Raw genomic sequence first — 57,671 nt, 5'->3', positions numbered from 1 at the left:
TCTGGGCAAAGGCCTGGGCCGCGGCCCGCTCCCTGAAGCTGGCGATGGTGGGGCCCATGGAGCCCTGGCGCTTGCTGCCCAGCACGTAGAAGCCCTGGCGCACGTCGAACCAGTGGCCGCGCGGGATCTCCCAGTCCGCCCGCGCCATGTCCTGGGTGTAGGCGATGCGCACGGCGCGCTGCTGCTCGGGCTTGAGCAGCACGTTGAAAAGCTCCACCGTGTCGCAGAACCACTGCGGCCGGGTCTCGCCCGCGTAGAGGATCTGGCCCTTGGGCCCCGGGTAGTCGGCCAGCAGCATGCCGTCCAGGTCGCAGCTGAGGCCGGCAACGATCTCGCTGGGCGCAGGCGGCGCCCCGTCCTGGCGGCCGCAGGCGCTCAAGGTGCTGACAAGGCCGCCCAGACCCAGCAGGCCAAGGGCGAGGCTCTGACGGCGGGTCAGGGCAGGCAGTGTATCGAGGGGGGCGTTCATGGCTTGAATCTCCAGGAGGCAAGGGCCAGCGGGGCGAGGATCCAGCCCAGCATGGCGCAGGCCAGCAGCCAGGGCTGGCCCAGGCTGGGCGGCACCACCGCCGCCAGGCCATAGAGGCGCCGGACGTCGTCCAGCGCAAAGACGTTGAGGATGCGGAAAAGGTCCGCCGGGTTCAGCAGCAGTACGTAGGCCAGGGCCTCACCACCCACCTGACCCTGGCTGGCCACCAGCAGGCCCATCAGTGCCAGGTCGAAGACCAGCACCAGCACGAACCACAGGCTGATGGCCAGGCCCGAGGCCCGGGTGCGGTCCCGCGCCAGCACCGAGATGAGCAGGGCCAGGCTCAGGAAGGCCAGGCCCAGCAAGACGGAGCTGAGCACAAAGCCGCTGTAGTGATAGAGCCCGGCCGGCCCAAAGCGCTGCCACAGCAGGACACCCACCAGCGCGAAGCCGATCAGCGTGGACAGGCTCAGCGCCGCGGCCAGGCCCAGGTACTTGCCCAGCAGCAGCTCCAGCCGGGTCAGCGGATGGGCCAGCAGCAGGTCCAGGGAGCCGCGCTCGCGCTCGCCCACGATGGCGTCAAAGCCCAGCAGCAGGGCGATCAGCGGGATCAGGTAGATCACCAGGCTCACCAGGCTGGCGATGGTCAGCTCGATGGAACGCGGCCCCACCACGCCCTGCGCGGCGCTGCCGAAGTAGGTGATGGCCAGCGAGAAGGCCGTGAAGACCAGGGCCACGGCCAGCACCCAGCGGTTACGCAGGCGATCGCGGAATTCCTTGCCGGCCAGGGTGGCCAGCGCATGCCATTGCAGTCCGAGGCTCATGCGGCCTCCCTCAGTTCGAAGTAAACGTCTTCCAGGCTGGGCTCATGGATGCCGAGGTCCGCCAGCGCCAGCGCGGACAGGCGCTGCAGCAGGGGCATCTTCAGCTCGCGGGGGCAGCGCAGGCAGGACTGCAGCGGGGTTTCGCGGTGCAGCTGGAGGCGGTCCATGAGGCCTGACAGCTGCTGGGGCAGGGCGTCCATCTGGGCCGGCGTGCCGCACACCACGATGCGCAGAGGCATGGTCGAACGTTCGCGAAGGAACTGCACCGTACCTTGCGCCTTGAGCCGGCCTGCGCTGAGCATGGCCAGGGCATCCACGCGGCCCTGCAGCTCGGCCAGGATGTGGGAGCTGATGACCAGGGTCACGCCGCGGGCGCGCAGGGCGTCCAGCTGCAGGTAGAAGTCGCGGATGGCGGCGGGGTCCAGGCCGGTGGTGGGCTCGTCAAGCAGCAGGAGCCTGGGCTCGCCCAGCAGGGCCTGCGCAAAGCCCAGGCGCTGGCGCATGCCCTTGGAGTATTCGCGCACAGCGCGCCGGCTCGCGGCGGCCAGGCCGACTTGCTCGAGCAGGCCCTCGCATTGGGCTGGCGAGGCTCCCTTGAGGCGGGCAAAGAACTGCAGGGTTTCCAGGCCGCTGAGGTTGTCGTAGAGCACCAGGTTCTCCGGCAGGTAGCCCAGCTGGCGGCGCAGCTCGCGAAAGCGCGGGCCATCCACCGGCTCGCCCAGCACGTGCAGGCTGCCGGCCGTGGGGCGAATCAGGCCCAGCAGCAGCTTGAACAGCGTGCTCTTGCCCGCGCCGTTGTGGCCGATGAGGCCGAAGAGCCGCCCGGCGGGCACGTCCAGGTCCACGCCATCCAGCGCCTTCAGAAGGGTGGGGCCGGTACCGTAGTGCTTGCAGAGGCCGCGCAGTTGCAGCACGGCCTCGCTGTCATTGTGCGAGCTTGTCACGCCAGGTACTCCAGTCGCGGTGATGGGGGGTCATGCGCGGGGCAGCGTCGACGACGCTGGGCACGCGCAGCACGGGGAACTGCTGACCCAGCACGCGCAGGGCCTGCACGGCTGGGCTGCCGCTGAGCAGGGCCATGGCCGGGTGTCGGTACTGCAGGCGGTCGACCACGTCATTGGCTTCGTAGGGCAGGTCGCCCAGGCCGTCGCCGTCGCGGTCCCAGCCCTGGTAGTTGCTCCAGTGGTTGCCCTGGCCCTGGCTGCGCTTGCCGTCACCCCAGGCCTCGTCACGGCTGCCCACATAGCGGACCTGCTCGCGGTTGCCGATGAAGTCATTGCCCTGCACGGTGTTGCGGGTGGAGCCAGCGCTGAGGTGCACGCCCACGGCGTTGTCGAGCACCAGGTTGCCTCGCAGCGTGGCGTACTCGACGTCGTAGATGAAGAAGCCGCGGCCGTTGCCCACCACCACATTGCCCTCGATGACCGAGTCCTGCAGGGTGCGCAGCATGATGCCGTGGTCGGTGTTGGCCCAGGTGCGGTTGTTGCGCACGGTCTGGTCGCGCACTTCCATCAGGGCCAGACCGCCGCGGTTGTGATGGCTGTCATTGCCCTCCCACAGGTTGTAGTAGGAGTTCATGTAGTGGGTGCCGTAGCGGCTGTGGTGCAGCTCGTTGCCCTTGAACTCGGCGTGGTGGGAGACGTCCACGTAGAGCGCGTCCCGCACGAAGCTGATGCGATTGCCGAGGATGCGCGCGCCCTGCGTGTTGTAGAGCTGCACGCCATTGCCGCGCTGCGAGGTGTTGAGGTCGCGCAGGCCGGTGATGTTGTTGCGCTCGACGCGAACGCCATCGGCCTTCTCGATCCACAGGCCGAAGAGGTTGTAGACCAGCTCGCAGTCCTTCACCACGGCGCGGTGAGAGCCGGGCGCCAGGTAGATGCCGGCGTGCTGGTCCTTGAGACTGTGCCCGCTGTCGCGCACGATCAGCCCTTCGATGCGCACATCGGGCGCCGTGACGCGGAGGGTGTCGCCGCGCCGGCCGCCGCTGATGGTGGGCCGGTTCAGGCCGCGCAGGGTCAGGGGCTTGGCGATGCGCAGCGATTCGTCATGGAAGGCCCGCTCGATCTCTACTACATCGCCCGCAGCGGCCCGGTCCAGCACCGGCTGGATGGCCTCGCCGGGTTTGACCCGCCAGGTGGCGGACCAGGCGGCGGTGCCGAGCGCCAGGCCCAGCACCAGGTGCAGCCCTGCCGCGATCAGCCGTGCCGTGGGTGGCCTCATGGCAGCAGCACTCCCGTCGCCTTGAGCAGCAGGAAGAGACAAGCACCCAGCAGCAGGTTCTTGAAGCCCACGTAGCTGAGCATGTCCATCACGCTGGCGCGGCGGTAGTGGGCCTGCCACCAGGGGCCGTCCTTGACGTAGCGGCGGCCCTGCAGGCGGATCAGCACCTCGTAGACGCTCCAGCCGAACCACCACAGGATCAGCGCCGGCCCGGACAGGCGCCCGGTGGCGGCCAGCACCCAGGCCACGCTGGCGGCCAGGGCGAGGGCCGCGCCGGCCAGCAGCAGGGCGCGCGGGCCGCGCAGGCTTTGCGGGCTCCAGGGCCAGAGGTGGTCGCGCAGCTCCAGCAGCAGCCAGCGCAGGCCGCGGGCATCGGCCTTGTGCGGCGGGAGGTGGGGCTCGGTGGGCATGCGCGGGTCAGGCCCCTGCGCGACCTTGGCCGGCAGCGCGGGCGGCTCCGGGGTGATGGGGATGAAGTAGCCGTCGCGGCCGATGGGTGTGACAGCCAAGCCGTCGCGCTCGCGGCGCTTGCGCTCACGGGCCAGGGGCGGGCAGCCGGCGGTGTCGGTGTAGAGCACCATGCAGTCCAGGCAGTGCAGGCACTCGCGGTGGTCGATGCGGCCGGCGGCGTCGATGGCCTGGGCGCCACAGCCCACGGCGCAGGCCTTGCAGCTGTTGCAGTCCATCTTGCGGCGCAGGCCGAACCAGCGGAAGGTACTGGGCATGGCCAGGGCGGCGCCCAGGGGGCAGATGTACTTGCAATAGGGCCGCTCCACGAAGAGCGAGACGCCCAGCAGCGTGCAAACGAAGAGGCCATAGGGCCAGGCGCGGTTCAGGATGCCGACGAGGAAGGTCGTCTTGAAGGGCTCCACCTCGGCCAGCATCTCGGCCGTGCTCATGGACACCATGGACACCGCCAACAGGCCGAAGAAGATCCCGTACTTGAGCCACTTGAGCCGGTCATGCACGCCTTGCGGCACGCGGCGCTGCCAGCGCTTCAGCCCCAGCTTGCCGCCCACCTTGTACAGCGCCTCAGACAGCGAGCCAAACGGGCACATCCAGCCGCAGAACAGGCCGCGCCCGAAGAGGAAGACGGTCAGGATGATGAAGATCCAGAAGACGAAGATGAAGGGGTCGGAAAGGAACAGCGACCAGGTCCACTGGAACAGCAGCGCATGGAACCAGGTCAGCACCTGGGTGATCGAAGGCTGGGCCATCACGCCAAAGCCCACGAAGCTGATGGACAGGGCCCAGGCGCTGTACTTGAAGACATTGACCGGCCACTTGTTGCGGTGCGTGGCGCGACGGGTGAGGCGCTCGCGCAGGGCATAGACCACGGTCACGCCCAGCAGCAGCGCGATGAAAGCGGCGATGCCGGGGGCGCGTGCCTTCCAGACGCGGCGCCAGGGGGCGTCGTCCTCTTCCACCTCGGGGCGGCCACCCTGTAGCAGCTCGGCGGGCAGCCAGTACCTGGCCTCGAAGTTGGCAAAGCTGCGCTGGCCCGTGGCGCGGTCCACGCGGTTGCCCAGGAAGGCCAGCTTCCAGGGGTAGGCCGCCGAAAAGCTGGGCGCGCGGACGATGAAGATGGCGGACTCGGTGTAGGTCGGCGCGCCGGCCGCCTCCAGGCCGTAGAGGTTGAGGTAGTCCAGGTCGCGGAAGGTGAAGGACTCGGCGCCCTGGCGCACCTGCACGCGGTCATAGATGCCGCCGCGCACAAAGCCCGAGCCCTTGAAAGACTCGGCCCCGGCGGTGCGGATGATGAAGAAGGCCTGCTCATGGGCCTTGAGTCGGCTGCGCAGGTTCTCGTAGCCGGTCGCGCCCAGCAGGCTGCGGCCGAGGTCCGGGTGGTTGAGGTCACCAAACCAGAGTTCGATGAAGGGCTCGGGGCTTCGGTCCAGGCCGACCTGTTCCGGCCGCACCTGCAGGCGCTGCACGGCGCCCAGCTTGACCAGTTGCGCCCAGCTGTACTTCGTGCCGGACTCGATCGCCTTCAGCGGCTCCCGGTGCACCGGCGCGATCAGGCCCACCTGGCGCGCGACGGCGCTGCCGGATAGCTGCATCACCTGGTTCTGCGCGATGACGGTGACGGTGGCGCCAGAGATGGCGTCCACGCCCAGCACCTGTTCCTCGGGGCGCGAGGGGCCGACCTCGATCTTGTCCCGCACCGACTTGCCCACGTACTGATGGTTGAAGTTGACCAGTGCCGCCTCGGGGATGCCCAGCAGCAGGATGGGCTCGGAATGCTTGAGCACCTTGACGCCCACATAGCGGCCCTCGCGGTCCATGCCGATCAGCGTGACCACGGGCTTGCCGGAGTAGGCGGGGGTGTCGGTGATGTCGGTGGACAGCATCACATAGCCCAGCAGCGGGCCATGGGCCTCGCCGTGCTGCGCCGGGCCATAGGCCTCGACATAAGGCGGCTGCCCCTTGCGCGGCGAGAAGCTCACCGCGCCCGGGAACACCGCCGCGCAGTCCAGCTTCGCGCACAGCTCCGGCGCCGTGGCCAGGTCATCGGGCAGGTGGGCCTCATAGGCCTGATGCGTGCCGCGCTCCTGCGCCCTGGCCCCAGACGCTTGATCTGCCGCAAGCGCCAGACCCGCGAATCCGCCAAGAAAAAGCGCGGCCCACAAGGCCGCGATGAAACGAAGAACTACCGACATCTTCTCTTTCCTACCCACAGGATGGTCTCGAGTCACCCCGCAGGCACTCCCATCATTGACGTCCGGCGTAGCCCGGACACCCCAGCGACACCCCAGGATCCGGCTCCGCCGGTCCTAGGGGTGTGCCCCCTTGAGGGGGCGCGCGAAGCGCGTAGGGGGTGGTCCCTTACTCCACGATCATGCGCGTGCGCATCTCGAGGTGCAGGGCATGGCAGAAGTGGGTGCAGTAGCACCAGAACACGCCCGGCTTGTCCGCCACGAAGGTCACTGACGCGGTCTCCAGCGGGTTCACGATGAAGTTCACGTTGTATTTCGGGATGGCGAAGCCGTGGGTCAGGTCCTCCACCTTGTCCAGGTTGGTCAGGATCAGGGTGACCTCGTCACCCTTCTTCAGCTTGAACTCGCGCATGCTGAAGGCCGGGGCCTGCGAGGTCAGGCGCACGGTGACCTTCTTGCCATTGCGCTCGACGCCCGATTCCTTCGGGTCCTTCACCGCCAGCGGGAAGTCCTCGAGCGCATACACCTGCTTGGGCTTGACCAGCTCGCGCTTGAAGATGATGAAGTCGTGCGGCTCGCCACGCACCGGATGGTCGGCCATCAGCACCATCTTGTCGCCCGAGATGTCGATCATCTGCTCGTTCTCGGGGTGCAGCGGGCCCACCGGCAGGAAGCGGTCCTTGGAGAACTTGCAGCCCACGGCGAGGTACTTGCCGTCGGCGGCGCGCGTCTCGGACTGGCTGGCGTTCAGGTGGCCTGGCTGGTACTGCACGTCCAGGCGGTCGACCACGTACTTGGCGCTCTTGTCACCCGCATGGAACTTGATGGCGGCATCCACGTTCCACTTCACGACCTGGCTGTCCAGGAAGAGGGTGGTGTAGGCGTTGCCCCGACCGTCGAAGGCGGTGTGCAAGGGGCCCAGGCCCAGCTCGACCTCGGCCACGATGGCCTTGTCCGCGGTTTCCAGCTTGCCGTCAAAGTAGTCCAGCACCTTGGCAAGCTCGATCACGGTGGCCGTGGGCGAGAGCTTGCCCGCGCAGATGAAGTACTTGGCGTCCGGGCTGGCGTTCACGCCGTGCGGGTTCTTGGGCACGCTCACGTAGGCGGTCAGCGCGGTCTTGGCGTCCTTGTTGGACTCGCGGGTGCCGTCGACCACCGGCACCTTGGAGTCGCCATAGGTCTTGAACTTGCCCGCCTTGACGGCAGCCTCGATGCGGGCCACGTTGAAGAAGAGGCAGGCGTCGCGCTCGGCGGACATCATGTCCTCGTACTTCGCGCCCATCTCGGTGTTGTACTGGTTGGTGGCGGCCAGCTTGCCGTCATAGGAGGTGGCCACGAGGTCGCAGTTGCCGTCGATCAGCACCTGCCAGCGCACCTCCATGGTCTCGGCGTCCACGCAGCTGAAGAGCGAGCGGTACTTGCCGCTGTCCTCGGTGCCGGTGTTGGGCAGGGGGATGGCGAACTCGCCGCCGCAGAAGACGCGGGTGGTGTAGTTGATCTTGGGATCGACCGGGTCGGCCTTGTCCGGGAAGATGCCGTGGAAGCCCTGCACATTGGGCAGCTCGGTGATCTTGTCGCAGACGAAATAGTCCAGCCGGATGCGGGCGATGCGGCTGTTGATCTTGTCGTTGACCCAGGCGTAGCGGCCGTCGTAGTTGCCGTCCTTGTAGGAAGCATGGACGTGGTGGGTGTCGGCCACCGTGTAGCGCAGGCTGCCGTCGGCCTTGGTGCCCATCACCTTCTTGGATTCGTTGGTGATGCCCCAGCCCACCAGGGCATCGGGGTTGAAGCAGGGGATGCGCAGGATCTCGCGGCCCGAGGGCAGGCCCAGCACGCGCACATCACCCGTGTGGCCGCCGCTCCAGAGGCCGTAGTAGCTGTCCAGCTCACCGGGCTTGAGATGCGAGGCATTGCCGCCGTGGCCGGTTGCCGCGGGGGCGCTTCCGGCAGCAGCAGGGGTGCCGTCGCTCTTCTTCTCGGCGCAGGCGGCAACGCCCAGCGTCAGGCCGGCCAGGGCCGCGGAATTCATGAATCGGCGGCGTCCCAGGCCGGTGGATTCGGGGCTCGTCGACTTGTTCTCGTCCTTCATGGGATGACCTCAGGTGAATGAAACTCGGGCTTCGGGACGCGGCGCCGGGGCGCTGGGGGAGGACGTCCTCGATTGGCCCGCATCGTCTGGAAAGACCGGCCGACGCTCATTGATCCAGTTCAAGGATTGAAACTTTTCTTGAAAATAGAGCTTTAAGCGAATCCACCCCCTTGCGATGGGAGAAGGGCCTGCACAGAATCCGGCCTGACTGGCGACTGCCATGCCGGCAGCGCCCCATGTGGAGCACCTTCATGACCCGGATCTACAGCGGCCGCCTGGCCCTCAGCACCTTGATCACCCTGGCCCTTGCGGGCCTGAGCGCCTGCGGCAAGCAGGAAGCGCCCGGTACCGCGGGCACTGGCTCGCCGTCTGCAGCCCCCGTGGCCAGCGCGCCGGCCCCCGCACCTGCCGCCGAGAACACGGTGGGCAAGTCCGTCTTCGGCAAGACCTGCTCGATGTGCCATGCCGCCGGCGTGGCGGGCGCCCCCAAGCCGGGCGACAAGGCCGACTGGGGCCCGCGCATCGCCCAGGGCAAGGACGTGCTCTACAAGCACGCCATCGAGGGCTTCACCGGGGCCAAGGGCATGATGCCGGCCCGCGGCGGTGGCGCCTCGCTGAGCGATGACGAGGTCAAGGCCGCCGTGGACTTCATGGCTGATCAATCGCGCTGAGCGCCCCGGCACCGGAAGGACGAATGATGCAGAGGCGTCAATGCCTTGGCCGCCTGGGTCAGCTGGCGGGCGGCCTTCAGTGCATGGCCTGGGGCGCTGTTGCCCTTCCGGCCCATGCGGACCGGAAGGCCGTTTCCTGGCAGGAAAGTCGCGTGCTCATGGGAACGCGGGTCGAGCTCTCGGTGAGCGCTGTGCCCGAGGCCCTGGCCCGTGCGGCCATGGCCAGGGCCTGGGACCGCATGACCGTGTTGGCGGCGATGATGAGCCGCTTCGAGGCCGGCAATCCCCTGGACCAGTTGGCCAGCCAGGCTGGGCGGGGTCAGGTCTTGCCTGTTCCGACGGCGCTGGCGCAGGTTCTGCAGGCCGCGCTGCAGCGCGCGCAGGACACAGACGGTCTCTACGACCCCACGGTCGGCAGCTACCAGGGCTGGGACTTCCGCCCAGGTCTGCAGCACCGGCCCGAGGCGGCAGATCTTCGGGCCCAGCGTGCCTTGCGAGGCTGGCGGCGCCTGAAGCTGGACCCGCGCCAGCAACTGGCCTCGCTGGATCGCCACGGCGTGCGCCTGGACCTGGGCGGTGCGGCCAAGCTGCCCATCCTCGAGGCCGGCCTGCAGCGGCTCAAGGAAGAGGGCATCGCCCATGCGCTGATCAATGGCGGTGGTGACATCCTGAGCCTCGGCCAGGCAGGGCCCGGCAGACCCTGGCGTGTGGCCTTGCGCGACCCGCGTGCGCCTGAGCACTGGCTGGGCGTGATCGACATGCCCCCGTCTGGTGCCGTGCTGGCTGCGTCCGGCGATTACGAGCGCTGCTTCGTGGCCCGGGGCCGGCGCTGCCACCACATCCTGGATCCCCGTAGCGGCGAACCCAGCCAGGGCCTGCAGGGTCTGGCCCTGCTGGGCAGCAGCGTTGCCGAACTCAATGCCTGGGGTCCTGCGATGATGGTCGCCGGCCCCGCCCAGGCGCGGCGCTGGGCGCATGGCGTGCAAGGTGCGGAACTGATGCTGGCCGGTCCAGGCGAGGGCCAGGGTTCGCCGGCGCTCTGGATGAGCCCCGGGCTGGCTCGCCAGCTGCAGCGAGTCTGACGACGCCCTGAGGGCGTCGCGCAGCTCAATGCACCCAGGGCTCCCAGGGCCAGGGTGTGGACGCCGCCGTCTGGACCGCCCACTGGCGCCGATAGGCCGAGGGCGCCATGCCCACCACGCGCCTGAACTGGCGGCTGAACTGGGCCTGGTCGTAGAAGCCGCAGCCCAGGGCAACGTCCATCAGCGACTCGCCGTCCTGGCGCAGCAACGCGCAGGCGGCCCGCACGCGGTGGCGCACGATGAACTCCTGCGGGCTCATGCCGAAGACGCGCCGCACCAGGGCCGAGAAGCGCGCCTGGCTCAATCCGGCCATGCTGGCGAGCTGGGCCACGCTGTGACGGCGTTCGCAGGTCTTGGTCATTGCGTCCACGGCCTCGACCAGGGCCGCATCACCGGCATCGCGCCGCAGCCCCGGCACATCCTTGGACAGGCACAGGATGCCGTGTAGCTGGCCACCTGCCGAGCACAGCGGATACTTGTGCGTCACGCACCAGCCCGCCCCCCCGCCTGGCAGCAGGATGGGGTCCAGCTGGTAGAGCAGGGGGCTTCGCCGGCTGAGCACCCATTCATCCTGCGCCATGTAGCGGCTGGACAGCGCGTCTGGCCACAACTCGGTGACCGTGCGTCCGCGCAGGCTGGCGTCCTGCGGCAGGCCTAGGCGCTGCAGCAGGGAGGCGTTGAACGAGACATAGCGTCCCGCCCGGTCCTTGACTACGAATAGAAAGCCCGCCAGGCCTTCAAAAAGCATCGCGGTCTGCGCGGCCCCAAAGAGCAGGGCCTGTTCCGTGGCCGCGTCGACGCGCGCTTCTTCACCCCTGGTCAGGCCTGGCCCTTGACACCAGGGTCCGCCGACGTCTGGCACTTCCACCTCTGCCCGCGCGGGCGGCCGGCACGGGGCACTCATGCTTTTCTGCATGTTGGGCTCCTTCCTTGCACTCTCTCCGTGCCTGATATTGACGCAGCAACCCCCCATCTGGGGGCCGTCAGGGGCCGGCCTCAGGGCATGTCCGCATGTGGTTATCCCTGAGGTCCGGCGCTGTCTGCATCACTTGGGGAAGGTGTAGCTCAGGGTGAAGGCCCCGCTGCCCGCATAGGACTTGACCTGGGCGTAGTAGTAGCCGGCAGTGCCGTTGTAGCTGACGGATTCGGTGGACGCGCTGCCCTCGCTCTTGGCCACGACGGCCCAGGCGCTGCCGTTCCACTTGTACAGGTACAGGTCGAAGTCAGTGCCCGCGGGGCCGCTCAGCTTCAGCGTGAAGGCGCCGCCGGCCGTACTCTGGTGGTAGCCATTGCCACCGCTGGGGTAGGTGGCGCTGGCACCTGTGCCGCTGAGGCTGCCGTTGACGGTCACGGCGCCACCGCTGGTGTCCGATCCACCGGTGTAGCTGTTGAAGACCTGGCCAGCGCGTGCTTCGTTGACGACGTGCCAGGGCTGGCCCAGGGCTCGCATGCGGGAGTTCTCAGTCGGTCGGTAGAGGCCGCTGGTGCAGTATTTGGCCCCTGCGAACAGCCCCACCGTGCCATTGGCATAGCTGCCGGGCTGCGTGGGCACGGCCGTGCTGCTGCTGATCAGCGAGCCCCATTTGGCCGTGCTGCGCGTACTGGCCCGGGTGACGTTGGCCTCGCCGGGTTCGCTACTGGCGTCGCAGGTGCCGTATTCGTACTCGTCCGCCAGCTTGAAGGCCGTGTGGCCGATCTCGTGCAGCGCGATCTCGATGGACTGCGGATGCATGGTCATGGTGCCGATGTTGCCGCCGGCGCCGCCATAGGTCGTGCTGTTGGCCACGACGATGATGACGTCGCGCGCGTCCGCCGCAGTGACTGAGCCAACCGCGGCGAAGACCTTGTTCTCGTCCGCGCAGACCAGACGGTCGATGCCATAGCAGCCGATCACCGTGCCCAGCGCCGTGTTGCGGGTGACGCCGCCCTCGCTGACGCCGGACTGCGGGCTGACGATGTCCACGCGCCGAATGTTGATCGAGTTCTTGTACCTGGCGAACAGCGGGTCGGCCAGGATGCCGGTGTTGATCTTCTGGGCGTCTGACACCCACTTGCTCTGGTCCGCGCTGGCGTAGCCGTCGCCGATCAGCACGATGTCCATGCGCTGGCTGCTCGCGCCGCTGCTCCAGAGGGCGGTGCTACCTGTGGGCGTGGCCAGGGTGGTGCTCAGGCTGCGCTGGGCGCTGCTCAGCGTGGAATGGGCGGCCAGTTGGTCCAGCTCTGTCCGGCCCAGGCGCTTCAGGGGCGTCGCGCCTGCCAGCGCGCTTCGTGCGGCCAACTGGCTGCTGTGTTCGAGGATGTCCACCGTCTGGACCTGGGCGGACCAGGGCAGGCGCAGCTCCACGCTGCCGTCGCGCTGCAGGGCGCGGGCCTGCTGGATCTGGCCAGTGGCCGGATTGAAGACTTCTGCCCATTGGCGGCTCGGGTGCCCGACCGTGCGGCGGAACAGCTCCTGGCCCTTGGCATCGCGAGCGATGAGGACCAGGTCGCCGTCACGCGGCTCGCTGTGATGGGACTGGCTGGCGAAACGGCCCTTCTCGACATGGCTCAGCTGCAGGCCGGCCGCTGGGTTCAGGGGGTCGTGGCGCAGGCGCAGCAGCAGATCCTCGGCCTGTGCCGCCGAAGCCAGGATGAGCGGCAGGGCCAGGAGCAGGGGCGCACGCAGGCGCTGTCGCGGGGCAAGGGGATTCTTCATGGACTGTCTCGCTTGTCTTGTTGATGTGGTCCGCCCTCCCTCGTGAGGCAGGCGGCACGGCACTGGATGGCCGCGGTGCGATCTTGGCGAGGGGGCCGTTCCCTGCCTTGTACGCATTCAGCCCGGCGGCCCTAAACGCGACAAAGCGTTGCGTCCCGGCGGCAGGGGATTGCCCGGGGCCTGCTTGCGGCAGGCTCGGCAACGCCAGGGAATAGGCCTGCGCAGCGGGTGTGAACTTTCCATTTGCAATACAAATGCGTATGATTCGCATTTGTAATTGATAACTGAACAAGCTCTTCTGGAGGAGGAACGATGTCGCTTGAATGGAAGGCCCGCACCTGGCTGGGCGGGGGATGCACCGTCTTGCTGGGCGCCCTGGCGCAGGCCCAGGAACCCACAACCGCCGCGCTGCCTTCGGTGGTGGTGACGGCCAGCATGACGGAGCGTGATCGGCTGGCCAGCCCGGCCTTCACCACCGTGATCAGCGCCGAGGACATCGCCCGCTCGTCGGCGAACAGCATTCCGGACCTGCTGCGCGACGCGGTAGGCGTGAACAACCAGAGCAATGCCAACGGCCGCGACGAGATCCAGATCCGAGGCCTGGACGGCCGCTACACACTGATCCTGGTCGACGGCCGGCGCGTGTCCTCGGCCGGTGCCCTGTGGCGTGGCTCGGACTTCGACCTCACGACCGTGCCCCTGGCCAGCATCGAGCGCATCGAGATAGTGCGCGGCCCCATGTCGGCGCTCTACGGCTCCGACGCCATCGGCGGCGTGATCAACATCATCACCAAGCGGGCCGGCAAGGACTGGCACGGCAGTCTGGGCGCCGAGCTTCGCGTGATCGAGTCGGGTGAGGAGGGGCGTCAGCAGCGCCTCCATGCCGCCGCCTCAGGCGCCCTGGGCGCGGACCTCAGCCTGTCGATCGCCGGCGAGCTGTACCACCGCGATGCCTGGTTCCAGCACAGCGCCCAGGACCCCAAGGAAGTACCCGGCCTGGAGGCCAAGCGCAGCGCCAACCTGGTGTCCACACTGACCTGGCGAGTCAACCCGCGCCAGACCCTGGACCTGGACCTTGGCTACAACCGCGACAAGCGCCCCTACGCGCTGGACAGCTACGTCTTCTACCCGGCCTGGAACTATGAGGCCTTGAGCTACTCCGAGCAGCAGATCTCCCGCAAGACCCTGGGCCTGGGCCACCGCGGCCGCTGGGACTGGGGTCAGAGTTTCACCACCTACAAGCGCGAGCGGGCCCGCATCGACGACTTCGCCTCTAGCTATGACGAGCCCAGGCAGCGGCACTATCAGGAGAACAACGACTACCTGCGCAGCTACGCCGTCAGCCAGCTCGGCGCCCACGCCCTGACCGGCGGGGTGGACCTGCGTCGCCAGGAGGTGAGGGACCCCAATACCTATCTGCAGACCGGCCGCGTGCGCAGCACCCAGTACGCCGTCTTCGTGCAGGACGAGTTCAAGGCCAGCGACGCCTGGCTGCTGACCCTTGGCGGGCGCATGGACCATCACCCCAGCTTTGGCCGCCACTTCTCGCCCAAGGCCTACGCCAACTACTTCCTCGGCAGCGACGTGGTGGTCAAGGGCGGCATCAGCACCGCCTTCAAGGCCCCCGATGCCTACCAGCTCAGTCCGGAGTACCGCATCATCAGCTGTGGCGGCCGCTGCCACCTGTCCGGCAACCCGGCCCTGACGCCGGAGAAGAGCCGCAGCGCCGAGCTTGGCCTTGAAGTCACCCGGGCCGACTGGGACTTCAGCGCCGTACTCTTCCACAACAGGGTCAAGGACCTGATCGTGGCGGTCTACAACCCCGGCGTGCCCTCGCGCGCATGGCAGAACGTCGCCCAGGCCAAGACACAGGGCATCGAGATCGGCGGCAGCTGGCAGCTCAGCAGGGCCTGGGGCATAAAGGGCAGCCTCACGGCGCTCAAGGCCGACTACACGGACGCCTCGGGCCGAACCGTGAAGCTGGAATTCCGCCCCCAGCACAAGCTGATGGCTGGCGTGAACTGGACGGCCAGCGCGGCGCTCAAGGTCTTCCTGGACCTGAACCACACGGGGCGGCAGTTCTACGAGGACAAGGCTTTGCCGGCCTACACGCGGGTGGACGTGGGCGGCTCGCTGCAGCTGGGCAAACCCTGGACGCTGCGCGCCGGCGTCAAGAACCTGGGTGATGTGAGGCTGAAGGACAAGAACGAGAACTTCATCGCCTCGGAGCTGGGACGCAATCTGTATCTGTCGGCGAGCTACGGCTTCTGAGCCGGGCATGGAGGACTGGCGCGCAGGCGGGAGCCCGCCCGCGCGCCGGCCAGGGAGGAAAACATGAACAAGCTGTTCTTCATCGGCCTGTGCGGGGCCGTAGGGCTGGCCTACCTGTCGAGTGCGCACCAGCGCTTGCTCGCAGCCGCGCTGCCGGCCGCCCCGGCGCGCCTGGCTGCGCTGGGCCTGGCATGCATTGCGCTGGCAGCCGGCTGGCAGAGCCTGGGTGCGGCCGTGGCCTGCTTCGCGGGCCTGGCCTGGGCCATGTTGTGGGCGGGTCTGTGGCCGCTGGCGGGCACCCTGCCGTGGTCGCGTACGGCCGATCGCAGGGGAGCAGGACGGTGAAGCAGGAGATCCAGCGAGACTGGTGGCTCAAGAGCCTGTCCGGCACGGTCCTGGGCGCCAGCCTGGCCCTGGGGCTGGTCGGCCTGTGGGCCTGGTGGGGGCCGGGCGGTCTCGGCGCGCCGGACAAGGTGCAGTTCAATATGTGGATGATCGCGCCGCTATGGATGCTGGCGCTGAGCGCCGTGTACTTCATGCGCTCGGGCGCACAGGCCTTGCTGGCCCTGCTGGCTCTCAACGCCCTGGCGTACGGCCTGCTGCTGTGGGCACAAAGTGGGGCGGTCGCATGAAGATCTCCAGCGATCTGATCAAGGTTCACAAGCGCCTGCACACCTGGGTCGGCATCACTGCGGGCTGGCTGCTTTTCGTGGCCTTCTTCGCCGGGGCCCTGACCATGTTCAAGGAGCCCCTGGACCGCTGGGTCCATGCGGGCGCCGAGCCCGTGGCCCAGGCATGGGCGCAGCCCCTGGACGACGGGCTGATCCCCGAGCTGCTGGCGCGCCAGCCCAGGGCCGCCGCCGAATTCACCCTGCACCTGCGCCCGACGGAACACCTCGTGGCGCCCATCAGCGGGCCCCGCGACCCAGGCGATGCGGCAGGGGCGGACGCCACGGGCAGCCAGGCCGGCCCCTGGGTGGCCGGTCGTGACGCCCAAGGCCGGTTGCAGGTCTGGTCGCAGCCGCCCTCGATGCTGGGCGAGTTGGTGGACCTGCTGCACCGTACCGGCGGCATCCCCGGAACGCTGGGCGACGAGCACCTGGGCGTCTACGTCATGGGTGTGGCCTCGGTGCTGTACTTCCTGGCCCTGGTATCGGGTCTGGTCGTGCTGCTGCCCACCTTGGTCAAAGACTTCTTCGCCATCCGGCCGGGCGCGAATCGCAAGCGCTTCTGGCTGGACTTCCACAACGTCCTGGGCATCACCAGCCTGCCGTTCCATGTGGTGATCAGCCTGACGGCCCTCGTGTTCGCCTTCCATGACCAGTTCTACGGCGCCCTGCAGCAGGTGGTGTACGGCAAGCAGCCGATGTTCTCGCCGCCCGCGCTGAAGATGCCGATGGCGCCGGGCCTGCCGGTGCTGCCGCTGTCGCGCCTGCTGCAGCGCGTGCAGGAGGAAGCGCCGGGCTTCGAGCCGACCGAGCTGCTCTTCATGCGCACGGGCGGGCCGCGTCCCATGCTGCGCGTCGCCCTGAGCCATCCTGATGCACTGGTCCACGGGCCGCGCACCGCCTACCTGGTGCTGCAGCCGCATACCGGCGAGCTCATCAACAGCAGCATGCTGCCCGGCCGCGAAAGCGGCTGGAGCCTGCCCGTCAACACCTTCTTCGCGCTGCATTTCGGCAGCTTTGGTGGCGAGCCCATGCGCTGGACCTATTTCGCCCTGGGCCTCATGGGCGCCGCGCTCTTCTATAGCGGCAATCTGCTGTGGCTGGAATCCCGCCGCAAGCGCCAGCGCGCCGCCGAGCCGCAGGCGGCGCAGCCCGCCTCGGTGCGTTGGCTGGCGGCCGCCACCGTGGGGCTGTGCCTGGGCTGCCTGCTTGCCGTCATCGCGGGCCTGCTGGCGGGCAAGCTCAGGCAGGGCGGTGGGGCTCAGGCCGAGGGCCTGTACTTGGGCGTCTACTACGGTGTCTGGATGACCAGCCTGGCCTGGAGTCTGTGGCGCGGGGCCGCACGCGCGGCGCCGCAGCTGTTGGCGGCCTGTGCTCTGGGCAGCCTGCTGCTGCCGGCGCTCTCGCTGCGCAGTGGCTCCGGTCTGCTGGCCGGACTCGGCGGCGGGCACTGGGGCTTGTGGATGGTAGATGTCCTGGCCCTGATGGCGGCGCTGGCCTTTGCCGTCATGGCCTGGCGGACGCGGCAGCGCGTGCTGCAGGCCCCGCCGGACACCATCTGGTCGCTACACGGCGCGGCAGCAGAGCCGCTGAGGGCCTGAGCTTGTACAGCAGCATGGCCCTCAAACCCTGGCTGCAGGCCGCGGCCCCGGCGCAAGCGATCGGGTCGCCCGCCTGGTGGCAGGGCGTCGCCCGGCAGGGCACGCCCTTGCGCCGTGCTGGCACCGCCGCGGGCGTGCAGGAGCTGCTGTTCCTGTGGCGCCAGCCGGCCGTCGAAGCGCAGCTGCAGGCCGTCTGCATCGATGTGGATGGCCACACCCCGCATCCCGCACAGGGTGCCGCGTTCATGCAGCCCGTGGCGGACACGGACGTCTGGTTCTGGTCAACCCTTCTGCCCAGGGACTGGCTGGGCAGCTACGCCTTCCTGCCCCTGCCCGTCCGGTGGCCGGTGATGCCGGACGGCGCCCAGGCGCGCCGTGACTGGTGGATGCGCACTTCGCAGGCCTTCAGCCAGTCTGACCCCTTCAGCCCGCAGCCCGCAGCCGCCGACGGCTGGGGCCGCCCGCGCGCCGTGCTGCAGCCAGACGGGGCGGGCCCGAGCGCCCACCCGGGCCCGGTGCCGGCGGGGCTCAGCCACAGCTGGACCTGGACCAGCGAACGGCTGGGCACACAGCGCTCGGCCTGGCTTCACCAGACAAGGCCCCCAGTGCCCGCAAGCAGCGAGGCCGGCACGCGCCCCTGGGTGCTGCTGCTGGATGGCCAGGCCTGGGCGGGCCCGCTGCAGCTCTTTCCCTTGCTGGACCGGTGGACGGCGCAGGGGCTGCTGCCCGCCGCAGACTATCTGGCCGTGGACGCACGTGATCCCGAGTCCCGCTGGCAGGAGCTGGGGTGCCAGCCCCGCTTCTGGCAAGCACTTCACGAAGAGCTCTGGCCCCAGGCAAGGCGCCGGGCCAGGCACGATGAAGCAGACCCCTGTCAGCCTCCCTGTCTGGTCGCGGGGCAGAGTCTGGGCGGCCTGGCGGCCACCTACGCCGTGCTGCACTGGCCCGATCGCTATCGCGCCTTGCTGAGCCAGTCCGGCTCCTTCTGGTGGCCGGATCTGACGCAGGACAGCCCCCAACACGCCCGGCTGATCCAGCAGGTCCAGCACGGCCTGGGGCAGGGCCGGCGGCTGCATGCGCTTTTCCAGTACGGCGAGCGCGACCCCGAGGACATGCAGTCCCTGAGCCGGCAGATGGCCGCAGCCCTGCAGGCCCGCATGGTCAGCAAGGCTGCCGTGCTCGTTCGCCAGGTGAGGGGCGGCCACGACTGGGTGTGCTGGCGCGAGGCGCTGCTGTCCGGTCTGGCCGAGCTGCTGCCCGGCCTGCTTGAGCCTGCTTCCCACGCACGCTGAATGAACTCTGGCCATGAACAGCGCTTCATGGCCGCATCAAACAAAGGACCTGCCATGAATTCCCAGGCTTCGGGAACGGTCAACCCGTTCGACGACGACCGTCACAGCTTCCTCGTTCTCGTGAACCAGCGCGGCGAATACAGCCTCTGGCCTACTTTTGCTGCTGAACCAATGGGTTGGCTGCGCGCTCATGGGCCGGATTCCAGGACCGCCTGCATGGAGTGGGTCGACAGGCACTGGGCTGCGCTGCAGAACGCGGCAGCCGTGCATTGAGGAGCGGGCATGCTGCAGCACACATCGTTCGTCTCCCCAGATCCTGCGCCTGACGCGGGCCCTTCCGACAGCGGCCAGTGGCTCACCCTGCCGCTGGTGGCCGCCCAGCCCGGCATCTGGATGGCAGAGCAGACGGCCGAGCAGCCCGGCTCGGCCTACACCATCGCGCACTGCGTGGTCCTGAGTGGGCCGCTGGACCCGGCCGCCATGGCCTGGGCCATGTGCCAGGGCCTGGCCGAGGCTCAGACCCTGCATGCCCGCTACGAACCGGGCGAGGACGGTACGGTGCTGCAGCAGCTCCCGCGGTTCCTGAGGCCGGACGAGGTGGCGCAGCCCGTGCTGATCGACTGGCACCAGGCCCCCGACGCCCGCACGCGCGCCGAGGCCTGGATGGCGCAGGACATCGCTCAGCCCCACGATCTCTCCGATCCGGGGCAGGCCTATCGCCATGCCCTGATCCGCATGCCGGATCGCGGGGGCGAAGCGCAGTGGTGGTGGTATCTGCGCTGCCATCACCTGGCCCTGGATGGCTACAGTTTCACCGCGCTGACGCGGCGCATCGCCGCCCTGTATCGAAGCCGGCACCTGGCCCAGGCGCCAGAAGCCGCCCCCTGGGTGGGGACCGAGGCCGTGGTGCAGGAGTACCAGGCCTATGAGTCGTCGCCCGCCTTTGAGGCCGACCGCCAGTTCTGGGCCGCCTATGGTGAGGCGCTGCCGGTGGCGGCCGGCCTGTCCCCGCGTGCCCGGGCAGGGCAGTCGATGTCGGCCGCAGTGAATCGGCAGGACCTGGAACTGCCGCTGGAGCGCCTGGAGACCCTGCGCGCCCTGATCGAATCGGACGAGCGCGCCCGCCAGGCCCGCCTGACGGCGGCCGACCTGATCCAGGCTGCGATGGCGGCTTACCTCGGCCGCTGGACAGGCCTGGACATGGTGCTGGGCGTGCCCTTCATGCGGCGCCTGGGCTCGGTGGCCCTGCAGGCGCTGGTGCCGGTTGTCAACGTCCTGCCCGTGCGCCTGCAGCTGGAGCCGGGCATGGACTGGATCGCCGCCGCCATTGCGTTCAGGAAGGCCGTGCTGGCCGTGCGCCCGCACCAGCGCTATGCGGCGGAGCAGCTGCAGCGCGATCTGCATCGCCTCGGCGCCGGGCGGCGCCTGTACGGGCCGGTGCTGAACCACAAGCTCTTCGACCTGACGCTGGACCTGGGTGAGGTCCGCGGCTGGGCCCGCCACCTCGCAACGGGGCCGGTGGATGAGCTCGAGCTGAGCCTCATGGTCCATCCGGATCGCGTGCAGCTGGAACTGCGCGCCTCGCAGGCCTGCCATGACGAGGCCGATCTTGCCGAGCACGCCAGGCGGCTGGCGCAGTGGCTGGATGCCTGGTTTGCCCAGCCGTCGTCGTGCCTGCGCGAGCTGCCCTGGTGCACGGCCGCCGAGCGGGCCCGCATCCAGTCCTGGTCCACAGGACCCCAGGCGGCTGACGCCGCATCGGCCTTCGCTTTCCCTCAGGCGCTGGCCTTGCAGGCTCGACTGCATCCCCAGCAGACGGCCGTGGTCTTCCAGGGCACGTCGCTGAGTTTCGGCGAACTGCAGGCACGCCTTCGCAGCCTGGCCTCCTGGCTGAGGGAGCAGGGCGCCGGGAGGGGAACGGTGGTGGCCCTGGGCCTGCCGCGCGGTATCGACGCCCTGGTGGGGCTGCTGGCGATCCTGGACAGTGGTGCCACGCTGCTGCCCCTGGACCTGGACCACCCTCCCGAACGCCTGGGCTGGATGTGCGAGGACGCCTGCCCGCTGCTGGTGCTGACGCAGGGGGCCGTGCCCAAGGTGTTTCCGCCGACGCTGCGCCGGGTGAACCTGGACGATGCCGGGATCCGCGAGCAGTTGGTCCGGCACCAGGCCGCTGGCGCCTCGCACCAGCAGGGCCACCACGCGCCGCAGCCGGACGATGTGGCTTGCATCATCTTCACCTCCGGCAGCACGGGCAGGCCCAAGGGCGTGATGAACACACACGGCGCCTTGATGAATCTGCTGGCGGCGCACCGCCCGACTTTGTACGAGCCGGCGCGGCAGGCCGTGAGCGACAGGCAAGGCGGCCGGCGCCTGCGGGCGGCGCACACGCATGCCTTCTCCTTCGACTCCTCTTGGCTGCAGCTCTTCTGGCTGGCCCTGGGCCAGGAGCTGCACCTGATCGACGACGACACCCGGCGCGACGCGCAGGCGCTGGTCGCGCACATCCGCCGCCAGGGGCTCGACGCCCTGGACCTGCCGCCGTCCTTCCTGGCCCAGATGGTGGGGGAGGGGCTGTTCGAGTCGGGCATGCATCAGCCCTCCCTGGTGCTGATCGGGGGCGAGGCCGCGCCAGCTGCACTCTGGGAGCAGCTGCGCGCCGTGCCGGGCCTGCAGTCCCACAATCTGTACGGCCCCACCGAGAACACGGTCGACACCCTGCGCGCCTTGATAGCGGCGCATGAGTCGCCTGCCATCGGCCGGCCGATCGCGGGTGTGCAGGTCCATGTGCTGGACAGCTGGCTGCAGCCCGTGCCGGTGGGCGCGGTGGGCGAGCTCTACATCGCCGGCGCCGGCCTGGCGCGCGGCTACCTGGCCCGGCCCGGGCTCACGGCCAGCCGCTTCGTGGCCAATCCGTTCGCCCCGGCAGGCACAGCCGCGCGGATGTACCGCAGCGGTGACCTCGTGCGCTGGACCGCACAGGGCCAGCTGGAGTACCTGGGGCGTAGCGATGATCAGGTCAAGGTGCGCGGCTACCGGGTCGAGCTGGGCGAGGTGGAGCGCGTTCTGTCCCTGCTGCCAGGTGTCGAGAGCGCCCTGGTGCTGCCGCAGGCGGTGCATGGGACTCAGCGTCTGCTTGCGTACTGCGTGGTGCCAGGTCTTGCCCAGGACCAGCGCCTGCAGCGCGGCAGCGAGCTGCGCGCGCGGCTGAAGGAGCGGCTGCCCGAGTACATGGTCCCGGCTGCCCTGACGGTGCTGGACAGCTTTCCGCGCAATGTCAGCGGCAAGATCGACCGCCAGCGACTGCCCACACCGCAGTTCCCGTCCTCACAGACCCTGCCTGCCACGCCACAGGAAAGGCTGGTCTGCGCGGCCATGGCCCAGGTCCTGCAGCGGGATTCCGTGGGGCCGGACGAGGACTTCTTCCAGCAGGGAGGCGACAGCATCTCCGCCATCATGCTGTGCGCCGCGCTGCGCCGCCAGGGCTGGGTGCTCACGCCACGGCAAGTCTTCATGCTGGCGACGCCGCAGGCCTTGGCCAGGGTGCTGCAAGCGCTGGGCACCGGCTTGGCAGGCGCTGAGGGGGCGACGCCGGCACTGGCGCCTGAGCTGGCCGATGGCCTCCGTGCCCGTCACGGTGACTTCGCGGACGCACTGCCGCTCCTGCCCCTGCAGAAGGGCATGCTCTTCCAGACCCTGCTGGCCCAGGATCAGCCCGGCCCCGCCAACGCCATCGAGGGTGGCTACGCAGCCTTCACCCGCCTGCGCCTGCATGGCCCCCTGGATGCCGATCGCCTGCGCCGCGCCCTGGATGCCGTGCTGAGCCGACATCGCCAGCTGGCCGGCCTCTTCGACCTGCAGTCCAGCTCCGAGCCCCTGTTCCTGATGCCCGCGCAAGACGCCCGTCTGCACTGGCCCTGGCAGCTGCAGGACCTCTCAGAACAGCCTGAGTCCGCGCAGGCCCGGGCGCTGGCGGACCTCCAGGCGCGCCTGCTGTCACAGGGCCATTCGCCGCTGCGCTGGAACGGCATGATCCAGGCGACCCTGGTCCGGCACTCGGCGACGCAGCACAGCCTGCTGCTGATGGTGCACCACCTGCTGATCGACGGCTGGTCCAGCCCCGTGCTGCTGCGCGATCTGTTCACCGCCTACCGCGCCGATGCCTGCCCGCTGCCGGCCTTGCCCCGCCCCTATGCCGAGGTTGTGGGCCAGTTGGCCCGACGCGAGCTGAGCGAGAGCAGGGCCTGGTGGCGCCAGGCCGTGCAGGGCCTGCCCCCCACGCTGCTGTGCGAAGGCCGGCCGGCCCAGGGCGCCGTGGTGGAACACAGTCTTCAGCTGGACCAGCCCCTGTCCGAGGCCCTGCGCCAGGCCCTGCGCCAGCGAGGCCTCACGCTGCATGTGCTGATGCAGGGGCTGTGGGCGCTGGCTCTGTCGTCGCTGACGGGGCGGGATCGCCTGGTCTTCGGCACGCCGGTCTCCGGCCGAAGCGCGGCGGTGGAGGGCATCGCGGAACAGGTTGGACTCTTCCTGAACACCTTGCCCGTCGATGTGAGCCTGCAGCAGGACCTGGCCCTGTGGCCCCAGCTCGAGGCCCTGCAGGAGCGGCATGCCGAGCGCATGGCCCATGACGGCGTGGGGCTGGCCGAGATCCAGCAGATGGCCGGCGGCGCGCTGTTCGACACCCTGCTGGTCGTCGAGAACTACCCGGACCATGACTACCTCAGCGATCCGCTGCCCGCGCCCGATTGGGTGCAGGGTCAGGTCTTGCGCGTGACGGAGGTGCACAACCGCGGCACCAGCCACTATCCGCTGGCTCTGCTGGTACTTCCGGGCGAGCGGCTCACCCTGCTGCTGGAAGACCGTGGTGCCGTGGGCGATGCCCCCGCGATGCTGGAGCGCATGGCCCAATGGCTGTCGCTGTTGATGGCCCAGCCTTCGCTGCCGCTGTGCCGCTACCCGCTGCAGCTGTCCCGCGAACGCCGCTTCATCGAGGCCATCAACGACACCGCGCAGGAGCTGCCCGATCACACGCTGCGGTCCTGGCTGGCGACGCAGGCCCTGCGCAGCCCGGACAGCACGGCCCTGGTCGACGAGTCCCTGCACCTGAGCCAGGCCGAGGTGCGCCATCAGGTGTGCTCGCTCGCCGCCGAGCTGCAGGCCCTGGGCGCTGGCCCGGGCCGCATCGTGGCCGTGGCGCTGCCGCGCTCGGTGCGCCTCAGCCTGGCCCTGATGGCCGTGATCGAGGCGGGCGCCGCCTACCTGCCGCTGGAACTTGGCTACCCGGAGGAACGCCTCCGCTTCATGCTGGAGGACGCCGCACCCGCCGTGCTGATCAGCAGCGGCGAGCATATGCCGCGCCTGCTGCCTCAGCCGGATGCCGGCACGGGGCCTCGTCCGCTGGTCTACGACGCGCTGCGCGCGGGGCATGCAGCGCCCGTGGTCAAGGTCACCTTGCAGGCGGACGATCCGGCCTATCTCATCTACACCTCGGGCACCACCGGCCGGCCCAAGGGCGCGCTGGTGAGCCACCGCGCCATCGTCAACCGGCTGGCCTGGATGCAGCAGACCTATCCCCTGGGTCCGCGGGACGTGGTGCTGCAGAAGACGCCTTGCGGCTTCGATGTCTCCGTGTGGGAGTTCTTCTGGCCTCTGCTGGCGGGCGCGCAGCTGGTGATGGCGCCGCCCGACAGCCACAAGGATCCCGCAGCGCTGCTGCGGCTGATCGAACGGCATCACGTCAGCTGCCTGCACTTCGTGCCCTCCATGCTGGCGGTCTTCAACGAGCACCTGGGTTCTCTGCCGGCGCAGCGTCGGGCAGCGGCCTGTGCCAGCCTGCGCCTGGTGTTCTGCAGCGGCGAGGCGCTGCCCAGGGCGCTGGCCCGCGAGTTCACGGCCCGGCTGCCTGTCGCCCTGCACAACCTGTACGGTCCCACCGAGGCGGCGGTGGACGTGAGCTACCACCCCGCCTTTGGCGAAGGTCTGGCGTTGGACCGCCCCGGCGTGCCGATCGGACGCCCGGTCTGGAACACCCGGCTGCTGGTCCTGGATGCCTGGCTGCGCCCCGTGCCCTTGGGTGGTGTGGGCGAGCTCTACCTGGGCGGCGTGCAGCTCGCCCGCGGCTACCTGGGTCGGCCAGCACTGACCGCCAGCCGCTTCGTGGCCAGCCCCTTCGGCGCGGGCGAGCGTTTGTATCGCACGGGAGACCTGGTCCGCTGGCTGCCCGGCGGCGAGCTGGAGTACCTGGGACGCAGCGACGAACAGCTGAAGCTGCGCGGCCAGCGCATCGAGCTGGGCGAGATCGAACAGTGCCTGCTGGCCCAGCCGGGCGTGGCGCAGGCCGCTGTGCAAGCCCTGGTGCTGAGCGACAGCGAAGCCAGCACCGCCATCGGGGACGAGCGCCAACTGGTCGCCTATGTGGTGCCTGAGGAGGGCGTGGTCTATGACGACGAGGCATTGCGTCGCGCGCTGCTCCAGGCCTTGCCAGCGCACATGGTGCCGGCGAGCTTCCAGCGCCTGGATGCCTTGCCCCTGAGCCCCAACGGCAAGCTCGACCGCAGGGCGCTGCCCCGGCCTGTTCGAAAGGCGGGGTCAGGTCTTGCCTCACGTGCGCCCACGCTGGGACTGGAGCGCCGTCTGGCCGAGGTCTTTGCAGGGTTGCTGGGGCGGGAGGCTGTCGGGGCCGACGACGACTTCTTTGCGCTGGGCGGCCATTCGCTGCTGGCCATGCGGCTGGCGGGCGAGATCCGCCGTGTGCTGCAAAGGCCGGTCGCGGTCGGCCAGATCATGCTCACGCCCACCGTCGCTGGGCTGGCTGAGGCCCTGCAGCGCGAGCTCCTGCCTCAGGACTTCGGCGCCGACGGCTTTGCGCCCTTGCTGCGACTGCGTGAAGGGCAGGGCGCGCCCCTGTGGTGCTTCTACCCGGGCTCTGGCTTTGCCTGGCAGTACGCGGTGCTGGCCCGCTACATCCGCGCCGACCGCCCGGTGCTGGGCCTGCAGTCGCCGCGGCCGGCCGGCCTCATCGCCAGCAGCGCGGACATGGAGGAACTGGTCCGCGCACAGCTGGCCATGATCCGGGAGATCCAGCCGGAAGGGCCCTATGACCTGCTTGGCTACTCGCTGGGCGGCACCGTGGCCTACGGCGTGGCCGTGAAGCTGCGGGAGGCCGGCCAGCACGTGCGCTTCCTGGGCCTGCTGGACACCTATCCGGCCGAGGTGCACGACTGGTCGGACCCCCAGGGCGCGCAGGCCGCACTGGGCGCCGAGCGGGAGCAGACCCTGGTCCTGGATCAGGCCTTTGCAGATGAGGCAGAGCCGGACCCGGAGCAGGGCAGCGAAGCCGCAGCGCTGCAGGCCCTGATGCAGCGCGAGAAGCAGGCCTTGCTGACCCAGATCTTCGCCAACTACCAGGACGCGGTGCGCCTGCTCTCACGCGCGCGGACCCCGCGCTACGACGGCCGGGTGACGCTCTTCGTGGCCGAGCGTTCGCTGCCCGGCTACATCGACCCGGAGCGCGCCTGGGCCGGGCTCGCGGGGCAGATGGACCTGCACCGGCTGCCGGATTGCAGCCATGAGGACATCCTCTCCCCGCAGCGCCTGCAGACCCTGGGACCTTTCATCGACCGGCTCCTGGCTGGGGCCGATGCCGACCACACCCTGCCGACACCACACGGACCACTCCCATGAGCAACACCGCCACTTCCACCCGCCCCAGCCTGGACTGGGGCCTGCTGGCCCGCAACCCGCACTTCCGGCATGTGTTCATCGCCCGCAGCATCTCGCTTCTGGGTCTGGGCTTTCTTGCGGTGGCCGTGCCGCTGCAGGTCTTCCAGCTCAGCGGCGACAGCAGGGCCGTCGGCCTGGCCATGGCACTGGAGGGCGCCGGCCTGTTCATCGGCCTGCTGGCCGGGGGCGTGCTGGCGGACCGCCATGACCGCAAGCGCCTGATCCTGCTGGCCCGCTGTGCCTGCGGCCTGGGCTTTCTGGGCCTGGCCGTCAATGCCTGGGCAGCGAGCGTCCTGCCCAAGCCGCTGGTGCTGGGTCTGGTCTACGCGCTGGCGGCCTGGGACGGCCTGTTCGGCGCCATTGGTGTCACGGCCCTGCTGGCGGCCATGCCCGAGCTGGTGGGCCGCGAGAACCTGCTGCAGGCGCGGGCCTTGAGCATGCTGAGCATGCGGCTGGCCACCGTGGGATCGCCTGCGCTGGGCGGTGCACTGATCGCTGCGTGGGGCGTGGGCTGGAACTACCTGCTGGCCGCCGTCGCCACGGGTCTGACCCTGCTGCCGCTGCTGCGCCTGCCGCGCATGCGCCCACAGGCCGGGGATGACAGCCATCCGCTGCGCGCACTGGCCGACGGCCTGCGCTACCTGGTCCGCAACAAGGTGGTGGCCAGCGTGGTGCTGGTGGGCAGCCTGGTCAGCTTCACGACGGCCGTCCGCGTGCTGTTCCCGGCGCTGTCGGAGCAGGCTTTTGGGGGCGGGGCGCTGGAGCTGGGCCTGATGTATTCGGCCGTGCCGCTGGGCGCCGCGCTCTCGGCCTGGCTCAGCGGCTGGGCAGAGCGCGTGGAGCGCCCCGGGCTGGTGCTGCAAGGGCTGGGCCTGGCCGCCTTTGCCTGCCTGCTGGCCCTGGGACTGAACCGCTCCTTCGTGCTGGCCCTGCTCCTGCTGGCGGTTTTCGGGGCCCTGGTGTCGTTGGCCGGGCTGCTGCAGTACGCCCTGGTCCAGGGCCACACGCCGGACGCCTACCTGGGCCGCGTCAACGGGCTGTGGAGCGCGCAGGACGCCCTGGGCGACGCCGTCGGCACCGTGGCCATCGGCCTGCTGGCCCAGACGCTCTCGCCGCTGGGCGGCGTGGCCGCGCTGGGTGCGGCCGGCCTGGCCCTGGGACTCTGGGCGCTCGCGAGCCTGCCAGGGCTGCGCGAGGCCGGGCCCGAGACGACATTGCCCCAGGCATGACCCGACGACCCGCAGCGGCTCCCACCACGCCCGCCATTGCTACGGCCCCGCCCGATTCAGCACCGCGCAGGCCCTTGCCGCGCACAGGACAACTGAGATGAAAGAAGGTGACCCATGTTGACTTCCACCCGACGACCCGGAGCTGCCCTGCAGCCCGCTGGCTCGAGCGCCATGCAAGAACCTGCCGTGCCGGAGCCGGCGTTCGTGTTCAGCTCGCCGCACCGCTGCCTGCTGGCGCGGGGCAGCCTGCGGCGCATCGAGCAGCCGGTGCATGCGCAGGCCGGCGAGGGCCGCGACCCGTCGGCATTCCTTGCGACAGTCCAGCAGGCCCTGGACCAGGCCCGGCAGCTGGGGCAGCGCCATCCGCTCGTCCTGGGGGCCATTCCCTTTGACACCCGCCAGCCCTCGACCCTTGTGGTGCCTCGTGAGGTGGAGTTCATCGATCGCGAAGTGCTGATGTCAGGCGCCCGGTCCCGGCCGCTGCAGGCGCGCGTCGCCGCGGCGCGCAGCATTCCCGACCAGCAGTGCTTCAAGCAGGGTGTCCGGCAGGCCATTGCCAACTTCCAGCACAGCAGCATCCGCAAGGCCGTGCTGTCCCGCCTGTGCGAGATCGAGCTGGAGCAGGCGCCGGACACCGAGCAACTGCTGGCCAACCTCATGGTCCAGAACCCCGCGGCCTATCACTTCCGCCTGCCCATGGGCGACGGTTCCGAGCTGGTCGGCGCCAGCCCCGAGCTGCTGCTGCGGTTGCAGGACCGGCGGGTCGAGACCTTCCCCCTGGCCGGCACGGCGGCCAGGCCGTCAGCTGCCGACGACGACGATGCGGTGGCGCAGCGCCTGCTGGCCTCCAGCAAGGACCTCCATGAGCACCGCCTGGTGGTGGCGGACATCCAGGAACGCCTGCGCCCGCTGTGCGATGCGCTGGATGTCCCGGCCGAGCCCGAGCTGGTGGCCACGCCGCAGCTGTGGCACCTGGGCACGCCCATCTCGGGCCGGCTGAGGCCCGGCGCCGCGGAGCCGCTGGCCGCCCTGGACCTGGCCTGCCGGCTGCATCCCACACCTGCGGTCTGCGGTTTTCCTCGCCTGAAGGCACGTCAGCTGGTGCAGCTGATCGAGTCCTTCGAACGCGGGCCCTTCACGGGCATCGTGGGCTGGTGCGACGCCCAGGGGCAGGGCGAATGGGTGGTCACCATCCGCTGCGCCACGGTGCAGGCCCGCCAGCTGCGGCTGTTCGCCGGCGTGGGCGTGGTGGAGGCCTCCTGCCCCGATGCCGAGTGGGCAGAGACCCAGGCCAAGCTGGGCACCATGCTGCGCGCCATCGGCCTTGGCCCGGAGGTGCTGGCATGAGCGCGCAACTGGCCCGTCCACAGCGCATCGAGTTCACGCCCTGGCCGCCCGAGCAGGCCAGCCAGTACCGCCAGGCTGGCTATTGGCTGGACCGCCCCCTGGGTGCGCTGCTGGCCGACGGCCTCGCCGCCGCGCCCGACGCTACCGCCCTGATCTGTGGTGAGCGGCAGTTCAGCTATCGCGACATGGCGCAGGCCGTGGAGCGCCTGGCCGCCAGGCTGTGGGCGCTGGGGCTGCGCCAGCATGACACCGCCCTGGTCCAGTTGCCCAATGTGGCGGAGTTCTACCTGGTCTTCTTCGCGCTGCTGCGCCTTGGCGTGGTGCCTGTGAATGCCCTGTTCAGCCACAAGCGACATGAGCTGCAGGCCTATGCGGTCCAGGTCCGCCCGCGGCTGCTGATCGCCGACCGAGCCCACCCGCTCTTCGCCGACGAGACCTTCCTGGCGGCCCTGCAGCAAGAGCACCCGCAGCTGGAGCAGGTCCTGCTGCGTGGGGAGACTGCCGGCCCGCGCAGCCTCGCGCAGGCCCTGCACAGCCCCATGCCGTCGGCATGGCCAGGCGATGCCGGTCCCACGCCACCCGACGAGGTGGCCTTCTTTCAGCTCTCCGGCGGCAGCACCGGCACGCCCAAGCTCATTCCCCGCACGCACAACGACTACGACTACAGCGTGCGCCGCAGCGCCGAACTCTGCCGCCTGGGCCCGCAGACGCGCTATCTGTGCGCCTTGCCAGCAGCCCACAACTTCCCGCTGAGCTCACCGGGCGCCCTGGGCGTCTTCCATGCCGGCGGTTGCGTGGTGCTGGCCGGCAGCCCCGAGCCCCTGGCCTGCTTCGAGCTGATCGAACGCCACGAGCTGACGATGACAGGCCTGGTGCCCTCGGCCGTGTCGCTGTGGATGCAGGCGGTGCTGGACATGCCCGCCCGGCGCAGGCAGCTACAGACGCTAGGCCTGCTGCAGGTCGGCGGGGCGAGCTTTGCCGAGTCCCTGGCGCGGCGCGTCCCCGAGGTCCTGGGCTGCCGGCTGCAGCAGGTTTTCGGCATGGCCGAGGGCCTGGTGAACTACACGCGGCTGGATGACGAGGAGGCCCGCATCATGGGCACCCAGGGCCGGCCCATGAGCCCGGCCGACGAGGTCCAGGTGCGCGACCCCCAGGGCCTGCCTGTGCCACCCGGCGAGGTGGGCCTGCTGGCAACGCGTGGCCCCTACACCTTCCGCGGCTACTACCGCAGCCCCGAGCACAACCAGCGCGTCTTCGATGCCCAGGGCTTCTACTGCTCGGGCGACCTGGTACGCCAGACGGCGCAGGGCGATCTGTGCGTGGTCGGCCGGGTCAAGGACCAGATCAACCGCGGCGGTGAAAAGATTGCCGCCGAGGAGATCGAGGACCTGCTGCTGCGCCACGCCGACATCCGGCAGGTTGGCGTCATCGCCGTGCCCGACCAGCGCCTGGGCGAGAAGAGCTGCGCCTGCTTCGTCAGCGGCCGCTCGGACCTCGGGGCGCCGGCCCTGCGCCGCTTTCTGCGCGAGCAGGGCGTGGCGGACTACAAGGTGCCGGACCGCTTCGAGCGCCTGCCCGCGCTGCCCCTGACCGCCGTCGGAAAGATCGACAAGCAGGCCCTGCGCGTCCTCGTCGCCACCGTGGCGCCTCATTCCCAAGCCAGAGAGATTCCATGAGCATCCCCACCGTTCCTTCCTATGCGATGCCCGCTGTCGCTGACTTCCCCGCGTCCCGCGTGTCCTGGGTCCTGCAACCGTCAAGAGCCGTGCTGCTGGTCCATGACATGCAGGACTACTTCCTGCGCTGCTACGGCGCGCAGAGCCCGCTGCGGGACACCCTGCTGCAGCACCTGCAGGCCCTGATCCACTGGGCCCGGGCGCACGGAGTGCCCGTGGTCTACACCGCGCAGCCTGCGGCACAGAGTCCCCAGGATCGCGCCTTGCTGAACGACATGTGGGGTCCCGGCCTGGGCGGTGCCGACCCCGCGCTGGCCGGTATCGCCCAGGCACTGGCCCCGGCCGCCGGAGACACCGTGCTGGACAAATGGCGCTACAGCGCCTTCCAGCGCTCGGAGCTGGCCAGCCTCATGCGCCAATGGGGCCGCGACCAACTGCTGATAGGCGGCGTGTATGCCCACATCGGCTGCCTGATGACGGCGGTCGAGGCCTTCATGCAGGACATCCAGCCTTTCATGGTGGGCGATGCCGTGGCCGATTTTTCCCTGGAAGAGCAGCAGATGGCCTTGCGCTACGTGGCTGGCCGGGCCGGTCGTGTGGTCGGCACCGGGGAGGTCCTCGCGACCCAGGGTGTTCCGCTCACCTGGGACGGCTTCAAGGCCAGCGTGCTGGCACGCCTGCCCGAGGGACAGGAGGAACCGCTGGAGGATGACAACCTGCTCGACCACGGCCTGGACTCCCTGCAGCTGATGGAGCTGATCTCAGGCTGGTCCCGCCAGGGGCTGAGGCTGCGCTTTGAAGACCTCGCCCAAGGCCCCAGCCTGAAGGCCTGGTGGGCGTTGGTGGAGGCGGCGCAGGCCCTGCCGAGGGGCAAGGCATGAGCGCCGCAGCCTTCAAGGACCGCAAGGTCTGGGTGACCGGCGCGGGTAGCGGCATCGGCCGTGCGGCGGCACGCGCCCTTCATCAGCAGGGCGCGCAGGTGCTCGGCCTGGATCGCTGTTTCGACGACAGCGAGACCGCTCCCTACGAGACTCTGGTGCTGGACTTGACGCAGCCCGCGGCTGTATCGGGCCTGTGTCACCAGCGCCTGGCTTCAGGAGGCCGCATTGACGTGCTCGTGCATGCCGCGGGCCTCCTGCGCATGGGAGGCTTGGAGGAGCTGTCGCTGGAGGACTGGCAGCAAAGCCTGCAGGTGAATGTGTCCGCCGCCTTCCATCTGTTCCAGGCCCTGGTCCCGAGCTTCAAGCAGCAGGGGCAGGGCGCCATCGTCGTGCTGGGCTCCAATGCCGCCCATGTGCCGCGGCTGGGCATGGCCGCGTATTGCGCATCCAAGGCGGCGCTGCGCAGCCTCAGCCAGTGCGCGGCGCTGGAACTGGCACCGCATGGCGTGCGCTGCAATCTGGTGTCGCCAGGCACCACCCGCACGCCCATGTTGCAGGCCATGGGTCTCGACGAGCCGGGCATACAGCGCACCATCCAGGGCCTGCCCGGCCAGTACAAGCTGGGTATTCCTCTGGGCAAGATCGCCGAGCCGGCCGATGTGGTGGACGCGCTCTTGTTCCTCGCCTCGCCCATGGCCGGGCACATCACCCTGCATGATCTGGTCGTCGATGGCGGCGCCAGCCTGGGAGCCTGAATGGATACCCGTCTCAGCGCCGATGTGCTGGCCCGCCAGGACGGTGCGGCCCATGCCTTCCCATCCCCCCAGCAGCTCAGACAACAGGTCGATGCGCCGGACCGCGATGTCCTCAGCCTCGTCGGGCGGACCAGGGCGCGCATCCGCCTGCTGATGCAAGGCCAGGACGACCGCCTGCTGGTGATCATCGGGCCCTGCTCCATCCATGACCCGCGCGCCGCCCTGGACTACGCCCGGCGCCTGGCCCAGCTGCGCGACCAACTGGGTGGCGAGCTGGAACTGGTGATGCGTGTCTACTTCGAGAAGCCGCGGACCACCCTGGGCTGGAAGGGACTGATCCAGGACCCCTGGCTGGACGGCAGCGGTCAACTGCAGGAAGGCCTCTTCCTGGCTCGCCAGCTGCTGGTCGACATCAACCGTCTCGGGCTGCCCGCCGCCACCGAGTTCCTGGACCCGCTGGTGGCGCCCTATTTGCAAGACCTGGTCAGCTGGGGCGCTGTGGGCGCACGCACCACCGAGAGCCAGACCCACCGGGAAATGGCCTCAGGCCTGCCGTTGCCCATAGGTTTCAAGAACGGTACCGACGGCAATGTGCAGATCGCCTGCGATGCGATCGAGGCAGCGTCCGCGCCGCATCACCGGCTGGGCCTGCATCCGGGTGGCCAGTTGGTGGTCCAGCACACCCGCGGCAATCCCGACGGGCACCTGATCCTGCGGGGCGGCCGTGAGCCCAACTATCAGGTACAGCCCGTGTCCGAGGCTTGTGAGGCGCTGAAGGGCAGGGGGCTGCTACCGCGCCTCGTGGTGGACTGCAGCCATGGCAACAGCGGCAAGCAGCATGAGCAGCAGATGCAGGTGGCAGCAAACATCGCAGCGCGCATCCAGCAGGGGGAGCGAAGCGTTTTCGGCCTGATGGTCGAGAGTCACCTGAAGGCCGGCAAGCAGCCCTTTGTGCCCGGCCTCCACCCACCAGACGCGTTGGTCTATGGCCAAAGCATCACCGACGCCTGCCTGGACTGGCCGAGCAGCCGGCAGCTGCTGGAGGGCCTGCAGTCCGCGGTGAGAGCGCGGCGCGATCGAGGCACCGCCTTCGACAGCCTCCGAGTGCCCCAGCAGGGATCGTGACGGCGCCTTGAGGCACTGCCGCTGCACCTGCTGCGGCACCTCGCATCAGCGGCTCGCTGGGGGGCCCTCCGAGGACATGTTGAGGGGCATGATGGCGAACAGGGATGCCCGATCTGCGTGGGCCTGGCATGAGCGGGGATAGGTGCGCTCACGCTTCCTCGTCGAATGTGCGGCCCTGGTCCTGCCTGCCGTCGACTGCCCCTGCAGCTACGCCGACAATGAGGGAGCCAAGTCCGCCATGCAGCGGTGCCAAGACCCGGGCTGCCAATCCTGGGCCATCGCCCATGTCCAGTTCGCGCCTGTCGTCAATCGCTGGCTGGAGCCCCCTGCGGCGGACCTGGCCCGCCGCATGATCCATGACTTCGACCAGGCTCGGAGCCCGTCAGGTGGCAAGCGGGTGCCGGCAGCCGTCGCTGACGGATTCCTGACCTAGATTCCCGACGACCTCGCAGCCCGGCGCCTCATCGCGCTGGACCTTCAATTTGGCATGGAGTGCACACCACATGGAATCCCTGATCCACCGACTCAAATTGCTGCCGGTGCTGACCGGCCGGCTTTCGGACTTCGACACCACTGCTGCGCCGGACACGCCGCAGGCGTTGTTCATGCAGTGGTTGGACGAGGCCCTGGAGAGTGGCGTGGTCGAGCCCCAGGTGACCACGCTGTCCACCGTCGATGCCGACGGAGCTCCGGACGCGCGTTCGGTGATGCTGCTGGACGTCAGCGAGGAGGGCTGGCACTTCGCCGCCAATGCCGCCAGCCCGAAAGGGCGCCAACTGGCGCGGCAGCCCCGGGCCGCCATGACCTTCTACTGGCCCGGTACGGCGCGGCAGGTCCGCCTGCGCGGAGAGGTCAGGCCGCTGGCCCGCGAGTTGGGCTTGGCTGACTTCCGCAGCCGCCCGGAGATGTCGAGGGCCGCGATCCTCGCCGCCCGCCAGAGCGAGGTGCTGGAGCAGGCCGACGACCTGGCACAGGCCCTGGCGCAGCAGCTGGCACGGCTCCAGGAGGACCCGGAGCTGGCTTCAGAGCACTGGACCCTTTATGCGCTCAAGCCCCGGGAGGTGGAGTTCTGGCAGTCCAACGAGCAACGCCGCTTCACCCGCCTGTGCTACCGCCTGCAGGGGCAGCAGTGGACACGCCAGCAGCTGTGGCCATGAGCGGCAGCTGCCTTCTGCGCGAGATCATGAACGCTTGCGGGACGCAGCCGAGGCGGTAGACGGGTGTGGGCCCTTCGGGACGCCATAAAATGCACTGTTGCCAGAATTTATTTTGGGTGCCGAGTTTGTTCTTCTCGGCGGGGGATTGAAGCTGCTGACGGTTCTTGAGCCCTGCTCAGCCATCGAGCAAGGGGCGCCAAACCTCCCGCAATGCTTATGACGACTTGTTTCAAGCGATAACGCGATGCCCAAGCAGCAAGCAGGTCCGCGCAAGATTCCGAGCCAGGCTCGGTCACGCCGCATGGTGGACTCGATTCTGGAGGCCGCCGCTGGCGTGCTGTCGGAACGTGGCTACGCCGGCACCAGCACCAATCTCGTCGCCGAGCGCGCCGGCGTGAGCGTAGGGTCCGTGTACCAGTACTTTCCCAACAAGGATTCGCTGGTTGTCGCTCTGCATGATCGTCACGCGGGGCAGATGTACCAGGTCATCGAGGCGGTGCTGGGCACGGGACAACGGGGCAATCTGCGCAGCCAGGTGGAAGCCATGGTCCGTGCGCTGATGGCTGCCCATATGGTCGAGCCTCGGCTGCATCGCGTGCTGGAGCAAGAGCTTCCATTCTTCGAGGTGCCCAAGGCAAATGGCAGTCCCTCGGGCCAAGGCATCTTCTCGCGCGTCCAGCAACTGCTGGAGCAGCACCGCGCCGACATCCTGCCCCAGGACCTCCAGCTGGCCGCCTGGGTGATACAGCGCATCATCGAATCCATGGTGCACGCGGCGGTCATCGAGGCACCGCTGGGTTTCTCCATGCCGGAGATCGAACGCGCCATCGTTGACGCTGTGCTGCGCTACTTGGGCGTGGACTGATGCGTGCACTGGGGCCGGCCCTGCGGCTTTGCCGCCTGGCCCCATGCCGGGAAGGCGCTGCCGCGATGAGCCTGCGACCTGGCGTCTGGAATGCAGCCCGGCACACGGCTTGCCGCGGCGGCGGGTCCCCCAAACGCCATGGAGACCGCCATGCCCCACGACACCCTCGCCTCCTGTATTGCCGCCTGCAACGCCTGTGCGGATGCCTGCGACCACTGTGCCGCAGCCTGCCTGCGCGAACCGGATGTGCCCATGATGGCGCGTTGCATCGCCTTGGACATGGACTGCGCGGCGATCTGCCGCCTGAGCGCCGGCTTCATGGCTCGCGATAGCGCCTTCTACCGCCTGCTTTGCATCAGCTGCGCCGAGGTCTGCGACGCCTGCGCCGACGCCTGCACCCAGCACACGCATGAACATTGCCAACGCTGCGCGAAGGCCTGCCGCCTGTGCGCCCAGGCCTGCCGGCAGATGAGCGCCTGAGCACGTCCTGCGGGTGCCGACCAGGCCCCCGGCCCCTCAGGCATCAAGGCGGCCGCCACTGAGCCCTCAGAACAGCATGCCCAGCACGGCGGCCTTGAGCGCGGCCTGCGTCTTGTTGGTCGAGTTCAGCTTCGCCGTCGCCTTGGCCACGTGGAAGTTGATGGTGCGTTTCGTCAAGCCCATGATCAGCGCGATCTCGGAGGAGGTCTTGCCATCCGCCGTCCATTGCAGGATGGTCCGCTCGCGTTCACTGAGTTGCGAGTCCGGCCGATGGAACAGCTGCGGCAGTCGGCGCTTCAGCAGCCCGGCATGCAGGTCCTGGCAGAAGGCATGCAGGCCGGCCGATTTCTCCGAGAACTCTTCCAGAGACACGGCTTCGCGCGAACGGGCAAAAGTCATGGCGCCGATGATGCCGTGCTCCGTTCGCATCGGCAGTGTGCAGCCATGGCGCAGACCATGGTGCAAGGCCTCACGCCAGAAAGCACCGGGCTCCTGCTGTCTGCTGGAATCCCAGAGCCAGGGGCTGCTGTTGCTTTGCGCATGCCGTATCCAGGGATCGGAAACGGCGAAGTGCTGGGCCGCATAGGCCGTCAACCAGCCTTCAGGACTGCTGCCTATCTGTATGACCGTTGGGCGCGTCATGGGTGGATAGATGTGGGCTTGGTAGAGGCAGTGGTCGAAGCCCTGACGGCCAGCAAATGCGGCCATCACCAGCTCACATTCCGAATCCTCAAGCCCAGCCCTGCAATGCGGCGATGACTCCGCACAAGTGATGACTCCCTGCATGTGTGCCTCCCTTAAACACCGAGTTCTGTGCTCGATAAGTGCCCAAGTGCTCGCATTAAAGTGCATTCTGTGAGTACAAACCCTGCATGCTGTAACTGGATGTGTAATTTCCTCCTGCAAGCCAGCAGAGCCTTCCCGTAAAGCCTCTTTTCCATTTGCTTTCAGTCATTGTGCATCTTGTTACATGGCGACGAATGATGATTTCATCGCGCTGCCTATCGAGCTCACCAGATGGGAATTGGCAATGGATTGCATCGCACTTATGCGAATAAATATGCAAATATTCGTCCAATTGCCCCTGGACCCACCGGGGCCTTGGACGCCGCAACCATGGCATCGCTACAGCGCGAACTCGGCGCCCTCTGCCTGCCGCGACTGGCTGAGCTGAGCGGGAGGGCTGAGCGGGAGGCGCTCGGAGCAAAGGGGCAGCGATGCGGTTGCAGCTTTCGCGCCTCGGCCGCTGGACAGGGTGGGGCGCCCAGTCGCCCCCGGCGGGCCAAAGGCGTCTGAGCAGCCTCAGTTCCTCGCGACTCGCGGCGGCATCCCGCAAGGCCTGGAGAACGTTCCCCGATCCGATGGGGCGGGCAGCGTGAAGTGGAGCCCGCAATGACACCCTCGACGCGCGCGGGCCGCGAACGCCCGTGCTCGATCGGCGACTGCCTGCGTGCCAGTGGCACCACCACCTCCAGAAGGCTGCCCGGGCGCTGAGAGAGGGCGACTGCCGTCCTCAGCCGATCGCGCCCCTTGCATTCGGACGGATGAGGCGGGGCTGCGAAGACGCCGTAGCAGATGAAGGGCTCAGGCCTGATCGCCGAGAGGCCTGTCCCGGCCGCTGACAGCAGTTCGCCCATCCCCAGTACGCCATCTGCACGCCCTCCTGCACCAGGAGGGCATGACGGCGATTGGCCATGTCCTCGGCGCAATTTCCCCGGGGCGGTTCAGCCTTCGCCAGTCAGTCGCGCGGGGTCCAGCAGGACCTGCAGCGTCGCGGGCGGGATGTCCGTGCATTCGACAGCGACTTCCAGGATAGGGCGTCCCTCCCGATAGGCCTTCTTGGCGATTTCCGCGGATCTCGCATAGCCGATCAGCGGGCTCAGGGCCGTCACCAGAATAGGGTTGCGTGCCAGGGCGTCCTGCAGGGCGGGCTCGTTCACGCGAAATGTCGCCACGCACTTGTCGGCCAGCAAGGGCAGCACGCCGGCAAGCAGGCTGATGCTTTCCAGCAGATTGCGAGCGATCAGGGGAAGCATCACATTGAGTTCGAAGTTGCCGGACTGCGCTGCCAGCGTGATCGCGACATCGTTGCCCATTACCTGCGAGGCCACCATGGCGGTGGCTTCCGGAATCACTGGATTGACTTTGCCAGGCATGATGGATGAACCCGGCTGCAGTGCCTCGAGCTCGATTTCCGCCAAGCCAGCCAGTGGCCCGGAGTTCATCCAGCGCAGGTCGTTGGCGATCTTCATGAGAACGACGGCCACGACCTTGAGGCGGCCAGAGGCGGCGACCGCGACGTCCTGCCCCCCCATCAGGGCAAAACGATTGGCACCGGGCGAGAAACTCAGCCCGGCACAGAGGGACAAGGCCTGGCAACAGCGCTGCGCCAAGCTCGCATGCGCGTTGACGCCCGTACCGACCGCAGTGCCCCCCAGTGCCAATTGCTGCAGAAGCGGCAGCACAGCCCGGACCTGGTCTGTGGCGCCGCGCAACTGAGCCCCCCAGCCGTCCAGCACCTGACTGAATCGCACCGGCATGGCGTCCATCAGATGGGTGCGCCCGGTCTTGATGTACCCATGGAGTGCCGCTGACTTGCGCTGCAGCACCTCGCTCAGGTGGTCCAGGGCTGGCAGCAGGCGTTCATTGATGGCAATGGCGCTGGCCACATGGATGGCGCTGGGCACGACGTCATTGCTGCTCTGGCCTGCGTTCACCTGGTCATTCGGATGCACGGCGGCGCCCAGGATCCGAGTCGCCAGGGCGGCCACCACCTCGTTGGCATTCATGTGGCTGCTGGTGCCCGATCCAGTCTGAAAGACGTCAACCGGGAAGTGCGTCATCAGCAGCGTATCGTCCATGGCCAGCAGTTCATGGCAAGCCTGGACGATGGCGTTCGCGCCTGCCGCATCAATGACTTGCAGCCCGCCGTTGGCTTGCGCTGCGGCGGCTTTGATCAGCAACAGCGCCCGCACGAATGCCGGCGGCATGGTCTGTCCGCTGATGGGAAAGTTCAGCACCGCACGCTGGGTCTGAGCACCGTACAGCGCTGCCGCAGGTACCTGCAGGGTTCCCATGGAGTCGCTTTCGATGCGCATGCCTGTGCCGGCTGGGGATTGCTCGCTCATGGTGTTCATCTCCTGAAGCTGTGTGTAAGCCGCCGCGTCACCAAGAGCCTGCAAGCGCATGCCGGAGACTCCTCCTGGCCGCCACTGCCTGGCTCGACTTCGCTGATGATGCGCGGCGCCCGTCTTCGTGACCAGGGCAACCGTTGGTCCCTGAATGCCAGCCGTGCCGGCGCACCAGCACCAGCACCAGCACCAGCGGCAGCTGGCCGCGGGGGCTGATGCGCGTATGCCAGGCCAGATCAGCATGGAGGCTGGATGCCGCCCATGGCGTCAGGTCATAGGGCCGGGACCACGGAGATCGGACGCAGAACGTTGAGCATCATCGGCACGAAGCGCCCGATGTTGGGTCCGGTGGGCGCCATGGCTGCGACGGGCATCAACGCAGGCGGCGCCGCTGGGCGGGAGCAGGACGAGGTAGTGGGTGTCCGTGGCGTTCGCATCGGTCACGAGCCACTCCCGGACCTCCAGGCGCTTGGCGGTGCCGGCCTGTGCGGCTGCGATCTCCTGTGTCGCGTCGCGGCGGCACAGGCTGAATCGCCAGGTTCGGCCATGACGGAGGAGGGTCAGGTGGACGGCGGGCCAGTGGCTCGGCAGAAGCGGGGCGAAACGAAGGCGATGCCCGTTCAGTTCCAGCCCGCAGATGAACTCCACGGCCACCCTGTACAACCCCGCTGCCGAGCCGCTGTACCAGCTCCAGCCTCCCCGTCCCGCCCAGGGAGATTGACTGCAGATGTCTGCCGTCACAGCGTACGGCTCCAGGCCGAAGCGAGGTCCGAGCACGGCGTCAGCGCTTCGGTGGGCCGGGCTGCAGGATCGCCAGGCACGCCATGCTGCGTCAGCCATGCCGAGGCGGGCCCAGGCCATGGCCGCCCAGGCAACCGCGTGCGTGTACTGACCGCCGTTTTCCCGAACGCCCGGGGGATAGGCCTGGATGTAGCCCGCCGAAGGAAGCTGCTGTGACAGCGGCGGATCCAGAAGGCGCAGCAGCTGCCATTCCCGGTCCCACAGCAGTCTCTCCACGGCCGTCATGGCCTGATGTTGGCGCTCTGGCAGGGCGACTCCGGACAAAACGCTCCAGGCTTGGCTGATCAGGTCGATGCTGCACTCGCTGCCGGTCTTCGTTCCCAGGGGCGTGCCGTCATCGAAGAAGGCCCGGGCATACCAGTGGCCGTCCCAGGCCGGCCCTTCCAGCGCCTGACGCCAGCCATCGGCTGCCGTCTGCCATTGAGCCACGCGTTCCCTCTCGCCGCGTTGTGCTGCCAGTGGAACCATGTCAGCGACGATGCGACAGAGGAACCAACCGAGCCAGACGGACTCTCCACGACCGTCGGCGCCAACCCGGTTCATGCCGTCGTTCCAGTCGCCGCTGCCCATCAGCGGGAGTCCGTGCGCACCCACCTGCAGACGGGCATCGATGGCCCGCGCGCAGTGCTCAAACAGCGTGGCGAACTCGGCTGCATTCGAGGGTGAGGTGTAGGCATCCTCTTGTGCCGGTGCAAGAGGCGCCCCTTCGAGAAAGGGCACCAGCTCATCCAGGACCGCCAGGTCGCGGGTCGCGCTGACATAGTGCAGCATGGCGTGCGGGAGCCACAACAGGTCGTCGCTGCATCGGGTCCGGACGCCGGCACCGCTGTGCGGATGCCACCAGTGCTGTACATCGCCCTCCGAGAATTGCCGTGCCGCCGCGCGCAGCAGATGTTCACGCACAAGGCCAGGCGCCGTCGCCACCAAGGCCATGGCGTCCTGCAGTTGGTCGCGAAACCCATAGGCCCCCCCGGCCTGGTAGAAGCCCGCGCGCGCCCACAGGCGGCAGGTGGTGACCTGGTGTAGAAGCCAATGATTGACGAGTGCATCAAAGTGAGGGTCAGGACTGCGCACCTGGATCGCATCCAGCCGCACGAGGGGTGACGAGGGAGCGCCGGATCGTGCGCACTCAGCGAGGGCAAGGGCTGCTTCGGGCGTGCTGCCGTGGCCCAGCAAGATCTCGAAGCGACTGACGGCCCCGGCCGCGAGCTCATGGCGCCAGGCGGCAGCAGCGCAAGGGTCCGTGCCCAGGCCCGAACGGCCCCCGAGGCGTCTGGGCCAGACCTGTCGCCCTTGCTCGTCGAACAGCTCTCGGCGATCACACGTCCAGTCTGGCACAGCGTCAGGCTGGGGGGCAGCGTCGGGCTCGATGGCATGCATCGCCCAGAAGGCGGTGTGCCCGCCCGCCCCATCGTGCTGGTCCAACTGCGTGGCAAGCATCACGCCAAGCGCCCTTCCTTCTGGCGAGGGGAGTTCCGCACGGCGGGTGATGACAGACTGGCGGTCCGCCAGCACGGCGCCCAGAAGCCATTCGACGGCTCCGAGCAGGCGCTGGCGTCGGGGCATATTGCCGTGGTTGGTAAGGGTGATCGTCAAGCGCCGCAATGCGAGGGAGGCGTCCACGGTCCAGGTCATGTCAACCGTCAGGCCACCGACTGCCTGGGAAATTTGGGTGCCTTGCGGGCTGTGCTGTACGTGGCATTCGGCACTGCCCGGTCCTTCCGCCCGGGCGAGGTTCCAGAGTTCGCCACTGTCCAGATCCTGAATCGAGAAGTGCTCTCTGGACGTGTCTGCCAGCGGGTCATTGCTCCAGGCGCTGAGCTGATGCAATCGGCTGTTCCCTGCCCAGGTCCATCCTGATCCGCGCTCGGAGACCACGGTGCCGAATGCGGGGTTGGCCAGCACGTTGACCCACGGGTGCCAAGGCGGTGCCAGGAGCGAGGTGGTGAACCGATAGGCATCACCAGAATCCCCAAAAGTCCCAGGGGATGGGCGCGCAGACGACGCCGTCCGTGGCTGTGGAGGCGGATGTACCTCGCGCCTCACCACACGAGCTGCGGCGTGACAGCGCTGGCTCTCGTGCCACGACTGGAGGTCTGCCACATGGCGTGACAGGGGACGACCATCTGCATTGAGCCTCAATCGCGCCAGCTGATGAAGCGTGGCTCGCTCGAGAGGACTGAGTTCGGCATGGGGCACCAGCACCACATGGCCTCGGCTGGCAGTGGGGCCATGAAGCAGATCCTGCACGCACGGTTCGACCAGGCCCCGCAATGCCTGAGCCACGGGCATGAGGTAAGACATGGGTTCTGCGTTGACCAACACAAGATCCACGCCGACGCCACCATGCGACCAGTCCCGCAGGCCCCGCAGCAGTGGCTGCACCAGCGGGATGCCCGCCATGGAGTGCAGGGTGATCACCAACAGGGGCAGCTCGCCGGACAAGCCCAGTCTCCACAGGCATCGGCGATCGCAGGGCTGTGCAGGGGACGTCGGCCCGGGACGGGAATGCAGCAGGACCAGGAGGGTGGTGAGCACCTGGATGGCTGCACGGTCGTCGGCATCCAGCTGGGCCTCGCGTTGACGTAGGCTGTGCAGCGTATCGCTGAGTTGCGACGCCCTTTCCACGGCGCCAGGCCGGCTGTGCCTGTCCACCAAGGCGCTCAGGGACGCGGCATCCGTTGCCGCCGCGGTCGCCCAGGTGACGTGGGCGGTGCCATGCGCAGCCAGCGTCAGCGGCAGGCTCATGGCGGCCACAGGATCCAGGCCGGTGTCCAAAGGGCCGCTGGGGCTCGGATCGCTGCCAAAGGCTGCCAGCGCTTGCCAAGCCTCGTGCAGGCGGCCAAGCCAGCGCTCACGGTCGGCAAGCACGGAGGCCTTCGGAGCGACGGCCGCATCGGTCTGCGCGATGAAGTGGACGGCGTGGGGCGCCCATTCCTCAGCGGTGCGGGGGCGACGTGTCAAGTAGAGGGCCTGTGCCTCGGCATCCCATCGAGCGCTCACGAAGAGCTTGCCGAATGCCGGGTGCATCTCGTCTGCACGAGCGGTGCCAAGACCGACCTCGAAGGCCGACATCAGCGACAGGGAGAGTGCGCTGCTGGACGTGTTCCACAGTTCCACGCGACGGAACTCGACATCATCTTCCGGGCAGACCCACACGGTGCAACGCGCGTGCAGGTCAGGCCAGATGGCATCAAAGCACACGCGATCCGCGAGGAAGCGGGCGCTGTACCTGGCCTCGGCACTGGGCGCAGGACGTTGCGTCAGCGACACGGCCATCGATTCCCCGTGACGACGCAGATAGAGGAAGTGCCCGTGCATGTCGCGCAGGGCGTCGTCCCGCCATCGGTTGATGTCGATGCCGCCGTATCGGCTCCAGCCTGCACCATTGGCGCGGAGCGACACTGTGTAGGCTGGGCGCCAGGGGGTGCCTGGGGTGGTGGCATCCCGGTAGCCTGCATTGCCCAGAAGGTGGGTGCGAGTGAGTGCCTCTTCGCCGGGGCAGATTTCCTGCTCTTTCGGTGCAGCGTCCTGGCCACGTTCCCTGGCTTGCAATGCCGGTACGGTTGCCAGGCGTCGAGCCACTTCCCGTGGTACACGCTCCTGCAGGAGTACCGAGACAGCTGCGAGCCGCGCATCGGACATGGCCCACCGCCTGGGCAGACCGTCCAGAAGCACCTGGGCCAGGGCCACCAAGCTCATGCCCTGATGATGGGCCATGTAGGTCTGCACACGGGTGTAGACGTCGCCGGATCGCTGGCGGCTGGGGGTGAAGTCCACGGACTCATAGAAGCCCCAGCGAGTGCGCATCTGCATGGCCTGCAGCCGCGCCAGGTTCTGTACCGCCGCATGGGGAGCGTACATGGCGGCCAAGGCGCTGGCGTAGGGTGCCACCACGGACTCCTGCGCAGGCGTGCGGCGCTGTGCCAGGCTGGCTACGCCCTGAGGTGCGTATTGATAGGCCAGCGTGCGGTCTGTGGCTGCATAGGCCGATTCGCTGACCCCCCAGGGCTGTCGCCGCTCCATCGCGTCGCGGCGCTGCTCTCTGATGGCCAGGTGGGCGGCACACCCCAACACACTCTCGCGCGGCTCCGCCAGCACCAGTTGCGGCATCAGGTACTCGAAGATGGACCCAGACCAGGACCTCAAACCGACTTCACAGCCGATCGCCTCGAACGGCCGCCCGAGCGCTGTCCAGTGCGCGGCGGGCACGTCCCCCTTGGCAATGGACCACAGGCTGGCCAGGCGCGATTCACTGGCGAGAAGATCGTAGTGACTGGGGTCCAGACGCTGGTCGGCAACCTGCCAGCCCAGGTGCAGGAGCCGACGCTGTGGGTCATAGAGAAAGCCAAAGTCCGCGGCCTCGGCCAGTTGTCTGCATCGGCGAGCCAGGTCCAGGAAACAACGCTGCCCTGCTGGAAGCGCGGCGATGGCTTCGCAGCCGCCTGCAACGGCTAGCAGGTGACCGCAGAAGTTGCCGCTGTCTACCGTGGAGACATAGGCTGGCAACAGGGGCTGGAGGGTGTCGGTGGCGATCCAGTTCATCAGATGCCCGCGCTCCATCGGAAGCCGCTCAAGCGTGTCCAGCGTGGCGCTCAGTCGCGCGAGCAGCTCCTGCGGTGATAGCCATCCGAAGGCGTGGGCGCACATCGCCGAGAGCATGTAGAGGCCGATGTTGGTCGGCGAGGTTCGCTGGGCCACCACCACGCGAGGGAGCGTCTGGACGTTGTCGGGCGGCAGGTGGTGGCTGCGCTCGTTGACGTGGGCGGCGAACCACGCCCAGGTCTCCCGGGCAACATCCAGGAGATAGCGGCGCTCCTCCGGGCACAGGGTTTCGGCTGACCTTCCGGGCTGCCGCGCCGTCAAGGCAACCCAGAAAGGTGTCGCCGCCCAGGACAGGCTCAGCGTCAGCGCCAGCCATGGAGCGGGCGTCTGAAGCAGCCACAGGGCTAGGCCCAGACCGATCGCGAGCAGCGAGACCGGCGCCTTGTCCATCAGCTGCGAATGCACCCCCCGGGAGGCATGCCGTTCGGCGTCGGCCGCGGTTCGCCAGGCCAGCAGCCCCCGGTGGCTGACGGTGCTGCGCCACAGCGCACGGCAGATGGCATCAATCGTGAGCGTTGACTGCTGAAGCCACAGGGCCAGATGCCATGCCGTCGCCGCCAGGGAGCGCAGGAGTTCACCCAACGCTTGCCGCGAGAAGTGCCCCAGCGCCACGTCGTCTCGGCTCGGTGCCAGCCCGGCAATGGCGCCAAGCAGGGGGGCCATGCCGAAGGCGCACGCAGCCAGACCGAGCGTCGCCCAGGGTGACAGTGGAGCGCCGGCCAGGGCCAGCAGCAGCAGCAGCAAGCTGGACGGTGCGACGAGGCTGCGACGCAGGTTGTCAAAAAGCTTCCATCGATCCAGCAAGGACAGGCCATAGCGCGCAGGACTGAGCATCAGCGGCAGCAATTGCCAGTCTCCTCGCGTCCATCGGTGCATGCGTGCACTGGCGACGTCAGCATGCTGGGGCGCGCGCTCCAGAAAGCTCACGTCGTTCACGCTAGCGCAGCGCGCAATACAGCCTTCGATCAGGTCGTGGCTCAGAATCTGCTCCTCAGGCAGTCGCTGCCCGAGGACACGGTGCATCGAGACAACGTCGAGCAGGCCCTTGCCACAGAAGCTGCCTTCCCGGAACAGGTCCTGGTAGATATCGGAGGCCAGCCCCGCATAGGCATCGTGGCCCGGCACTGCCCCCGCGAACAGCTGATGGAACAGGCTGCCGCTTCCGATCGCCGGCCAACTGGCCTGCAGCCTGGGCTGCAGGATGGCATGACCTGCTACGACGCGGACAGCGCCTCCCGCTTGATGGCCCAGTCTCGGCCGGTTCATGGGATGGGCGGCCACGGCGACCAGCTCTCGGAGGGTGCCTGGCGGCATGACGGTGTCCGCATCCAGGGTGACGACGTAACGCGTCTGCGGCGCAGGGCTGGACATCGCCCCGAGATCGATGAAGGGCGCCGCACTTCCTGTTGCCAGCGAGCAGAGCAGGGACTCCAGCTTGCCGCGCTTGCGCTCCCAGCCCATCCAGCAGCCTTCGCTCTTGCTCCAGCGCCGCGGTCGTTGCAGCAGCAAGAAGCGCAGGGGCTGACCGGTCGTACCGGGGTTTCGCTGGTTGAGCGCCTGGATCAGGGTCTGAGCCCGACACAGCAGTCCCGCGTCGGAAGCTGTCTCGGCCGTCGCGGCATCGGTGAAATCGGCAAGCAAGGCAAACTGTGCAAACTGCTCCCGATTGGCCAGGTGATGGCATTCCAGCTGCCGGACGATCTCGTCAATGGTGGCCAGGCTGTCCAGGAGGACTGGCATCACGACGAGCACCCGGCACTCGGCAGGGATGCCATGCTCGAACGCCAGACGCGGGAGCCTTTGCGGAACGACGGACTCACTGAGCAGGCGGTTGATCACGGCCACCGCAATCTCGCTGGCGGGGAAGAGGGCCAGGACGGCAAGGAGGGCCAGAAGGAGCCCCGGACCGGGATGCGCCGGGTCCTGGAGGGCCCACCGCAAGAAGCCGAGCAGGACCGCGACGCTCAGGATCGCCAGTGCCGCGAGCATGAATGGCACCTTCATCGCCCGGAACGGGCGGCCGGGGCCTTCGGTCAGCCCCAGGATCGCGTGCAGGCGGCCGGATCCCTGACCGTGCAACCAGTAGCCGAGTGACTCGACCGGCTCCTGTCCCGTCGCTGCAGGAGCCTCCGCAACCAGCGTGATCAGGTGCTCAGCGACCTGCCTCTCACTGCATCCACAGCGCTTGGCCAGGCGCTCGATCTCGTGCAAGCTCTGATCCTGCGTCCTGCTGTCCTCCGCTGAGAAGGGTGGCCAGGCCGAGAGTTGCCGCATCAGCGGACTGCACTGCGCGATCACTGCGCGCCAGTCGGCCCGAGACAGTTCGCTCAGGGCCCCGATGCTGCGACTCACACTGAGCGTGTCAGCCGCGGATTGCGCCTGCAGTGCTTCAAGGGCCGACGCTGGGTCAGGGAGGGCGGCTTCAAGCGTTGCACGCAGCGCCTCCCTGGCGGCTGCGTCCTGGATGGAGCCGGTGTCAGAGTCCGCATGGAGGCGCTGCAGGATCTGTAGCGCGAAGGTGTCAGCGACGCCGCGGCGCTCCATCAGCAGGAAGCAGGTTTGCGGCAGCGGCCGTGGCGAGACGGGATCACGCAGGGCGTCACACAGGCGATGCGCTAGCCGACGTGCAGCCGCCTCGGCGGCCACCCGCTCGGAAAGCCGCCGCAGGTTTTCGGCAAGAAGCACTCGCAATGTCATGGGCAAGGCCCACAGTTCGGCCTGCTGCAAGGGGTGAACGTGCTGGTAGGCCGCCAGGAATCCCGCCAGCAGATTCAGATCGACCGCGCCATCGCTGTGTGCAAGGTAGTGCCAGGCCATCGCATAGATCCGCGGCAGTCCGGCCTGCCCTGCCACGCGCAGCGCGGGCAACTCCTCGTAATAGCGTCGCGGCAGTTCCTTATGCAGGGAGTTCGTCTGGGCAATGACATCCAGGAGGTTGTCCCGCAACCATTCAGCGGCAGGTCCGGCAACCGCATCCTCATCGGACTCGATCGCAATGACGCGCTGCGCGTTGCGCAGGACGCAGAGGTTCTCTCGCAATCTGGGCACGAACGCGAACCGGCTACCTGCCGGTTGTGCAGGACCATGTGATCGCGCGAGACCATGCCCCAGGTCAGCGAAACCCTCAGGCCCCAGCACGTCCGCACGGAGGGGCTGAGGCAATGCACCGGCAGCGGGCCTGAGCATGCGCCAGTCCAGGGATCCGGCGTGCCCCGGGAACAGGTGTCTCAGGCCATCCACAGCGCCACCGAAAGAAGCATCAGCAGCAGCAGGGAGGAATGCAGGCGTGGTCGCAGTGCTGCGTGCAGCGCCTGGGCGGCACAAGCCAGGCGGTGTCCAGGGCCCTTGGTGCGCAGGCATGCCTGCAAGTGCTCGCATAGCACGGCCGGGGCTACGCCGTTTGAGGACGTTGGCATGATTCAGCGCGCCGACCGGAGCCCCAGGCCCAAGGCAATGAGCGCCAGCAGGCCGGATCCTGCGGCCAACTGGCGTGCCAGGCTGCCAGCATCACCTGGCATTGCCGCGAATCCCAGCGTGCCTGCGACGAGGGCGAAGAGACAGAAGAGAAGGGCGTAATGAAGCATAGGGACTCCCATGATCTGCAGCCGAGAAGTGATGCTCATGCTTCGCGCTCGCCGATGCCTTGTCTGTGCGCCATCAGACATTCGCCCGCACAGGCCACCAGGCATCGCGCTATGCCTGCCGGTCACCCGTTCGAAAGACGATGTCCCAGAACGCACTCGTGACACCGTAATGGCCAGGCGTCTGCGAGCCGCCCAAGTCAGCTGGCGCGGGCGACATTCGACGGTGGTGCCGCGCATGCCAGCGGCGTTGCCGGCGCAGGCGTGAGCGTTGAGGTCTGGCACCTAGAGGCCGATGCGGCTGGTGCAGCGCATGGTGGACGATGGCGTAGCCAAAGTAGCCGCCCAGCATGCCGAAGCCCAGGGCAATGGCTGGCCACAGGTCAAGCCACCAGAAGACAGGCAGAAGCAGTGTGGTGAACAGGCTGACCGTCAGGAGCGTAGGGGCAGCAATGCACGCTTCGGGTCGACGATGGTGCTCGGCATGCCATTGCTTGAAGGGGCTCAGGCCATGGAGCACGAAACGGTGGAGCAGGTACTCCAGGAGAGTCCAGGTGGCGGCTCCCACCGCCATCCATCCGATCAGGCGGATGTCCGCAGGACGCGTCAGCAAGGCCAGGCCCATGCAGATCAGCGTGGCGCCATAGAGAAGGAGGTCCGCCCAGTATGCGGCGGGGCCGGGGTCAATGTTCAACCTGCGCATGGGGGTGGTCCGAGGCCAAGGAAGCGCGGGTGCTGCGGGGCAGTCGAGGGCTCATATGCGGGGTCCGGTTTGTCCGGCCTGCTGCCGGGGCAGGCTGTGCAAGGAAAGCGTGCGGATCCAGGTGCGACACGTCTGTTCGTCAGCGCACCTTGGCGTCACAAGCTCCATCGTCAGTGCGTGCGGCATCGCACTGACCCCGTGGGGTGGAGCGATCAAGCTGGCTCATCCGTTGATCCTGGCGCTTCCGGACGCCAGCCCCTAAGGACGAGCGCTGCTGCTTCCAAGGCCAACGGCCCCTCAGCTCATCACCAGGAACTGCCATGAATCCTTCGACGACCCATGACTCCGAGCCGAACGTGGCGGAACAGGCCGGTGACGCCCTGCGCCGCGCCGGTGCCCACGGCAGCGACGCATTGCGGCATGCCGCTGCCTCGGCCTCGCACCTTACCCAGCAGGGCGTCAGGCAGGGCCGAGGCCTTGCCAACGCCTGGCACGCGGGTGCCTGCGAGCACATCCGTTCTCATCCCATGCGCTCCGTAGCACTGGCAGCGGGCAGCGGTGCGGCTGTGGCACTGCTCTTGCGCGTTCTCAGCCGTTGAATGTCTGTGCGATAGCGGCGCCACCCTCGCAATCACGTCGAATCGCTGCCTGAGCCCGGTCCTCTCAATAGAGCTGCCGGTGCATCGAAAGTGAATCCACCCCCTGTTCGGAAATGTCCAGGGGGTTTTCTGCTGCCCGACAAGGACATCGGCATCGAGCGGGTGCTCCCCCTGGCTGACAGTCAGCGTCGCCACGTCGTGGTCAGCGTGCCGATGCTCCCTCCTGCGCGGAAGACGCACCTCCCCAGCCACGCCGGGACTGGCGCCAGTACAGAGGGGTCGGCTGATGGGCTGATGGATCCCCGTGCTGTGTCATGCGGCGCCTATCCCTTGCACCGACGCTTCAAGTGCGCGTCCGCGCCTTCGCTCTACCGGACCTCTCAGCGCGCCAGGGCATGAGAACAGGGCTTCCTCTGGACCTCCACCTTTGCTGCTTCGGGCCATGCCGCTGCGGCTTTCTGACGTTCAGCAAGAACGGCTGCGGGCATGCGAATTGCCACGATTTGCGCATGTCCGGAGTGCAGGCCAAGCAGGTGCTCGTGGCGATATTTTCAAAAGCGCGCGTTCTCGGTGTCGGCCCGAGGCGCTGTCGTGTCTCGACACAGCTGTCCAGGCGATTCAGGAGCACACATGGCTACACCGCAAGGCCCCCTCGATGCTCGACGGAATCAGTTGTTGGCAGCGCTTCCGTCGGACGAGTGGGGGCGTTGGGCTGGGCAGCTTGAATACTTCCCCCTCCATCTGGGCCAGGTTCTGTATGAGTCCGGTCGACCCCAGACACATGTGTACTTTCCGACCACCGCTATCGTGTCCCTGCTGTATGTCATGGAAGATGGTGCGTCGGCAGAGATCGCTGTGGTCGGTTGTGAGGGCGTTGTCGGCGTTGCCCTGTTCATGGGCGGGGAGACAACGCCCAGCCGTGCCGTCGTTCAGAGCGCCGGCGGATGCCATCGCTTGAGAGCAGCAGCGCTGAAGGCCGAGTTCAACCGCTATGGGGAGGGCATGCATCTGCTGCTGCGCTACACCCAGGCACTGCTGACGCAAATGGCGCAGACAGCCGTTTGCAATCGACATCACCTCCTGGAGCAGCAACTGTGCCGCTGGCTTTTGCTGAGTCTGGACCGCATTCCAGGTGACGAACTCGTGATGACTCAGGAACTGATTGCCAACATGCTGGGCGTGCGGCGGGAGGGGGTTACCGAAGCCGCGCTGAAGCTTCAACGGCAAGGTCTGATCGAGTACTCGCGCGGGCACATCAAGGTTGTCGACAGGCCCGCGCTGGAGAGTCGGAGCTGCGAATGCTACGCGGTGGTCAAGCGCGAGTACGACCGTCTCCTGGCAACTGCCAGGCCTGAAGCGGCCTGATTCGACTCGCCGTTGACGGCCATCCAACATGCTGACTGAGTGCGCTGGCGCACAGTATCAAGGCAGCGGCGCGCTGAAACTGAATCATGCATGCGAACCTCCTGCTTGACCATCTGCCCGCCCGGGAACTCCGCCGGTTGCTGCCCATCGGCTCGCCGATGCAGCTGCGATCCGGCCAATCCATTGCGCTGCAGAGCCAGCCGTGTCGATGCGTTCTCTTTCCACTGGAAGGCTGCATCTGCCTCCTTACTCAACCGGAGCATCGCGCGCCTTTGCAACTCGGGATGGTGGGCTGCGAAGGGGCAGTGGGTGCGCAGCTCTTGCTGGGGATGGATCTCAGCCCCGTCGGTGCCGTGGTGCAGGAAGGTGGGGAGGCGTGGAGCCTCACGGCTTCAGCACTGCGGCGGACCTTGCCTGTGAGTCCGGGGCTGCGACGGATGCTGGCGCGCTATCTGATGGTCCAGATGCGAGCTGTCGTCACCATGGCTTCGTGCCTGCACTTCCACTCACTCCGCTCCAGACTCGCTAGATGCCTGCTCATGGGGTCGGATCGGACCGATGTGGGCGACTTCGCTGTCACGCATGAAGTGCTGGCGCAGCGCCTGGGTGTGCGCCGTGTTGGCGTGATGGTCGCTGCAGGCAGTCTCCAGAATGCCGGCCTGATCCAGTATCAGCGCGGACGGGTAACGGTCTTGAATCGTGACGGTCTGGAGGCAGCTGCCTGTAGCTGCTATGGCCTGGACCAATCCAGCTATCTCCAGGGCATGCGCTTTGCGTCCGCTGCCCTCCCTCGTCGCTGACGAGGCCTTGCCACAGTCGCTCGTACATTGTGGGAGCCTGCCTGATGACCACCTCCAATGCCCGCCCGTTCACAAACGGGGTCCGCGCTCATGGACCCATTTCTTCCGACGTGACTGCTGAAGTGACGCTGCGGCGTCAGCTGGAGGAAGCCCAGCAGAGCCTATTGGCCTTGGAGAACCGGTGCGCTCGGCTGGAGCTGCAACTCCGTGATGGCCGCAAGAGGGAGCGGCGACATCAGCATCGCGCCGAGCACGACGACCTGACCGGATTGCTGAACCGGTCAGCGTTCCGGGACCGTGTAGTCAGTTCGCTCAGGGCGCGCGAGGGCCGTGTCGTTCTGCTGCTAGACCTGGATGACTTCAAGAAGATCAACGACAACTTCGGGCACGCCGCGGGAGACGAGGTGTTGCGCATCGTGTCTGCACGTCTCATCCACGCACTGAGGCAAGGCGATATCGTCAGTCGGCTGGGTGGTGACGAGTTCGCATGCCTTCTTTCCGAGGGGATCAGCGATCAGCACCTGATTGCCTTGGAAGCAAAACTGTCTGCAGTCATCTCCGCACCCATTCAGTTGCCGGCACACCGCCTCAGTACGTCGGCCAGCCTGGGCTTCGCCCGAAGCCCCGAGGACGGCATGGACGTGGACGCGCTCTTGGCCAGTGCTGATGCAGCGATGTATCGCGCAAAGCGAGGTCGGCGCACGCCTGGCGCTCGTTCGCCGTTTACCTTCTCCCCGGAGGCATCAGCGGCGCGGGAGAGCCCTGCCTCAGCGCACGGCCACCATCGCTGACCCTGCAGAAAGGCCGAGGGCTTGAGGGAGATGCATGCTCCAGTCTTGCATGGCGTGGCTCCAGGGTCTCAAGCCTGGCTGGCGCCCGCGCGCCCGTCGCAAACGCAGGATCAGTGGCTGCCGCTTAGAACCTGCAGACGCGATTGGGGGGGGCTTGCCCACATCCTGAGGTGTGGCCTCGCGCTGAGGCGCCAACCTGCCACGCCGGTGGCGCAATGCCAGGGCATGGCGACGGTGCGGGGCTTCGACTGCCTGAATCTGGAATCCGGCGCGCGCCATGCTTCGCTGGATGTCGATGACACAGCCAAGGTCCCCATCGGGCAAGGCCTTGAGATTGATGGGAGCGGCGACCAGGGTGCGCATCATCCGTCCTCGTCGTGGGCAATGCGGAGGTACAGGCTGCAGAGCGCAGCGCGCGATGGACAGTCGCAAGCCTGGGCCAGGGTGCCATGCGGTGTCTCAACATGGGCGGTGGGCGGCAAGCCCCGTCCCCAAGCCCAGTCCGCTACGCAGCCTGACTTCTGCTGATACTGGCAAGTCTTGCTGCAGTCTTGCCAGGGGGCTTGAAAAGGCGAAGGGGCCAGGTGTGCAGGGTGTGCAGGGTGTTTTGGCGAGCGGCACGCTAGAGCGCCAGGGTCAGGCGGTCGACCACCTCCCGCACGCCAGGCACCGCCCATGCCGCCGCCAGCGCAGCTTCCCGCGCCGCCCAGTGATTCACGGCACCGGTCAAGATGACGTCTCTGCCATCGACTTGCACCAGGATTGACCGTGCATCAACACCGGCAGCCCTGACGAGGGCATCACAGATGTCGGACTTGGCAACGCGCGGGGCTCTATCCTGCTTGAGCCGGATGTGATCATGTACCCCGGCAACGCCTAGCAGCCCCCCGACGCACTCGACGGCAGCCCGGCGCTGGTAATGCCAGGGCACGTGACCAGTGAGGTACACCCAGGCATTTTCAACGGCCACGGCAATGCGGGCGTCCGTCAATGCGGCATGCCATGCCAGGCGATGAACAGCGGCGTCCGCAATGTCGCGGTCCGTGCGTTGGCTAGCGCTTTGCAGGTGGACGGCCAATGTGCAGATCACCGATTGCACGCCCGCGACGCGTTGTGCCGCGCGCAGTGCCTGCCACTTCTGCGCATGTCCCTCCACGACCCCGGAGAGGGTCACCACGCCGTCCTCTGCCTGTGCGGAGATACGTGCCGCCCGCGTCGATGGATCCCATCTCAGTTCGGCATCGACATCCTGCTGCAGTTGCGAGTTGGTCTTCACCGCGCACTCCTGAGGGAAAGTCATACTCTGGATCCCTGCGGGCTTGGCCGTCTGTTCGCTGCCGTACCTGGGATCGATGATCAGCCCAACAGGATGAGACAGCCTTCCGCCCGAGCGCTCCGAACCTCTGCCGAAGGCAGGGCGATGGATCGTTGTCCTCGGGGCCCCCAGATGATGGCGATACGGCGGTCTGGCAACAGTTCCACCAGACAGGGCCCACAGGGGATGTGCCTACGCCGGCCATCGAGACCTCTGTAGGCAATGGGACCGGCGATGCGAGCCGCGGACGGCTATAGATGTCCATCGAGATCCCCCTGTACGGCTAGCGAGCCAGACAAGGCCCGCACATCGGTCCTGGTGCCGGCACTGCGGGCGGATGCCAACTCAGCAGTCCCGTGACAGTCGCGGACAAGAGGCCGCAACTCAAACCAGTGCGATGTAGCTGATCACTCGGCGCACGCCTGGGCTGCTCCACGCGGCGCTCGTGGCCAGGTCTCGTTCATGCCAGCTGGGCATGCTGCCGGATAGATACACGTCGCCCCCCACGACTTCAACCAGCAAGGGGCGAAGCCGGCTGACGGCCAGGCGGCGAATCGCAGCGTCGATGCAGCCCTTGTCCGGTACCAGCTCCAACGTTGGCTCGATGTCGATCTGATTGCGCAGCCCGCGCAGACCGCATAGCTGACCAACGCATGCTTGTGCGAGCGTCCGCTGGTAATGCCAAGGTACGGTGCCAGTCATCGTGACATGGCCCTTATCCACATGGATGCCAACGGCACTTGGCGGTAGTCCTGCTGTCCACTTCAAGGCATGACGCGCAGCGTCCGCGATGTCCTCGTCATCTTGCCGCTCCGGGGAACGGCTGATGACGGAAATTTCCGTGACAAGTGCTTGCACGCCCACCACCCGCTGGGAGGCAAGCTCGGCATTGAGCGCGTCGAGATGGCAGCGGACAAGGCCTGTGAGTGTGACCACGCCGTCCAGCACCTGGACGCCTATCCGGCATCCAGTCAGGGATGGTTCCCAGTCAAGCTCAGCAATGACATCCTGCTGCAGCTGCCGGTCGCTCTTCATGACGGCTTGATGGAATGAAGTCATGGGGCTGATCCTGCCCGTGCGGCCTACCGCCGACTGTGCGGCAAGCCACACACAAGGGAAGCGGCTACGGCATGCGCGCCAGATGAACGAGACCAGGGATGATGGGGCCCCCGCGCTACGCGCGTGTTCCGGCCCTCATGGCATGCGAGGGAAGGAGTGGGCGGCGTACTTCGCTTCCATCACGGTCAGATCGACGCCAGCCGGCACGTTGGCGTGGGCGCCTGCAAGGTCCGCCGGAGGGCCCTACCCGCCTTCCCGTGGTGCCATCGTTTTTGGCCATCACAAAATCTTCATATTTTGTTTTGTAGCATCATCCTGTAAATTACTTCTATATATTTTTCGGCTCTATCTATTTATCCTAATCGCGCGGCTGGCCGCAACATGGCCCACGTCGCGCATGGGTGGTTTCACATTGGTGTCAATGCAAACCTGCTCGAATCCAAGCATTGCTGGCTGGTTGCCGATGGGCCTGACCGGTATCCGCCGGAAGCGGGGTCCCGGTATGAAGTTCGAAGGGCGGACGCATGCTTGCGCCGCGTCTTGTCAGCATTGAATTAAATGGTTTGGTATTCGCCCGGCTGAGGTGTGGCGGGTCGTAAGGGTACTTCCCTAGAAGTGGTATTCTTGTGCCATAGTGTTTGCTATACGTTCTGTTTGGCCGGCATCGGCGTGTAGATGTGCTTGGCATCGGTGCGCCTTGAGGTGATGTGAGGCACCTGTATGAGGTGGGTGCAGAGGTGTCGCATTGCCTGGCCCGCGTCGCAGGGCCCTGCCACATCCGCAGGACGTCCAGATGAATCTGGGGAAACTGTTTTCAGAAGATAGAAAAAGTGTCAGGACTGCCAGCATCTGTGGCACGTTTGATGTTCACTTGATACGAGGGATATTTCGAGGTATTTGATACTCATGTAGAGGAGTGCGATAGGCGGGGGGAGTAAATCCAGTTGATTTGGATTCGAGTGGCAATGCCGACCGGTAATCCCGGGCGGTAGATTTGTTGCGACGTCATCGAGCTTCTTGCTCGGTCACCAGTCGGTGTGAATGAAATACTGCCGTAAAAATGGCAGTCACCTATTCTCATCGTGGCGCCATTCGGCGCAGGTTAATCATTTATTCAATACTGACTTGACGCATTTCTGCGTCGAGCGGGTGAACTCGTCCTATTTCCAATGATTCACCGGGTCGCCCTTGTGGCGGCTTCATCAATAGAGCGGGATGCATCGTCATGGCCAATGATCAGGGACTGCTTTTTGTCAATACCGCGGGCGCTCAGCTGCCGTCGACTGCCCCTGCGGTCATCCTGCCTCTGACAGGGGCTCAGCGCGATATCTGGGTTGAGCAGAATATCTATCCAGGCATGCCGCTGTACAACATTGGCGGGCGGTTGCTGATCAGCGGTTCGCTGGATCCTGTTCGGCTGGAGCGCTCCTTACAGCGCCTGCTCCGGCGACACGACTCGCTTCGCACGGTCTTGATTCCGCCTTCAACGCCAGGCGACGTCGCGCGCCAGGCACTGATGCCGGACTTGCGGGTGCCGCTGATCGTTCATGACCTGCGCAGCGAAGCTGATGGAGACTCGACGGCCCAGCGCCTCATCAGCGAGCAGTTCGCGCAGCCGTTCGTGCTTTACGGTCAGGCGCTTTGCCGCTTTTCGCTGATCCAGGTGAGTGATCACCGCAGCTACTTTGTTGACACCTATCACCACCTGATCACGGATGGCTGGGGGGTGTCCTTGCTACACCGATCGCTGGCCGATCTGTACAACACGGATGACCAGGCGGGTGATGCTGCACCTTCCTATGCCGACTACGTCCGTGACGATCAGGAATTTCAAGCATCAGCATCCCATGGCAAACAGCTGCAGTACTGGCAGGAAAAGTATGCAGTGCCAGTCGAGCCTGTCCTTGAATCGAAGCCTGGTCTGGATGGGTCACCGAAGCCAAGCAAGTGTCATGAAGATCGCATAGAAAGGACGCTGTACCAACGCATTGGATACGCGGCCAAAGAAAAGGGCTGTTCAACCTTTCAATGGTTGCTGGCTTCTGTCTGCGTGCTTATCGGTACTGTTGCGCAGCGTCAGCGATTTGCCATCGGATTGCCCATCGTCAACCGCGGACACGCCAGATGGAAGTCTTGCAGTGGTCTGTTCGTTGGTGTTAACCCGCTTTTGGTGGAGCTGGATGCTGAACAGTCTTTTGATGAGCTGGTGACACAGCTTGCGCGAAGCCTGAAGCAGGACTATCGCCATCAGCGGATTGCCATCGGTGAACTGCAAAGAACTTCGTCAGCGAAGAGTGTCGAAAGGCGCATTTTCGACGTCAGTCTTTCCTATGAGCAGCATAGCCATGACGTGTATTTCGGCGAGAGTCCGGCTAGTTTCAAGGCTCAGCTGAATGGCTGGCAACAGATACCGCTGACCCTCTTCGTTCGTGACTTTCACGAGCAGGCCGATGTGGAGTTGGACTGGGTCTACAACACCGCCTGGTTTGACGAACGATCGATAGACACGCTTGCCCAAAGGTGGCACCACCTCCTGCCACAGCTGCTGGATCGGGCTGAACAGCCGTTGAAGGAGGTCTCGACTCTCCTGCCGTCAGAGCATGCCTTGCTCAGTGCTTGGCATGCGCGAGCTGTCCAGCCCTTGATCGGCCCGCAAGACGTGCTGGCACGAGTGCAGGCACAAGCGCAAGAGACGCCCGAGGCGATCGCGCTGGAGCAAGGGGATCAGAGGCAGAGCTACGCCCAGCTGCTGGCGCAGTCGCGGGCCCTGGGGGGCTGGCTGGCGGCGCAGGGCGCGGGCGAGGAAGAGCGCGTGGCGGTGTGCGTGCCGCGCTCCATGACCTGGGTGCAGGCGCTGCTGGGGGTCTGGCAGGCGGGGGCGGGCTATGTGCCGCTGGACCCGCAATGGCCGGACGCACGGCTGGCGCAGACGCTGCAGGACTGCGCGCCCAAGGCGATCCTGACGCTGGGGTCGTTGCAGCAGGAGCGGCTGAGCCGGCTCAGCGAGGGGGTGCCCGTGCTGGACCTGGGGCAGCCGCTGGAGCCGCATCCTGAACTGGCGTTGGAGAAGGTGCAGCGCCCGGCCTCACGCCTGGCCTATGTGATCTACACCTCGGGCTCCACCGGGGTGCCCAAGGGGGTGATGGTG

The 57,671-nt window shown here is 67.5% G+C and carries 38 protein-coding genes (1 of these 38 running past the window's edge); 24 read left to right on the top strand and 14 right to left on the bottom strand.

Translation table 11 applies throughout. The annotated features are described in order from the left end of the window. From ACS5PK_RS12715 to nosZ, 6 genes are all read right to left on the bottom strand, one after another. A protein-coding gene (locus ACS5PK_RS12715) for a nitrous oxide reductase accessory protein NosL (RefSeq protein ID WP_439440618.1) crosses the window boundary here: on the bottom strand, positions 1–469 show its 5' portion. The gene continues 89 nt to the left of window position 1, outside the view; 469 of the gene's 558 nt are visible here — the first part of the coding sequence; its start codon is at positions 467–469; the stop codon falls past the left edge of the window. Continuing rightward, positions 466–1,293: an ABC transporter permease gene (locus tag ACS5PK_RS12710; RefSeq protein WP_439440617.1), complete on the bottom strand. Its 828-nt coding sequence runs from the start codon at positions 1,291–1,293 to the stop codon at positions 466–468. The genes ACS5PK_RS12715 and ACS5PK_RS12710 overlap by 4 nt, the downstream gene beginning before the upstream one ends. Continuing rightward, positions 1,290–2,237: an ABC transporter ATP-binding protein gene (locus ACS5PK_RS12705; protein ID WP_439440616.1), complete on the bottom strand. Its 948-nt coding sequence runs from the start codon at positions 2,235–2,237 to the stop codon at positions 1,290–1,292. Before ACS5PK_RS12705 ends, ACS5PK_RS12710 begins: the two co-directional genes overlap by 4 nt. Then, the gene (locus ACS5PK_RS12700) at positions 2,218–3,513 is read right to left on the bottom strand and encodes a nitrous oxide reductase family maturation protein NosD (protein ID WP_439440615.1); all 1,296 of its coding nucleotides are present in this window, start codon (positions 3,511–3,513) and stop codon (positions 2,218–2,220) included. Before ACS5PK_RS12700 ends, ACS5PK_RS12705 begins: the two co-directional genes overlap by 20 nt. Further along, positions 3,510–6,173, bottom strand: coding sequence for a 4Fe-4S binding protein (locus ACS5PK_RS12695; protein ID WP_439440614.1), 2,664 nt, complete (start codon positions 6,171–6,173; stop codon positions 3,510–3,512). The genes ACS5PK_RS12700 and ACS5PK_RS12695 overlap by 4 nt, the downstream gene beginning before the upstream one ends. Positions 6,174–6,339: 166 nt before the next feature. After that, positions 6,340–8,259 carry a TAT-dependent nitrous-oxide reductase gene (gene nosZ, locus ACS5PK_RS12690; protein ID WP_439440613.1) on the bottom strand — a complete coding sequence of 640 codons (1,920 nt, stop codon included), beginning with the start codon at positions 8,257–8,259 and terminating at the stop codon, positions 6,340–6,342. A gap of 236 nt (positions 8,260–8,495) precedes the next feature. Between nosZ and ACS5PK_RS12685 the strand changes: the two genes are divergently transcribed. After that, the gene (locus ACS5PK_RS12685; RefSeq protein WP_439440612.1) at positions 8,496–8,930 is read left to right on the top strand and encodes a c-type cytochrome; all 435 of its coding nucleotides are present in this window, start codon (positions 8,496–8,498) and stop codon (positions 8,928–8,930) included. A gap of 158 nt (positions 8,931–9,088) precedes the next feature. Beyond that, positions 9,089–10,012, top strand: coding sequence for an FAD:protein FMN transferase (locus ACS5PK_RS12680; RefSeq protein WP_439440611.1), 924 nt, complete (start codon positions 9,089–9,091; stop codon positions 10,010–10,012). A 25-nt stretch (positions 10,013–10,037) separates the two neighbouring features. Here ACS5PK_RS12680 and ACS5PK_RS12675 read toward each other — a convergent pair whose 3' ends face one another. Together ACS5PK_RS12675 and ACS5PK_RS12670 are read right to left on the bottom strand one after the other, a co-directional pair. After that, a complete protein-coding gene (locus ACS5PK_RS12675; RefSeq protein WP_439440610.1) occupies positions 10,038–10,760 on the bottom strand; it encodes a helix-turn-helix domain-containing protein in 723 nt (240 codons plus the stop codon). A gap of 297 nt (positions 10,761–11,057) precedes the next feature. Then, entirely contained in the window at positions 11,058–12,707 is a 1,650-nt protein-coding gene (locus tag ACS5PK_RS12670; protein WP_439440609.1) for a M64 family metallopeptidase, read from the bottom strand. A gap of 312 nt (positions 12,708–13,019) precedes the next feature. On the opposite strand from ACS5PK_RS12670, the gene ACS5PK_RS12665 reads away from it, so the two are divergent. The 17 genes from ACS5PK_RS12665 (at position 13,020) to ACS5PK_RS12585 (ending at position 35,773) form a co-directional block, all read left to right on the top strand. Further along, complete coding sequence (locus tag ACS5PK_RS12665) at positions 13,020–14,978, top strand: TonB-dependent receptor plug domain-containing protein (RefSeq protein WP_439440608.1); 1,959 nt, start codon at positions 13,020–13,022, stop codon at positions 14,976–14,978. Positions 14,979–15,041: 63 nt separating this feature from the next. Then, positions 15,042–15,323 (top strand): hypothetical protein, encoded by a 282-nt coding sequence (locus ACS5PK_RS12660; RefSeq protein ID WP_439440607.1) that lies wholly within the window; start codon positions 15,042–15,044, stop codon positions 15,321–15,323. Next, positions 15,320–15,610, top strand: a complete 291-nt coding sequence (locus tag ACS5PK_RS12655; protein ID WP_439440606.1) for a hypothetical protein — start codon at positions 15,320–15,322, stop codon at positions 15,608–15,610. The genes ACS5PK_RS12660 and ACS5PK_RS12655 overlap by 4 nt, the downstream gene beginning before the upstream one ends. Next, positions 15,607–17,247, top strand: coding sequence for a PepSY-associated TM helix domain-containing protein (locus tag ACS5PK_RS12650; protein WP_439440605.1), 1,641 nt, complete (start codon positions 15,607–15,609; stop codon positions 17,245–17,247). The genes ACS5PK_RS12655 and ACS5PK_RS12650 overlap by 4 nt, the downstream gene beginning before the upstream one ends. A 14-nt stretch (positions 17,248–17,261) precedes the next feature. Further along, complete coding sequence (gene fes / locus ACS5PK_RS12645) at positions 17,262–18,539, top strand: enterochelin esterase (RefSeq protein WP_439440604.1); 1,278 nt, start codon at positions 17,262–17,264, stop codon at positions 18,537–18,539. A 54-nt stretch (positions 18,540–18,593) separates the two neighbouring features. Then, a complete protein-coding gene (locus ACS5PK_RS12640) occupies positions 18,594–18,812 on the top strand; it encodes an MbtH family protein (RefSeq protein WP_439440603.1) in 219 nt (72 codons plus the stop codon). Between the two features lie 9 nt (positions 18,813–18,821). Further along, complete coding sequence (locus ACS5PK_RS12635) at positions 18,822–26,219, top strand: amino acid adenylation domain-containing protein (protein ID WP_439440602.1); 7,398 nt, start codon at positions 18,822–18,824, stop codon at positions 26,217–26,219. Then, positions 26,216–27,487, top strand: coding sequence for an enterobactin transporter EntS (gene entS, locus ACS5PK_RS12630; RefSeq protein WP_439440601.1), 1,272 nt, complete (start codon positions 26,216–26,218; stop codon positions 27,485–27,487). Before ACS5PK_RS12635 ends, entS begins: the two co-directional genes overlap by 4 nt. Before the next feature lie 171 nt (positions 27,488–27,658). Next, positions 27,659–28,834: an isochorismate synthase gene (locus ACS5PK_RS12625; protein WP_439440600.1), complete on the top strand. Its 1,176-nt coding sequence runs from the start codon at positions 27,659–27,661 to the stop codon at positions 28,832–28,834. Next, a complete protein-coding gene (locus ACS5PK_RS12620) occupies positions 28,831–30,510 on the top strand; it encodes a (2,3-dihydroxybenzoyl)adenylate synthase (RefSeq protein WP_439440599.1) in 1,680 nt (559 codons plus the stop codon). Before ACS5PK_RS12625 ends, ACS5PK_RS12620 begins: the two co-directional genes overlap by 4 nt. Next, positions 30,507–31,391, top strand: a complete 885-nt coding sequence (locus ACS5PK_RS12615; protein ID WP_439440598.1) for an isochorismatase family protein — start codon at positions 30,507–30,509, stop codon at positions 31,389–31,391. Before ACS5PK_RS12620 ends, ACS5PK_RS12615 begins: the two co-directional genes overlap by 4 nt. Continuing rightward, entirely contained in the window at positions 31,388–32,146 is a 759-nt protein-coding gene (gene dhbA, locus ACS5PK_RS12610; RefSeq protein ID WP_439440597.1) for a 2,3-dihydro-2,3-dihydroxybenzoate dehydrogenase, read from the top strand. Before ACS5PK_RS12615 ends, dhbA begins: the two co-directional genes overlap by 4 nt. Beyond that, a complete protein-coding gene (locus ACS5PK_RS12605) occupies positions 32,147–33,271 on the top strand; it encodes a 3-deoxy-7-phosphoheptulonate synthase (protein WP_439440596.1) in 1,125 nt (374 codons plus the stop codon). It abuts the gene before it with no gap. Between the two features lie 142 nt (positions 33,272–33,413). Next, positions 33,414–33,704 carry a hypothetical protein gene (locus tag ACS5PK_RS12600; protein WP_439440595.1) on the top strand — a complete coding sequence of 97 codons (291 nt, stop codon included), beginning with the start codon at positions 33,414–33,416 and terminating at the stop codon, positions 33,702–33,704. Positions 33,705–33,774: 70 nt separating this feature from the next. Further along, positions 33,775–34,428, top strand: a complete 654-nt coding sequence (locus ACS5PK_RS12595) for a pyridoxine/pyridoxamine 5'-phosphate oxidase (RefSeq protein ID WP_439440594.1) — start codon at positions 33,775–33,777, stop codon at positions 34,426–34,428. A gap of 301 nt (positions 34,429–34,729) precedes the next feature. Beyond that, positions 34,730–35,293, top strand: coding sequence for a TetR/AcrR family transcriptional regulator (locus ACS5PK_RS12590; protein ID WP_439440593.1), 564 nt, complete (start codon positions 34,730–34,732; stop codon positions 35,291–35,293). A gap of 150 nt (positions 35,294–35,443) precedes the next feature. Then, positions 35,444–35,773, top strand: coding sequence for a four-helix bundle copper-binding protein (locus tag ACS5PK_RS12585; RefSeq protein ID WP_439440592.1), 330 nt, complete (start codon positions 35,444–35,446; stop codon positions 35,771–35,773). A gap of 66 nt (positions 35,774–35,839) precedes the next feature. Here the strand turns inward: ACS5PK_RS12585 and ACS5PK_RS12580 are convergent, their stop codons facing one another. The 4 genes from ACS5PK_RS12580 to ACS5PK_RS12565 form a co-directional block, all read right to left on the bottom strand. Then, positions 35,840–36,481, bottom strand: coding sequence for an autoinducer binding domain-containing protein (locus ACS5PK_RS12580; RefSeq protein ID WP_439440591.1), 642 nt, complete (start codon positions 36,479–36,481; stop codon positions 35,840–35,842). A 1,016-nt stretch (positions 36,482–37,497) separates the two neighbouring features. After that, complete coding sequence (locus tag ACS5PK_RS12575; protein ID WP_439440590.1) at positions 37,498–38,901, bottom strand: class II fumarate hydratase; 1,404 nt, start codon at positions 38,899–38,901, stop codon at positions 37,498–37,500. A 270-nt stretch (positions 38,902–39,171) separates the two neighbouring features. Continuing rightward, positions 39,172–47,358, bottom strand: a complete 8,187-nt coding sequence (locus ACS5PK_RS12570) for a GH36-type glycosyl hydrolase domain-containing protein (protein WP_439440589.1) — start codon at positions 47,356–47,358, stop codon at positions 39,172–39,174. Positions 47,359–48,003: 645 nt separating this feature from the next. Continuing rightward, the gene (locus ACS5PK_RS12565; protein ID WP_439440588.1) at positions 48,004–48,594 is read right to left on the bottom strand and encodes a sterol desaturase family protein; all 591 of its coding nucleotides are present in this window, start codon (positions 48,592–48,594) and stop codon (positions 48,004–48,006) included. Between the two features lie 320 nt (positions 48,595–48,914). Here ACS5PK_RS12565 and ACS5PK_RS12560 point away from each other — a divergent pair, with 320 nt between their 5' ends. The 4 genes from ACS5PK_RS12560 (at position 48,915) to ACS5PK_RS12545 (ending at position 52,149) form a co-directional block, all read left to right on the top strand. Further along, positions 48,915–49,193, top strand: a complete 279-nt coding sequence (locus tag ACS5PK_RS12560; RefSeq protein ID WP_439440587.1) for a hypothetical protein — start codon at positions 48,915–48,917, stop codon at positions 49,191–49,193. Between the two features lie 630 nt (positions 49,194–49,823). Beyond that, positions 49,824–50,558: a Crp/Fnr family transcriptional regulator gene (locus ACS5PK_RS12555; RefSeq protein WP_439440586.1), complete on the top strand. Its 735-nt coding sequence runs from the start codon at positions 49,824–49,826 to the stop codon at positions 50,556–50,558. An 86-nt stretch (positions 50,559–50,644) separates the two neighbouring features. Further along, a complete protein-coding gene (locus ACS5PK_RS12550) occupies positions 50,645–51,358 on the top strand; it encodes a Crp/Fnr family transcriptional regulator (RefSeq protein WP_439440585.1) in 714 nt (237 codons plus the stop codon). 44 nt (positions 51,359–51,402) lie between these two features. After that, positions 51,403–52,149, top strand: a complete 747-nt coding sequence (locus tag ACS5PK_RS12545) for a diguanylate cyclase domain-containing protein (RefSeq protein WP_439440584.1) — start codon at positions 51,403–51,405, stop codon at positions 52,147–52,149. A gap of 622 nt (positions 52,150–52,771) precedes the next feature. Here ACS5PK_RS12545 and ACS5PK_RS12540 read toward each other — a convergent pair. Together ACS5PK_RS12540 and ACS5PK_RS12535 are read right to left on the bottom strand one after the other, a co-directional pair. Next, positions 52,772–53,425, bottom strand: coding sequence for a BON domain-containing protein (locus ACS5PK_RS12540; RefSeq protein WP_439440583.1), 654 nt, complete (start codon positions 53,423–53,425; stop codon positions 52,772–52,774). Between the two features lie 423 nt (positions 53,426–53,848). Beyond that, positions 53,849–54,523, bottom strand: a complete 675-nt coding sequence (locus tag ACS5PK_RS12535) for a BON domain-containing protein (RefSeq protein ID WP_439440582.1) — start codon at positions 54,521–54,523, stop codon at positions 53,849–53,851. A 1,225-nt stretch (positions 54,524–55,748) separates the two neighbouring features. On the opposite strand from ACS5PK_RS12535, the gene ACS5PK_RS12530 reads away from it, so the two are divergent. Beyond that, the coding region (locus ACS5PK_RS12530) for a condensation domain-containing protein (protein WP_439440581.1) at positions 55,749–57,671 on the top strand (1,923 nt) is incomplete at its 3' end.

Source organism: Roseateles sp. DB2, from assembly GCF_051857535.1.
GTDB lineage: Bacteria > Pseudomonadota > Gammaproteobacteria > Burkholderiales > Burkholderiaceae_C > Roseateles_B.
The sequence above is the reverse complement of the archived record's forward strand: the minus strand, read 5'-3'. Positions and strand labels throughout refer to the sequence as shown.

Excerpts from the sequence above, each read along its gene's own strand:
- ACS5PK_RS12670 (WP_439440609.1), bottom strand. The coding sequence starts at position 12,707 with ATGAAGAATCCCCTTGCCCCGCGACAGCGCCTGCGTGCGCCCCTGCTC.
- dhbA (WP_439440597.1), top strand. The coding sequence starts at position 31,388 with ATGAGCGCCGCAGCCTTCAAGGACCGCAAGGTCTGGGTGACCGGCGCG.
- ACS5PK_RS12550 (WP_439440585.1), top strand. The coding sequence starts at position 50,645 with ATGCATGCGAACCTCCTGCTTGACCATCTGCCCGCCCGGGAACTCCGC.
- ACS5PK_RS12675 (WP_439440610.1), bottom strand. The coding sequence starts at position 10,760 with ATGCTTTTTGAAGGCCTGGCGGGCTTTCTATTCGTAGTCAAGGACCGG.
- ACS5PK_RS12625 (WP_439440600.1), top strand. The coding sequence starts at position 27,659 with ATGCAAGAACCTGCCGTGCCGGAGCCGGCGTTCGTGTTCAGCTCGCCG.
- ACS5PK_RS12665 (WP_439440608.1), top strand. The coding sequence starts at position 13,020 with ATGTCGCTTGAATGGAAGGCCCGCACCTGGCTGGGCGGGGGATGCACC.
- nosZ (WP_439440613.1), bottom strand. The coding sequence starts at position 8,259 with ATGAAGGACGAGAACAAGTCGACGAGCCCCGAATCCACCGGCCTGGGA.
- ACS5PK_RS12640 (WP_439440603.1), top strand. The coding sequence starts at position 18,594 with ATGAATTCCCAGGCTTCGGGAACGGTCAACCCGTTCGACGACGACCGT.
- ACS5PK_RS12695 (WP_439440614.1), bottom strand. The coding sequence starts at position 6,173 with ATGTCGGTAGTTCTTCGTTTCATCGCGGCCTTGTGGGCCGCGCTTTTT.
- fes (WP_439440604.1), top strand. The coding sequence starts at position 17,262 with ATGGCCCTCAAACCCTGGCTGCAGGCCGCGGCCCCGGCGCAAGCGATC.
- ACS5PK_RS12605 (WP_439440596.1), top strand. The coding sequence starts at position 32,147 with ATGGATACCCGTCTCAGCGCCGATGTGCTGGCCCGCCAGGACGGTGCG.
- ACS5PK_RS12685 (WP_439440612.1), top strand. The coding sequence starts at position 8,496 with ATGTGGAGCACCTTCATGACCCGGATCTACAGCGGCCGCCTGGCCCTC.
- ACS5PK_RS12660 (WP_439440607.1), top strand. The coding sequence starts at position 15,042 with ATGAACAAGCTGTTCTTCATCGGCCTGTGCGGGGCCGTAGGGCTGGCC.
- ACS5PK_RS12585 (WP_439440592.1), top strand. The coding sequence starts at position 35,444 with ATGCCCCACGACACCCTCGCCTCCTGTATTGCCGCCTGCAACGCCTGT.
- ACS5PK_RS12555 (WP_439440586.1), top strand. The coding sequence starts at position 49,824 with ATGGCTACACCGCAAGGCCCCCTCGATGCTCGACGGAATCAGTTGTTG.
- ACS5PK_RS12560 (WP_439440587.1), top strand. The coding sequence starts at position 48,915 with ATGAATCCTTCGACGACCCATGACTCCGAGCCGAACGTGGCGGAACAG.
- ACS5PK_RS12710 (WP_439440617.1), bottom strand. The coding sequence starts at position 1,293 with ATGAGCCTCGGACTGCAATGGCATGCGCTGGCCACCCTGGCCGGCAAG.
- ACS5PK_RS12595 (WP_439440594.1), top strand. The coding sequence starts at position 33,775 with ATGGAATCCCTGATCCACCGACTCAAATTGCTGCCGGTGCTGACCGGC.
- ACS5PK_RS12650 (WP_439440605.1), top strand. The coding sequence starts at position 15,607 with ATGAAGATCTCCAGCGATCTGATCAAGGTTCACAAGCGCCTGCACACC.
- ACS5PK_RS12680 (WP_439440611.1), top strand. The coding sequence starts at position 9,089 with ATGGGAACGCGGGTCGAGCTCTCGGTGAGCGCTGTGCCCGAGGCCCTG.
- ACS5PK_RS12535 (WP_439440582.1), bottom strand. The coding sequence starts at position 54,523 with ATGACTTCATTCCATCAAGCCGTCATGAAGAGCGACCGGCAGCTGCAG.
- ACS5PK_RS12580 (WP_439440591.1), bottom strand. The coding sequence starts at position 36,481 with ATGGCCGCATTTGCTGGCCGTCAGGGCTTCGACCACTGCCTCTACCAA.
- ACS5PK_RS12635 (WP_439440602.1), top strand. The coding sequence starts at position 18,822 with ATGCTGCAGCACACATCGTTCGTCTCCCCAGATCCTGCGCCTGACGCG.
- ACS5PK_RS12615 (WP_439440598.1), top strand. The coding sequence starts at position 30,507 with ATGAGCATCCCCACCGTTCCTTCCTATGCGATGCCCGCTGTCGCTGAC.
- ACS5PK_RS12620 (WP_439440599.1), top strand. The coding sequence starts at position 28,831 with ATGAGCGCGCAACTGGCCCGTCCACAGCGCATCGAGTTCACGCCCTGG.
- ACS5PK_RS12700 (WP_439440615.1), bottom strand. The coding sequence starts at position 3,513 with ATGAGGCCACCCACGGCACGGCTGATCGCGGCAGGGCTGCACCTGGTG.
- ACS5PK_RS12575 (WP_439440590.1), bottom strand. The coding sequence starts at position 38,901 with ATGAGCGAGCAATCCCCAGCCGGCACAGGCATGCGCATCGAAAGCGAC.
- ACS5PK_RS12590 (WP_439440593.1), top strand. The coding sequence starts at position 34,730 with ATGGTGGACTCGATTCTGGAGGCCGCCGCTGGCGTGCTGTCGGAACGT.
- ACS5PK_RS12545 (WP_439440584.1), top strand. The coding sequence starts at position 51,403 with ATGACCACCTCCAATGCCCGCCCGTTCACAAACGGGGTCCGCGCTCAT.
- ACS5PK_RS12565 (WP_439440588.1), bottom strand. The coding sequence starts at position 48,594 with ATGCGCAGGTTGAACATTGACCCCGGCCCCGCCGCATACTGGGCGGAC.
- entS (WP_439440601.1), top strand. The coding sequence starts at position 26,216 with ATGAGCAACACCGCCACTTCCACCCGCCCCAGCCTGGACTGGGGCCTG.